This is a genomic window from Chryseobacterium sp. KCF3-3, assembly GCF_045865955.1.
In the GTDB taxonomy this organism is placed as follows: Bacteria; Bacteroidota; Bacteroidia; order Flavobacteriales; family Weeksellaceae; genus Chryseobacterium.
In genome coordinates this window covers 575,786-633,456 of sequence record NZ_AP035792.1, presented here as the reverse complement: position 1 = coordinate 633,456, position 57,671 = coordinate 575,786, and the positions used below count along the sequence as shown (strand labels likewise).

Sequence of the window (57,671 nt, the reverse complement as noted above, 5' to 3'; positions counted from 1 at the left end):
ATTGTTTTAAGCCTTTTGTTGATTTCACATTTATTATTTATCAACGTTTATTTTAAATATAAAAAATCTGAAAAGAACTATAAGAAGATTGCTCAGGATCTTATTCAATCTGTTAATGAAAATAAAGGAGAAAAAAACAGAGATCCGGAAGTTCGAAATGAAATTGTAGCAGAATCTATTCAAACAGAAAATATTGAGGACAAAACATCCAGAACTATTTCTGAAGATATTGCCCAGAATATTTTAAAAGAACTTGAAATATTTGAAGACAAAGATCAGTTTTTGAATAAAGGAATTACGTTGGGAAGTCTTGCCAAAAAAATAAAAACAAACTCAAAATATCTGTCAGAAATTATCAATACTTACAAAGGGAAAAACTTTGCAACCTATCTCAATGATCTTCGTATTGATTATGCCATCAGCAGATTGGCCAATGATAAAAAATTCAGGTCTTATAAAATTACTTTTATCGCAGAAGAATTAGGATATAATAATGAACAGGCCTTCACTTTAGCCTTCAAAAAACGAACCGGAACACCACTTTCTATCTACTTGAAAGAAATTGAAAACATGTCTTTGGATTAGATTTAATTCATTGATTTTCATTGTTTTATTATTTATAGATTCATGTTTTTAGGTATATAAATTTATGAATCTATAAAGCATTCCCTTGTATCATTCTTCCACTTCCTGCATCTTTGCTTCAGGTAAAAACACAACCATTTATTTTGTATGTGCACAATACAAGATATCAGTTCCAAACTGTTGATCATTTAAACAATCAAGTCAGGAATTGTATCATAAAAACTAATAATGAAGAAGAGGATAAAAACTAATAACTAAGAAAACTAATAACCAAGAAAATTAAAATGTAAATAATGAAGTAATTGTTCAGAATTTAGAGATGTAGAGTGTAGTGATCATTTAAAAATCATTAAACAGTAAATCCGGTTAATCCGCCACACAGTTTAAAAGTATAGTATAGTCTAAAAATGGATGTATAACCCGGTAATTTACCACGAACTTATCACTTAAAAACTAATAACCATTTCAATAAAACTAATTCCATGAAAACTCAGAGTAAAATAATATTTTATTCTTTTTAAAAGTGATAGTGTAAGTGTGTTCATTCCGGGGATATTCCGGATATTATTGAAGTTCAGGACAATATTGAGTGGAAATGTAACCCTAAAATGCAGAAGAGTTTGCAGAAGAAAAAAGGTGAATTTCCTGAACTGAAAGTTTAAATACCTGTTAAATGATTTTTAAAGACAGCGCAATCATCAAGTTGCGCTGTTTTTTTGTAACTTTGCAGACATTAATTTTTATATAAAAAATTTATCATCAACAAATGAAAAAGCAAACGATCAAAGAAATCCTAAAGGATTACAAGAAAGTATTACATCATGACATTACAGTTTACGGATGGGTAAGATCCTTCCGTGCTAATCGCTTTATTGCGCTTAATGATGGTTCTACGATTAATAATTTGCAGATAGTTGTTGATTTCGAAAATTTTGATGAAGCTATTCTTAAGAATATCAGTACAGCTTCTTCCCTGAAAGTAGTAGGAGAAGTGGTGGAAAGCCAGGGAGCAGGACAATCTGTGGAAATTATCGCTAAAAAGATCATTATTTTAGGAGATAACTTTACAGAAGAACTTCAGAGTACAATTCTTCAGCCTAAAAAACATAGTCTTGAGAAACTTCGTGAGCAGGCTCACTTAAGATTCAGAACAAACCTTTTCGGAGCAGTGTTCAGAGTACGTCACGCAGTAAGTTTTGCAGTTCATTCATTCTTCAACCAGAATCAGTTTTTCTATATCAACACACCGGTAATTACAGGGGCAGATGCGGAAGGAGCAGGTGAAATGTTTGGTGTAACGAACTTTGATCTGAACAATATGCCGAAAACGGAAGAAGGGGAAATTGATTTTGCACAGGATTTCTTCGGTAAAAAAACAAACCTTACCGTTTCAGGACAGTTGGAAGGAGAAACTGCAGCGATGGGATTGGGAAGAATTTATACATTCGGACCTACTTTCCGTGCTGAAAATTCTAACACGACAAGACACCTTGCCGAGTTCTGGATGATTGAGCCGGAAGTGGCATTCAACAACCTTGAAGATAACATCGACCTTGCGGAAGATTTCTTAAAATATGTGATCCAGTACGTATTGGATAACTGTAAAGATGATCTTGAGTTCTTAGATAACCGTTTTGCGGAAGAACAAAAGACAAAACCAGAAAAAGAAAGAGCAAAAGAAGGTCTTATCGAAAAACTTCAGAATGTTATTGCTAAGCGTTTTAAGCGTGTAAGCTATACAGAAGCTATCGAAATCTTATTGAACTCTAAAGAAAATAAAAAAGGAAAATTTGCTTACCCGGTTGAAAAATGGGGAACTGACCTTCAGTCTGAGCACGAAAGATACCTTGTTGAAAAACATTTTGAAAGCCCGGTAGTATTATTTGACTACCCGAAAGAAATCAAAGCTTTCTATATGAAACTGAACGATGACAACAAAACCGTAGCAGCCATGGATGTTCTTTTCCCTGGTATCGGTGAGATCATCGGTGGATCAGAGAGAGAAGCAAGATTAGATGTTTTAAAACAGAAAATGGCAGATATGCACGTAGATGAGCACGAACTTTGGTGGTATCTTGATACCAGAAAATTTGGTTCTGTGCCACATGCAGGCTTTGGTTTAGGACTTGAAAGACTAGTTCTTTTCGTAACAGGAATGACGAATATCAGAGATGTAATTCCTTTCCCTAGAACACCGAAAAGCGCTGAATTCTAGAACAATAAAAAAAGCCTTAATCACAAGTTAAGGCTTTTTTTATTATTTAATAGTTTATTATATTAGGGTAAGTAATGCAAAAATCATGCTAAATGTGTTTTTTATCAAATAAATTTATTAAATTCGTAGAATATGTTATGTTAAAACGCAAATAAGAATATGCTTAAACAACACTTACAACTCAAATTAGGACAGAAGCTGGCCCCTCAGCAGATCCAGTTGATGAAGCTTATTCAACTTCATACTCTTGAATTTGAAGAGGAACTGGAGAGAGAGTTAGAAGAAAACCCGGCTTTGGAAATTGCAAAAGAAGATTCTAAGGAAGACGAATATTCTTCCCTTGAAGATGCTTATCAGGATGAGGGTACAGAAAGCATTGAAACAGATTTCGACGTCAATGAATATATCTATGACGATGAACCAAGCTATAAAACCGCATCCAGCAACTACTCTCCGGATGATGAAGAATTTGATAACGAGAGTCTTTTAACGGAAGGCCAGTCCTTATATGATTATCTTACAGAACAGATTCACCTGGTGAATATTGGTGATGAAGACCTGAAGATTGCAGAATACCTGATCGGGAATTTAGATACAGACGGATATCTGAGAAGAGAGATCAAATCTATTGTTGATGATCTTGCTTTCTCACAGGGAATTTATACTACTAAAGAAAGAGTAGAAGATATCCTTGAAAATTATGTTCAGAAACTGGATCCGCCAGGAGTAGGAGCAAGAGGTCTGCAGGAATGCCTTTTATTACAGATTGAAAAGAAAGTAAGCTCAGATAAAGCGGTTTCTTTGGCAGCCAATATTTTAAGACATCAGTTTGAAGCTTTAACGAATAAGCATTATAACAAGATCATTCAGAAATATGATATTGAGGAAGAAGATCTGAAAGATGCGCTGGATGAAATCTCAAAACTTTCTCCTAAAGTAGGAGGGAACTTTGATACGCAGACAATTACGATCAACCAGGAAATTATTCCGGACTTTGTTATTCAGGTGAAAGACGGGCAGGTAATTCCTATGCTGAACAGCAAGAATGCACCAACGCTAAGAGTTTCTGAAGAATATAAAGATATTCTGACAACGTATTCTCATGATAAAAACTCATCAGAACACAAGCAGGCTGCTTTATTTATCAAGCAAAAACTGGATGCAGCAAAATGGTATATTGATGCCATTAATCAGCGTCAGAATACCTTATTACAGACAATTACAGCCATTGTGAAATTCCAGAAGGATTATTTCATCACAGGTGACGAAAAGTCTCTGAAACCAATGATTCTGAAGGATGTTGCAGATATTACAGGTTTTGACATTTCTACCATCTCAAGGGTGGTAAAAAGTAAGTATGCAGATACACCTAATGGAATCGTATATCTTAAAGATCTGTTCTCAGACAGTTTAACAAATGACGATGGAGAAGAAGTTTCTACCAAGGAGATCAAAACCCATCTTCAGGAAGTTATCAGTAAAGAAAATAAGAGAAAACCACTTACAGATGATGCATTAGTAGTCATTCTGAAAGAACAGGGTTATAATATTGCCAGAAGAACGATTGCAAAATATCGTGAACAGCTCAATATTCCTGTCGCAAGGTTAAGAAAAGAACTTTAACAATATAAAAAAGCATTTCAATTTGAAATGCTTTTTTTATTATTGAGCATGTTTAGATTTTCATTCCATCTTGTAACATAAAAAGCTTCTGCAACTTATTTCAGTACCGTATTTCTACTGAATAAAATCCAATCGTTTATTCCGACATTTGATTGATTAATTTCTAACTGAACCAATTAATCATTTGCTTATGTCAACAAAAACCGTTCAATTTAGTGTTGAGGTGAAGAATATAACCATCACTTCAGGGAGTTTCCAAGTTTTTGGAATTGCTGAAAATTTCATTGGCGCTGTTAATAACAAAACGTCATTTGAAAACAATACTTTCAGTGTTGAAATTAAGAATGCAGAATCTGAATATTATGCTGTAACCGTTTGGGTACATGAATATATAATTGATAATACTGTATACAAAATTGACGGTGAACCTTTAAGTTTATTAGCAACATTTTATCTTCCTGATACCCTTTTTCCAGTCATTGTGAATCCTGAATCCTCTATTGCTTCAATCTATACATTTGCAAGTATGACAAAAGTAGATGACGATGGAACAGTGCACATTTCAGGAACCAGGCGAAATATGAAAATCGCTTATGGAATGAAGAAGAATCTGTATAAAACAGAAGGAGCCATCGGCGATATGATCAGTACTTCACCAAACGGTTTTGAAACGAACAGTTATCCAATGTTCAACTCCTTATGTAATTTATACTATTATTCTATAACAAATCCAATCATCCATACAGGAAAGCCTTTTTACAAGCAATTTTTGGATTATGCGTGGCATGAACCTTCTGAATCAAACAAAAATTTCCTTCAGGCTATAAGAAATCTGCTGCATGATCCCTGTAATAACGCAGTTAATATTTATAAGATGCTTTTTGGACTGGAAGAAATCTACTCAGATTCATTAGTCTCGATGAAAAATATGACCGAGGATCAAAAGATTCCTAATAACTGGACCCTTACATTAAAAAGTAATTCATCAGGAGCTAAGAACTTTATTCCGAGTGGAGCAGCCTTTGTTGTTTTTGATGCAGATGATAATGCATGGATTGCTAATAACTTTCGGGCCGGTTCTCCGGATTCCGGAACTCATTGTCCTGTTTACAAATATGATGCTACGCCTGCCGATTTTTCTCCGGTTCAGGGTGGCGGATTACTTGGAGTAGCTTTTGGAGCTGCCGTTAGTCCCGATAAAAAATATATTTCTTTCGGAAACTTCGGATGGGGTTCGGAATATAATAATCCACAAGAGGGAAGTATTTCTCGTTTTTATTATAAAGACGGAAAGCCCGTAAGTCCTTCCAATGGTTTTACATTAGGACTTTCCCGGGTTCAGGGAATGGAATATGATAATCAGGGGAATCTTTGGATGGCCTCAGTAGGTTGTCAGGAACCTTTTGCACCTGCCAAACCGGGAGTTTATCCCTTTGAAAACGAACCAAGTGCCGTAGTTGTTTATCTAAAACCTGAGGATAACGATTTTGAGAAAGGCCCTACTGCAGCCCTTACCCTTATCTGTAATGAATTTCCTGTAAAAAAATCTCCAGGCTTACCTCCGTTGCCAACCCGAACCCCTTATTTGAAAATATTTGATGTAACTCCTGATCACAAAGGAAGTGCTTATGTTTCCTGTATCGGAAATTATGATAAAGATTTTCCTGAAAACTGTGCCTTTTCAGCGGTTTATAAAGTTGCAATTGAGGGAGATCAATTGGTGGTTACCCATAGCTGGTTCAGCAATTATTCTGAAAGTGCCAATAAACAGGAAGGGTATGAATCACTTCGTCAGATTGCAATAAATGGAGATGGAAATGTTGTCGTGGTAGGAGTAAGCAGCAGCCGTGCTACGGTTCTTAGTCATGATCTTTCAACTGTTATGGGATATTATGATGTGAATACTTATGCTCCATGGGGAGTTAAAATAGATAAAAATCAGACTGTTTTTCTAGCCAATTTTGGTCATGAAACAGATTTTAAAACTCATCCCGCGCTGGATATGCAGGGACCTTTTGGGGTAACGATGCTTCGTGACACGTCAAAGCCGGAAACAGCAATGCTGCTTACTCTTCCTACAGGAGGTTCTGAGGTTACTTTAGCTAACGGATATCCTTTATATGGTACTCAGCATAAACCAAAATTATATGAATCAAAACACGAAGAATTACGGATGCAATGTTATCAGCCTATTATGAGACTTACTTCAACGAATATTGACGGCGCAGGAAATCTTTGGTGTATGAACAACTGGAAACCGTCAGCTCTGGTAGATGTTTTTGATAATCCCGGTGGTGATGGAGTTGTAATTTTCCTCGGAATTGCAGAACCTGAATAAGTATGTCTGAATTAAATGTGCATGATTTTCTGGTAATTAAAGATAAGCGGTTATTCAAAAGTAAATTCATATCAAAAAACCTGTTTAAAGCTTAAACAGGTTTTTTATAATGGATGTTAATCTATTTATCGTTTTACTTGTGTTGAGTTAATCTTTAAAACTACCTAATTCAAGTTCTTTCATAGAAATTTCCCGCATTTCAACCTTTCTTATTTTTCCGGAAATAGTCATAGGGAATTCATCTACAAATTTCCAGTATTTCGGAACTTTATAGTGGGCAATTCTTCCTTTGCAATATTCCTGTAGTTCATCAGCAGTGATGGTAAATCCTTTTCTCACTTTTACCCATGCCATTACTTCTTCCCCGAATTTTTCACTGGGAACACCAATGATCTGGACATCAAGGATATTGGTATACGTATATAAAAAATCTTCAATTTCCTTAGGGGAAATATTTTCTCCACCACGAATGATCAGATCTTTTATTCTTCCTGAAATGGTAATATAGCCGTCTTTATCCATTACTGCCATATCTCCGGTATGCATCCAGCGCGCATCATCCAGTACTTTCTTGGTGTTTTCAGGATCATTCCAGTACTTCAGCATGACGGAATAGCCTCTGGTGCAAAGTTCGCCATGCTCTCCACGTTTTAAAGTTCTTCCACTTTCATCAACAATTTTTATCTCAAGATGATCCTGAACAGTTCCTACGGTGCTGACCTGCTTTTCCAACGGTGTTTCTATTAAAGTCTGAGTAGATACAGGTGACGTTTCTGTCATCCCATAGCAAATACTCATTTCTTTAATATTCATAAGGCTTTCCACTTTCTTCATGATTTCGGGAGGGCATACAGAGCCCGCCATAACACCGGTTCTTAAGCTTGAAAAATCATATGTGTCAAAATCTTTTACTGCCAGTTCAGCAATAAACATAGTAGGTACTCCATACAAAGAAGTACATTTTTCATCTGAAACAGCTTTTAAAGTAATCTCCGGATCAAAACTGTCATTCGGGATTACCATACAGGCTCCGTGAGCTGTACAGCACATATTTCCGATGACCATCCCAAAACAGTGGTAAAAAGGTACAGGAATGCAGACACGGTCTTTCTCGGTATATTTTAGTCTTATACCAATAAAATAACCATTATTGAGAATATTATGATGGGAAAGGGTAACTCCTTTCGGAAAACCGGTCGTTCCGGAAGTATATTGAATATTAACCGGATCGTCAAACTGTACATGCTCTTCAAAACTGTGAAGCACTTCATCTGAAATTTCCTGTCCGTTATTCACAAACTCTTCCCAGTTTTCATCAAAGAATATTTCATGATCAAGGGTTGGACATACTTCTTTTGCATATTCAACCATTTCTTTATAATTACTGGTTTTAAAACTTAAAGAAGAAAAAATAAAGCGAACTTCCGACTGATTGAGTACATAGGTCAGTTCGTGAGTTCTATAGGCCGGATTGATATTCACTAAAATAGTTCCTATCCTTGCAGTGGCATACTGCAAAAGTACCCATTCATAGCGGTTGGAAGACCAGATTCCGATTCTGTCGCCTGCTTTAGCTCCTAAAAACAATAAAGCTTTTGCAACAGCTGTTGTTTGATTGTAAAATTCCTGATAAGTAGCTCTGTAATCCTGATGAACGCAGACTAATGCTTCCTGATGGGGATATTTTTCGACAGTACTTTTAAGATTGGCTCCGATGGTCTGGCCTAATAATGGAACCTCAGAAGTTCCATACACATAAGATAAGGGCATAGTTTAAGATTTGGTGGAATAAAATTAACAATTATATCCCGAACTATGCCTATGTATATTAATTTTCCTGAGAATCTATTTCTTTAAGTTGTTTTAGATTTTTATCAAGTTTTTTAATAATAGTACCATATACCAGTCTGTAATACAACCAGATCATAGAAATCGCAAGCAATGTACTTACGACAATCCCTACGATAATAATGGTAAGATTGGAACCACTTGGCTGTATATTCTGAGAATCTAATATATAAAAGATAAAAGCAACCAATACAAAAGTGAATATCAGCAATAATACAATACTGATGAGAATGAAAGCATTGACTGTTGTTTTGAACTTAATGATTCTGGTGATAAGACCCTTCAGATTTTCCTCAATCTTGATTCTTCGGTAATTCTGGTAGAATTTCAGTACAAAATAGGCTGTGATCAATAAACTTAAGACCTTTATCGCTAAATAAGCATGTCCGAAGTTGTTTTCTACTTCCGGAGCTTCCTGGGCACCTAATCTTTCAAGCATTTTACGGAAACTGTCTGATTCCTCTTCCGGAAAAAAGTAAAACAGTCCTAATACTGAAAAGAAAAGTAATTCTACAACGCTGATCCAGAAAATATATTTCACATAGTTACGTGACTTTCTGTTCAACATCTGAAGAATCTCAGTGTTGTCATATTTATGCTGTACAGGTTGTTCCTGCCATGTTTTCTTAAAGCTATCTAAATCAAATTCAGGCATATTTTTCCATCTGTTCTTTAAGGGTTTTCTTTAATCTGTTCATTTTCACGCGTGCATTGACTTCAGTGATTCCGAGGTTTTCTGCGATGTCCTTGTAAGGCAGATCGTCAAGATACATCATGACAATGGCTCTTTCTACATTAGGAAGAGTCTTGATTACAGTATACAAAAGTGATACCTGCTGCTGTTTTTCATCGTCATCTTCCACAAAATCCCTGTGGTTGATGTCCAGCTCATTCGTAGGAAGGCTTTTGCTTTTTTTTCTAAAGAGGGTAATGGCTGTATTGAGCGCTACACGGTACATCCATGTGGAAATTTTGGAGTTTCCTTTGAAAGAATCATAACTTCTCCAGAGCTGTAACACGATTTCCTGGAAAAGATCCTCTTCATCTTCCAGAGAATTGGTATACAAACGCGATACTTTAATAATCAGTCCCTGATTATCTTTGATAAGCTGCGCAAATTCTTTTTCTCTGGAATCCATAGATATATAATGGCACGAAGATAATAATAAAGTAGTAATTGGTGAAAATTATAATTAAAAATCGTAAAAACGGTAAAAAAATGAAATCGAAGAAGAGCTAAAGGTCCAGACTTATATTTGAATAATACTCTATATTTTCATCAAAAAGCAAAGGAAAGATATTTTTCAATCAATATTATTTACATTGGGTTAAAACTCTTGAGTCTTTTTACTCTTTACCTTTTTACCGCAAAATTTGTGTACCTTTGCCTCCGCGAGAAAATCGGCTTGTTGATTCTTGTTTCGGCAAGGGTAGGAAAGTCCGGACACCATAGAGCAGCAAAGCGGATAACATCCGTCACCCGTGAGGGTAGGACAAGTGCAACAGAAAGCAAGTACAGTTCGGCTGTAGTGAAACCAGGTAAACTCTTTGCGGTGCAATGGTAAGTATATCGGTTCTTTTCAGCAATGGAAATAGGGGCGGCTCGTCCTGAAAACCGAGGGGTAATCAGCTCAAGTATTGCAGCAATGTAATACGTAGATAAATAACAGGCGCTTCTTCGGAAGTACAAAATCCGGCTTATAGATTTTCTCGTGATTTTTTTTTAAGCTGGAAGTTAGAGGCTGGAAGAGTGATGTTTTTTAAACCTCAAACTTCAAACTTCCACCTTCCACCCTAATTTACTCACTTTCCAACTGTTTTTTAGATTCCTGTAATTCCTGTCTGTCTTTATCAGAAAGAGTAGGATATTTAAGATTCATTTTCTCCAGAGTATCAATAATAATCTGAATGGCGGCCACTCTTGCAAACCATTTGCTGTCTGCAGGAAGCACATACCATGGAGCATGATCTTTTGAAGTTTCATTGATGGCTGTTTCATAGGCTTCCATATACTGGTCGAATAATGCTCTTTCCGGGAGATCTCCTGCAGAGAATTTCCAGTTTTTTTCCTGTTCATCAATTCTGTCCAGAAGTCTTTTTTTCTGTTCATCCTTAGAGACATGTAAAAAAATCTTCACAACAGTGGTTCCGTTTTGTGAAAGGTGTTTTTCAAAATTTCTTATACTTTCATACCTGTTTTCCCAGAATTTGCTGTCAAAATCTTTTACGGAAGACCATGTTTTTTCGCTCAAATTATATTCAGGATGTACTTTACAAACCAGAACACTTTCATAATGGGATCGGTTAAAAATCCCGATCATTCCCTTCTGTGGCAGTGCCAGATAATGTCTCCATAAAAAATCATGAGAATATTCTTTGGAACTTGGGGTTTTAAAACTGGTTACATTACACCCCTGAGGATTCACTCCCCCGAAAACATGCTCTATCATACTGTCTTTTCCTGCTGCATCCATAGCCTGTAATACAACCAGCAGAGACTGGCTTCCGTCAGCATATAATTTTTCCTGCAACTCACGAAGTTTTTCTTTCTCCTGAATCAGCATTTGCTCTCCTTCTTCTTTCGTAAGCTTTCCTTTATAAGAAGTTGACGTTTTTTTTATCGAAAATTTTCCACTTACCTTAAAGTTATCTGAGAAATCGGTGTCCATATTTTTTTATTTAAAGATTAAAGTAAAAAGATTAAAGTAAAAAGATTAAAGTAAAAAGATTAAAGTAAAGATGTTATTAAAATTCAATAGGGGTGGGCTTTAGCCCAGCCATTTTAAAAAAATCCAAAGGCTTCAGCCAAAACCTAAATAATATATTGGATAAACGTCAATACATTTACTGCCATCTATTACCTATCATCTGCCACCTAACCAAACATAAATGTAATAAAAAAACCGCCTCATTGGAGACGGTTCTTTTATTTTTTTGAGTAGAGATTACTTCGCAGCAGCCTTTTTTGCAAGTTTTGCAGCTTTTTTCTCAGCTTTAGCAGCTTCTTTCTGTTCAGCAGGAGTCAATACTTTTGGCTCAGGAGCGTTAGCATCTACGTTACCTTTGATGTAGATTACACTTCTGCTGTTTGCAGGGTCATTAGAGAAAACCTCAATCATTTTGTTGAAAGGGCCAGGGATCGCTGTGTTGTATCCAACTTTGATCTTAGCAGACTTTCCAGGCATGATAGGATCTTGGCTGAATTCAGGAGTCGTACATCCACAAGAAGGTTTTACATTTGAAAGAATCAAAGGCTTATCCCCTGAGTTCGTTACAGTAAAGAATCTTGTACCATCAGCACTAGGCTTAATAGTTCCGTAATCGAAAGTCGTTTTATCAAATGTAATAGTTTGTGCAGATGCAAGAGCAAATGTCCCGAATAGTGCAATTCCTGCAATTAATTTTTTCATATTCTTGAATGTTAATACGTTTGTTAGATAAATTTTGTGAAACAAAGTTAAAAATTATTTTAATTCATGCTTAAAAATTTTTTTCTTTAGACTATTTTTGCAAATTGCAAGCCAAAGAAATAGAATTTATGCAGATTTCAGAAAAGTACAATCCACAGGAAACAGAACAAAAATGGTACAATTACTGGTTGGAAAACAAATTTTTCCACTCAGAACCTAATGACAAACCACCATATACCATAGTCATTCCTCCACCAAACGTGACGGGGATACTACACATGGGACATATGTTGAACAATACCATTCAAGATGTTCTGGTCCGTCGTGCAAGAATGCGCGGGTTTAATGCTTGTTGGATTCCGGGAACAGATCACGCTTCAATTGCTACTGAAGCTAAAGTTGTTGCTAAACTGAAATCTGAAGGAGTCAATAAGTCAGATATTACCCGTGAGGAGTTTTTAACCCACGCATGGGACTGGACCAATAAATATGGCGGTACTATCCTTGAGCAGTTGAAAAAACTGGGATGTTCTTGCGACTGGGACAGAACCCGTTTCACGTTGGAAGATAAACTTTCTCAGCAGGTTATCAAAAGTTTCGTAGACCTTTATAATAAAGGACTGATCTACAGAGGTTATAGAATGGTCAACTGGGATCCGGAAGCGAAAACCAATATCTCTGACGAAGAAGTAATCTTTAAAGAACAAAACGGAAAATTATATTTCCTTAAATATAAGATTGAAGGTTCAGAAGAGTTCCTTTCAGTTGCTACTACGCGTCCTGAAACTATTTTTGGGGATACGGCCGTATGTATCAATCCGAATGATGAAAGATATGCACACCTAAAAGGTAAAAATGTAATCGTACCGATCGTTGACAGAGTGATTCCGATTATTGAAGATGAATATGTTGATATTGAATTCGGAACCGGAGCTTTGAAAATTACTCCTGCTCACGATATCAATGACTACGAAATCGGACAGAAACATCAATTGAAAATGATTGATGCTTTGGATGATGACGGAAATCTTAACGAGCATGGTTTACATTACGCAGGGAAAAACAGATTTGACGTAAGAAAGCAGATCGCTAAAGAACTTGAAGAGAAAGATCTTTTGTTGAAAGCAGAAGATTACGTAAATAAAGTAGGAACTTCTGAGAGAACAGGTGCTGTTATTGAACCTAAAGTTTCAGTACAATGGTTCCTTAAAATGTCTGAAATTGCTAAGCCTGCTTTGGATGTAGTAATGGATGATGAGGTTAAGTTCTATCCTGAAAAATTTAAAAATACCTATAAGCACTGGATGGAGAACATCCGTGACTGGAATATTTCCCGTCAGCTTTGGTGGGGACAGCAGATTCCAGCCTATTATTATGGAGAAGGAGAGAATGATTTCGTAGTAGCTGAAACTAAAGAGGAAGCTTTAGAACTGGCAAAACAAAAAACAGGAAATTCAGATCTGACTGTAGAAAACCTTAGACAAGACGACGATGCATTGGATACATGGTTCTCATCATGGTTATGGCCAATGTCTGTATTTGACGGATTACTTGATCCTGAAAATAAAGATATCAACTATTACTATCCAACATCTGATCTGGTAACAGGTCCGGATATTATTTTCTTCTGGGTTGCCAGAATGATTATGGCCGGATTGGAATACAGAAAAGAAGTTCCGTTCAAGAATGTTTATTTTACAGGGATTGTAAGAGATAAGCAGAGAAGAAAGATGTCAAAATCTCTTGGAAACTCTCCAGACCCTCTTGAATTAATGGATAAATATGGAGCAGATGGAGTACGTGTAGGTATTCTATTGAGTTCTGCGGCGGGTAATGACCTTCTTTTTGATGAAGATTTAATGCTTCAGGGAAGAAATTTCATGACGAAGATCTGGAGTGCATTCCGTCTGATCAATATGTGGAAGCATGAAGATAAACCAGCTATCGCTACGGATCACCAGGCTATTGAATGGTTTGAAAATAAATTAGACAAAACAATCGTTGAGATTAATGATCAATTCGAGAAATTCAGAATTTCTGATGCATTGCATTTGATCTATAAATTAATTTGGGATGATTTTTGTGGTTGGTATCTTGAAGCGATCAAGCCTAACTATGGAGAAGGAATTTCTAAAGAGGTATATAATAAAACCATCTATTTCTTTGAAGAATTGATGAAGCTGCTTCATCCGTTCATGCCTTTCCAATCTGAAGAGATCTGGCAGTTGATTTCTGAAAGAAGCATTGATGAAGCGCTTGTTATTGCTCAGCAGAAGAATGCGGATAGCTTTAATGAAGAAGTCATTAAAAACTTTGAAATCACAGCTGAATTGATTTCAGGAGTTAGAAACTACCGTCAGACAAAAGGTATTTCACCAAGAGAAGCTGCTGAAATATTTACTAATGCATCTGAATTTGCTAATGAAGCGATAGTAAGAAAATTAGCTAATATTTCTGAAATTCATTTTGGACAGAAAACAGATAAGCCAAGCTTTACTTTCCTGGTAGGAGCTACTGAAGTTTCTATCCCATTAAGTGAAAACTTAGATTTAGGAGAAGAAAAGGTTAAAACTGAAGAAGAAGTAAAATATTTAAAAGGATTCTTAGTTTCAGTAGAAAAGAAGCTATCCAATGAAAAATTTGTTGCCAATGCAAAACCTGAAATCGTAGAGGTGGAGCGTCGAAAACAAAAAGATGCTTTGGATAAGATTGCGATCCTTGAAGAGAAACTGAAAAGTTTATAAAGTATAGACAATAAATTTTGTCAAAATCTCAGGCTGGATACACATCAATAATTGTATCCAGCCTGATGGTTTAAAGAATAAATACAATGACACATATAGAAAACATACAAAAACTATTCTCGAAAGACTTTGTTGAAAGTCCGTTGCTTGAAAGTTTTGAAGTAGGAAAGATTTATCTTTCAAGCGGGAAACTGGTCGCTTGTGATCCTTTGATTACAAATGATATGCTTCCTTTCACTACAGAATTTCCGAAGGGAGATTTCTCAGTAATGCTTCACAAAGAAAGAGATAGCAATTGTGTTGCTTATGCCGAAATTATATTCAATAATTCTGAAATTAAAGAATGGAAAATGGCTACCACAGCAGGACAGAAAATAAAAGATCTTGAGGAAGGAGAAGTTTTTGGATATCCTGTAGAAAGTGGGATGGGATGTCTGATGGATGTAGATACCCAAAACAGTCTTAATGAACTGGAACAAAGATTATATCAAAATAAAGGAGGTGATTTTATGGGAATCTATGAAGAATTTTTCCATGACTATTTCTTTGATGAAAACGGAGCAATAGATCAATACGCTTTTCTTAAACCGGCAAAAGAACATCCCGGAACTATCTTTGCTTTTGAAACCGGATATGGAGAAGGATTTTATGCCAGCTATATAGCTTACAACAAAGATCAACAGCCAGTGAAAATAATTACTGAATTTATTGAAATAAGTTAATTATAAATTAGTTATTTTTGAGACACAATTTTGTCAGTTATAAATTTTAAAGCTAATACAAAACACAATGAATTTCTCATCAGAACAACCTCGTATTATTGTTGTGGGCAGCTCATCGATAGATTTGGTTCTTGAAACCGAAAAACTTCCTTTGCCTAATGAAACCGTCTTAGCTATCAAATCAGATAGTTACTTTGGAGGTAAAGGTGCTAATCAGTCAGTAGGTACGGCCAGGTTGGGAGCCAGTGTATACTTTATTGGATGCGTTGGGATGGATCCTCTTGGACAACAGATCATGAGGAATCTGGTAAGCGAAAACGTAAATGTAGGATTTGTTCATGAAACAGATAAAGAAGCTACAGGAACTGCTTATGTAACAACTTCTCATGGAAATGCTGCTATTGTGGTAGTACCCGCAGCCAATAAGCATCTTAGTAAATCTCATATAGACGAGGCCGATAAATATTTTCATACCACAGATCTTGTGCTGGTACAGCTTGAAGTTTCTATGGATGTTGTAGAGCATACCGTTAGAAAAGCTAAGAAATATGGAAAGAAAGTAGGATTATATGCGTCTCCGGCAATGAGAGTCAATGAAGAAATTTTAGAAATGGTTGACTTTATTGTGGCTAAAAGTAATGAACTGTACGTTATTTTTGGGGAAGAGAAAAGAGAAGAAGTTCTTAAAAAATATTTCAATAAAGTATTTGTAAGAGATGATACCAACTCCACCATTTATTTTGATGGTACAGAAATGAAATATTACAGAAACGATAAGGACGAAAAAGTATATAAAATGGGGATGGGTGATGCATTTACATCAGGATTTGCCATTGCATTGTGCCATGGGAATTCTATCGAAGAGTGTGTGAAATTCGGAAATGAAGTTTCATCAAGAGTTTCCGGAGGCAAAGGATCTCAGACAGGACTTCCGAGAATTTCAGATTTCTTTTCTTAAAGCTATTTGCAACATATCAAAAGTTTGAAACTTAACATAAACATATAAGTAAAATGTCCACTTTTATAGTGGATTTTTTCTTTTTTATATTATGGAAAAACTAATATTGACCACCGAAGACCATATCACTCTCGTTGCCCATTTATTTAAGCCGGAAAGGGATAATGGGAAACTATTACTGATCAACTCAGCAACAGGGGTAAAGCAGCAGGTCTACTTTTCTTTTGCCAGCTACTTTTGTGAACAGGGATTTACAGTTATCACTTATGATTACAGAGGAATAGGACTTTCCAAACCGAAAAATATGAGAGGATTTCAGGGCTCTATGAGGCTTTGGGGTTCAAAAGATTATAAAACGGTGACTCAATATATCAAGTCAGAATTTAAAGAACTCAAAAAGTACTGTTTAGGCCATTCTGTAGGCGCACTCATTCTGGGAATGAATGAAGATTCCAACATTTTTGAAGAATTTGTTTTTGTAGGAACACAAAATGCCTTTGTAGGAAACCTTAAAGGGAGAACAAAAGTGGAAGCGTATTTAGGCTTTGGAATTGCCCAGCCATTAACAACTTCATTGCTAGGATATTTCCCCGCACATTGGTTTGGACTTGGAGAAAGTCTTCCAAAAAATTGCGCATATGACTGGAGAACCTTAATTTTAAACAAGAAATCAACCAACAAGCTGTTGGAAAAAATTGATGACTTTTCTAAAAATTTGACCCAGAAAGTATTTGTAATCCGGGCTGAAGATGATATATGGCTTACAGAAAAAGGAGTATTAAGCTTATTAAATAATACGTATTCAAATCTTAAACCTACTTACAGGCTGGTAGCTGCTTCAGAATCGGATAAAAATGAAATCGGGCATATCAATTTTTTTAGAAGCTACAACAGCAAACTATGGGATATTATTTTAAATGAACTGATAGATAAATGAAAAGTACGATTGACAACACAGTAGCATTTGTAAAAGAAAAATTAGAAGGAGCAGAAGCTGGACATGACTGGTTCCATATTGAAAGAGTCTGGAAACTGGCTGCTCAGATAGCAGAAACAGAAGATTGTGACAAAGAGGTAGTAGAGTTGTCTGCACTTCTTCACGATATTGCCGATCCTAAATTTCATAACGGAGATGAAACCATTGCACCCAAAATATCAAGAATCTTTCTTGAAGAACAGAATGTGTCTGAAGAAACTATTCAGAAGGTTTTATTTGTGATTGAAAATATTTCGTTCAAAAACAGAGATCAGGCACCAGAAAATCCACCTATTGAACTTCAGATTGTTCAGGATGCCGATCGTATTGATGCCATAGGAGCTATAGGAATTGCCAGAACATTCAACTTTGGAGGTTTTAAAAATAATCTGATGTATCACCCGGATATGAAACCCAAATTAGGAATGTCGAAAGAAGAATATAAAAAATCTAACGGTACAACGATCAATCATTTCTATGAAAAGCTGCTGCTGCTAAAAGATATGATGAACACTGAAAAGGGAAAACAAATGGCCCAAGAAAGACACAATTATATGCTGAATTTTCTCGACCAGTTTTATAAAGAATGGAATGTAGAATAGGAAATATCATTAGAATGAATTGATTCTGATTCTGCCTGTCAAGAATTAACTATCCGAACAAATATTGTATACATCATTATTTGTTCGGATATTTTTATGAACCGATATACCGGGTCAACTCAAAGGAATATAAAATAGAAAACCAATTTTTAGGGCTGGTTAAAATTAAAAATTAGCCTCAGATATGGATAAAATAGAGAGAAGAAGTATCTTTGTAAAATATGACACTCATTATTTTTATCATATTTCTGGCTTGTGTCCTTTCATTGGTCCTGTTTAAGGTAAAATCAGGAAGTATGGCCAAGTGGGCAAAGCTGTTTCGTATTGTAACAGTTGTTTTTTCAATTTCTGTTTTTACGTACTGGTTTATCAAGAAAAGTGCTGTGGCATTTGTTGATAATTCTGTAGGGCTTCAGGTTGTTAATAAACTTCCGCAGGCATTGGATTTTTACTTAATCAAAGTAGATAAAACAGATCAAAATACCACGCTTGAACCCAAGCATATCGGGAAAATACGCCCGGAATATTACAGAATAGAATACCTGAAAATGGATAAGTCTGATGAATACTGGATTGCAGGTTATTTGGGGAAGAAAAACTTAGTCTATTTTTCTCAACATTCTGTACCTAATAAAAATATTGATCAGATTGTAGAAGTACAGAACTACATCAATCAAAGTATGAAGCTGTCTGATGCGGCCAAAAAGCAGGTAGACGCTTATAATTATGAGAATACCAAACTGGGAATCTGGATTACACTGGATTTTCTGCTTCTGTTTCTCAATCTTGTATTGCTGCTTAGAAAAAATAAATAAAAAAGGTAATGAGTTTCCAATACTCATTACCTTTTTAGTTTCTGTTAAGGATAATCCAGAATCTGCATAATCTGTTCCTTAAATTCTTCAGGACAGGCTTTGATAAGTTTATCCTTATTTTGTTTACTGATTTCTTTAGGTTCAAGCCATTCGCTCTTATTGAAATTCAAACTGTGGCTATCATATACTCTTTTTATCGTATGATTTTCATAAAAAATATATTCATCACCAAGCCAGTTGGTAGCAATACTGATTGTACAAATTTCCTTTTCCATAATTTATGTTTTAAAGCATAATGTTTAGTGAAATACATTATACTCTAATATACAATTTTTTTCGTTACGGAGAGGAGTGAATCGGGTGTAAGAAATTAACTGAATGTAGTCTATTTAATTTTATATCAACAATCCTTTGTACTAAAAAAGTGTTCCGGTACTTTCTGTTGCCATTTGCGGAATATGAATATCTGTTTTCCATTCTTCATTCATCTTTTTGATAAAATAAGCAGACAATAAAGGAGAGGCTTTTTCAATATTCTGATGTACGAAGAAGTAAATATTCTGAAGACCTTCTTTTTTCCATTGGGTAAGGTGTTTCAACCAATCATCCAGTCTTTCGTAGTCACTTTCAGCGTTGGCTCCTACATAACGGATAAATGCATTAGGAGTAGTAAGGCGCATATGAAGCATATCTCTTCTTCCGGCAGTATCTACAATGATATTGGTGATATTATGAGCTTCAAAAAGATCACAGGTTGTATTCAGAATTTCCTCATCGGTAAACCATTCCGTATTTCGAAGCTCGATGGCTAACGGAACTTCTTTAGGCCATTCTTTTACGAATTTTTCCAGCCTGTCATAATCTTTAGGCTTAAAATTATCGTGAAGCTGAAGGAAAGCCATTCCTAGTTTCTCATCAAAATTGATAATAGCAGAAGCAAAATGAGTCACAGGATCGGTCACATCAATCAGTCTTCTGAAATGGGAAACAGTATTAGTGATTTTAGGGAAGAATTTAAAATTTTCCGGAGTTTTTTCTTTCCAGGTTTTTACCTGATCTGGAGTGGGCATTCCATAGAAAGTAGCATTCAACTCGATAGAATTAAACTGAGTAGCATAATAAGTCAACTCATCCTTAGTTCCTTTAGGATAGAATCCTTTAAGGTCAGTTTTATTCCATTTGGCACATCCGATAGAAATATTTTCCAGTCCTTTTTTATTGAGAGCCAGTATTTCTTTCGTTTTAGGATGGTCTTTAGGTAATGTGAAATCTATTTTTGAAGGATCTTCTACTTGTCCGAATTTCATATCTGTAGTTTTGGGTGTTAAACAATAAACACAAATATAAACCAAAAATCTCAGAGCATTTCATGATTCCTACGGAAACTGCTTCAGCAGAAAATGATTGTAGATAGTAAAATTTTAAGAATCAAAACGTCTTGATATACTTGAATAATAGGATGTTTTTTGGATTTAGTGTAGAAAATTTTTTAAGATTTTGACGCTCTTTCTATTAAGTTTTTTTTAAGGAAATGTTAAACATTCTGTTACGTAATGTTAATTCTATGTTACCATACTTCGTTTTTACTAGATATAATTTTACACCAAGTTTATAGCGAATAAAATATGAAGAAAAAAATCATCTGTGCTTTTGCTCTGTTATCGTTTGGGTTTGCATTTTCACAGGAAACCAGCTCTAAAATTTTTGGAAGATTAAAGGGAATCTCTTCCGAAGTCACAGTAAAGGTAATACACATTCCTACCAACAGTACCTTTGAAACGAAAAGTAACAGCAAAGGACAGTTTAGTTTAGATAATCTTCAGCCGGGAGGACCTTACAAAATTGAAATTTCTGACGGATCACAGGTTATCTATGAAAACCCGAATCTACAGCTTTCTTTAGGAAATAATGACCTACCTGTAGTAGAAGTAGGCAGCAAAGAAAAAACAATTGATGAGGTAAAAATTACTTCCAAAAAAACTACAGCCAAATACGGAGTGGGAATCAGTCAGGCTCAGATTTCCGGTCTTCCGAATATCAATCGTGGAATTCAGGATGTAACCAAACTGGTTCCTCAGAGTGCTAACAACTCTTTCAACGGAACCAATTTTCGTTATAATAACGTAACGATTGACGGGTCTATCAATAATGATGCGATTGGTTTCAGTCCTTCATTGGGAGGGCAGACCGGAACTTCAGGAATGCCGGGAAGCAGTACGCGTTCCAATTCAATAAGTCTGGATGCTATTCAGGATGTACAGGTGTATATTGCACCTTATGATGTGAAATTGGGGAATTTCCTTGGAGGAAGTATTAATGCGGTAACCCGAAGTGGGAGTAATGATGTGACAGGATCCATTTATGCATATGGAAGAAATGCGGCCATTACGGGAAGAAACAGAGTAGGGGATAATTCTAAAATGCCGAGTGATTTTGAAGATTTTATCTATGGAGGAAGAGTAGGATTGCCGGTGGTTAGAGATAAGGTGTTTCTGTTTACCAATTTAGAATATACCAAAAGAACAGATCCTGTTTTCTATAACGCCAACGATCCGGGAGCATTGGTGAACGAACAGGTTGCTCAGCAGATTTCAGATTTTGTACGAAATAAATATGGATTCAATGTAGGAAGTTTTAACCAGTACAATAACTTCTCTGAAAGTTCTAAACTTTTCAATAAGTTAGATTGGAAAATTAATGATAAACATACTTTATCCATTAAAAACAATACGGTATTTTCACAGGCATCCAACCTGGAAAGAGATGGAGCTAATTTCAGATTTTCCAGCATGGATTTTATTCAGAAAAATACAGCGTCTACCACTACACTTGAGCTGAAAAGCCGTTTTAATGATAAGTGGAGCAACAATTTAGTGGTTGGATATTCTTCTATTCATGATTACAGAGATCCTACTTCTGGTAATGCGATGTTTCCACAAGTGGAAATTGCTTACAACGGAGGAACAATCTTGCTGGGAAATGACAGAGAGGCTACTGTTTTCAATATGAAGCAGAAAACTTTTGAAATCACAGATAATCTTACTTATAAAAAAGGAAATCATACCTTTTTACTCGGAACTCACAATGAGCTATACAATATTGATTATGGTTTTGTAAATGCTTTAAACGGAAGAATTTCCTATAAAAACTTAACTGATTTTTATAATGGAACACCTGCAAGGATAAGAGGTACTTACCCTTTCAACGGAGACAGCAGAGATACCCTTTTTGATAATCCTTATGCACAATATAAAGTAAATCTGCTTTCTATGTATCTTCAGGATGAAATCAACTGGGGAAGAGTGAGACTTTCACCGGGTGTAAGAGTAGATTATACAGATTTACCAAATAAACCACAGTTAAGCCCACTGGTAACCAGTTCTCCTCAGGATCCAAATGCTGGAAATACCTATAATTATACTCCATTGAGCCAGCTTACCAACAACTACCTGAATAAGCCAACATTCTCCCCAAGACTTGGATTTACGATTGATCTTACAGAAAACAGATCTATGGTACTCCGAGGAGGATCAGGGATTTTTGTGGGAAGAATTCCTTTCGCGTGGTTAGGATATGCTTATTATAATGATGGTGTAGGTTTTGGAAGTTATGATTATAATGCACCGACACCAGCACAGCTTGCCGCCAACGGAGATCCTTTGAACAGTGCCAATTTCCCAAAATGGCAGAACTCTTCAAAAGTACAGGTAGACCTTATTGATAATAATTTTAAAATGCCAAGAGTGTGGAGAAGTTCATTAGCTTTCGATTATACTTTAGCAGGATATAAATTAACCTTAGAAGGAATCTATACAAAAGTACTTTATGATCTGAAATTCCAGCAGGTGAACAAGACGGATAACGTGGCTTATTACAGCTATGATACAAACCATGAAATGCCGATCTATACCACAAATATCAACAGTAACTTTTCTAACGCCTATCTTTTATCCAATACCAAAGAAGGATATCGTTATAACCTGACGGCACAGCTTTTAAAGTCGTATGATTTCGGATTTAATTTCTTTGTAGCCTATACTTACGGAGATGCTAAAGATATCACCAATGGTATCAGAAATTCTATGGAAAGTAACTGGCAGATGAACCAGTCTCTTACGCCTAATGATCCGAAACTGACCACCTCCAATTTCGCTATCAAAAACAGAGTGGTAGCCAATCTTGGATATGCCTTTAATATTTCTGATATGAACAGGTTATCCACCAACGTATATTTCAATGCACAATCTGGAAACCCTTTTTCATGGGGATTTGTAAACAGTACAATTGCCAATACAGGACAGGCCGCAGGACTTGCCTATATCTTTAAAGATGCAGCAGAAGCTTCCAAATATATCGTTCCTATAAAAGATGCTGCTGGAAATGTATTGGTAACTGCTCAGCAGCAGATTGCAGACTACGAAAATTTTGTCAACAGTAATGACTATCTGAAATCCAGACGAGGCAAATTCACAGAAAGAAACGGAGATGTTACTCCTTGGAATATTCAGGCAGATATCAGAATCATGGATGAAATCAGGCTAAGCAAGAAATCCAAGAATAATATACAGGTCTCATTAAGTATCATCAATTTTACCAACCTGTTGAACAAAGATTGGGGTAAAGTATATTTTGTACCTAATACTTTCAACTCAACAGCAAGTGTAGGATTAACAAAGGTTGGGAATGTAGCAACAGGACAGCCCTCTGCGGGAGATCCTACCTATAATTTTAAAACTCCGGGACTGCCTTACACCATTGACCAGTTTGCGTCAAGATTTCAGGCTCAGTTGGGAGTTCGATATAATTTTTAATTACGCTTTTACATTTTACTTCATATAATTCTTTTTCAAAGGTTCGGATTTTCTTTCCGGACCTTTTTTTGTAAATGATGAATGATGAATGATGAATGATGAATGATGAATGATGAATGATGAATGATGAATTTTACCAATAAAAGACGTACATTTTTATGCTTACTAAATCATTTTAAATACACGCAATCATCTGTGAAAATCTGTGTAATCTTCGGGAAATACTCAAAATAATTATATACAAGCTGTAATTATTCAATAGGAACGGGCTTCAGCCCGTTTTAATAAAACAAATCCTCCGTCGGCTTTAGCCAAAACCTATCAATACGAGGAGCTGAAGTGAAATTTTTTCAATTTTTAACCAATCATCTGTGAGAATCTGCGTAATCTGTGGGAAACTAAACTATCAAGGCCTATGAAAACGACAAAAGCACACCTCTCGGCATGCTTTTGTAAATATAGCGTGTTTATTACTTGGTCCTATGCCTCGCAGCTTGAACATGATACGAAGTTAACCATCATTTCTTTTGAAACAGATGAACTTCTTTGGTAGTAAAGGGTTTTTACTCCTTTCTTCCAAGCTTCAATATAAAGGTAGTTAACATCTTTTACAGGCATTGTAGAAGGAATCTGAAGATTCAGTGACTGTGCCTGGTCAATGTACTGCTGTCTTTGTGCTGCCTGAGAAATAATCTCCATTGGAGAAATTTCTTTGAACGTTTTGAATACTGCCTTTTCTTCAGGAGTAAGCTCGTTCAGGTGCTGTACCGATCCATGGTTGAGCATGATTGTTCTCCACGTTTCTTCGTTATCCAGTCCTTTTTCTTTCAATAGTTGTGCAAGGTATTTGTTCTTACGCATAAAGTTTCCTTTCGCAAGACCTGCTTTATAATAGTTAGAAGAGAAAGGCTCAATTCCAGGAGAAGTCTGTCCTAAGATTGCAGAACTTGAAGTGGTAGGAGCAATAGCCATTGTTGTGGTATTTCTCAATCCGTATCCTTTCAATACTTCTGGTTCTCCATAGATGTTGGCAAGTTCTCTTGAAGCCTGCTCAGCCTGATCTTTGATATGTCTGAATGCTCTTGCGTTGAACTGAGTCGCCTCAAAGCTTTCAAACGGAATCATATTTTTCTGTAGATAAGAGTGGTATCCTAAAACTCCTAATCCAAGAGCTCTGTGACGCATTGCAAAGTTTCTTGCTCCCTGCAGGTAGTAGTTACCATCAGTTTTGTCAATAAACTCTGATAATACAGCATCAAGGAAGTATACCGCTAATTTTACTGCATCTGTATCTTTCCATTCATCGTATAATTCAAGGTTCATGGAAGACAGACAGCAGATGAAAGACTCTTCCATTGTAGAAGGAAGCATGATTTCAGAACAAAGGTTACTTGCATTCACCGTCATTCCTAAGTCTTTATAAACCTGAGGTTTGTTTCTGTTTACGTTGTCTGTGAAGAAAATATAAGGAAGACCTTTTTGCTGGCGGCTTTCCAATACTCTTGCCCAAACTTTACGTTTTTCCATATCACCGTCAATCATATCCTGCATCCAGTAATCTGGTACACATACTCCGGTAAACAGGTTCTGAATCGGGCTACCGATATCTTTAATGGATAAAAATTCTTCAATATCTCCGTGGTCAATATCTAAGTAAGCAGCAAAGGCACCTCTTCTTACTCCTCCCTGAGAAACAACATCCATAGCAGTATCGAAAAGCTTCATGAATGAAACTGCTCCTGAAGATTTTCCGTTATCTGTTACAGCTGTTCCTCTGTTTCTCAATTCTCCAAAATATCCTGAAGTACCACCTCCGATTTTAGTCTGCATGATGACTTCACCCATTTTGTGAGTAATTCCTTCAATGCTGTCCGGAATGTGAACGTTGAAACATGAGATAGGAAGACCTCTTTCTGTTCCCATATTAGCCCATACAGGAGAAGAGAAGCTGATCCATCCTTTCGTGATCATTTCTTTGAATGCCGGTTGAAGTTCAGGTTTGTATAACCTTTTTGCAGCAGCAGTGGTAATTCTGTCGATAGCTCCGTCTACCGTTTCACCTTTCAACAGATATCCTCTGTTCAACATTTGCTCAGACTCTTCATTGAGCCACCATATATTTGAATTTTGCTCTTCCATAGATGTTATATTTTCGAATTCCGGAATGAGAGAATCACTCCGGAATTTTGTTTTTTTATAGTATTGATTGTAAAATTTCTACTTTGTGGGAACCGTTCAGCCCGCTTTCGTCTCTTAATCTCTGAAATTCTTTAAAAGACGGAACATTCAAAACTTCATGCTGAACTTCTTCATTGATGTAGTTTGAATAATGTACAAAAGTAACACCATCTTCCTTTACAAAAACTTTATATTCAAAGGTGGAGGAATCTAAATTTTTGAAATCTTCCAGAAACTTTTGGATATTCGTTTTATTGTTGGGAACAAATTCGGGGTTTACCGTATAGGTTACTATTACATTGATCATTTCTTTTGTATTTGTGCTTTATTCATGAACAACAATTCCACATATTAATCAGAAAAGGGTAATCCTGATACTGATTGCTTTGACGCTCGCTTCGCTCGTGCCTCAGTATTAAAACAAATCGTTTGCTGTAATACTCTTATCGTGTTTCGTATAATCTACAGGTCTTTTTGCAAAGAAATCATCTAATGAATTGGCGAAAACTTCTTCCTCGAACCATACCATTGGTCTGTATTGCTCAGGAGTAATGTTGTATCTTGTTTTCATGTTGATTTTCTTCAAGCTGTCATCTACACGGTATTTCATGAAGTTGAGAAGATCTTCTTTAGAAACGTTGTCAATTTCTCCCAATTCAAAGATCCAGCTAAGGATGTCTCCTTCTCTTGCGATAGACTCATCTACTAAAGTGTAAATGTCTTCGATATCGCTGTCTGTTAATAAGTCAGGTTGTTCCTCACGGATTTTGTTGATCAGGTAGATTCCTGCATTAGCGTGAATCTGCTCATCTACGGAAGTCCATGCGATGATATTGGAAACATTTTTCATGAAACCTTTGAATCTTGTGAAAGAAAGGATGATGGCAAACTGCGAGAAAAGAGAAACATTTTCTACTAAAATACTGAATAATAGTAAAGCAGAAACATACTCTTTAGGTGTAGCAGAATTAGCGTGCTTTAAAGCATTTCCAAGGAACTCGATTCTTCCTTTTACAGCAGGAATTTCGATCACGTTAAGGAATTCGTCATTATATCCTAATACCTCTAATAAACGGGAATATGCTTCAGAATGACGAAACTCGCATTCTGCAAAAGTAGATCCTAATCCATTGAATTCCGGCTTTGGTAGGTGGTTGTATAAATTCCCCCAGAATGTCTTTACAGACACCTCGATCTGTGCAATGGCTAACAGCGCATTTTTCACAGCATGCTTTTCATGTGGTTCCAACTGCGAATGAAAATCCTGAACATCTGCAGTAAAGTCCACTTCCGAATGTACCCAGAACGATTTGTTGATTGCCTCTACAAATTGAAGAACCTCCGGGTATTCAAATGGCTTATAACTTACTCTTTTATCAAAAATTCCCATATTAAATATCTTTATAATTAAATAATTTAGATCCTTGTGGATAACGTTCCGGAAATACTTAACTTTTTGTTTATCTGTAAGTTGTGAATTAAAGTTATTCACTTCCTCAAATTCATATTTCTTGTAAAGAACTAATAGCAAAGTTCGAAAAAAAGAACTGATTTTGAAAGGGGTAAATACTAATCGGCTGACTTTTAGCCTGAAAAGTTTTCCACATTTACATGAAACTGGCTAGAATAATAGGCTAGACCACTATATTGAGGACAAATGCATGAAAATCTAAAGTTACAGTTAAACAAAATTTCAAAAAGCATCATGAATAGAGGCTTAAAGTATTAAACAAAAAAATATTTGAATAAATTTTTATTCTTGTAACAATTTGAAAATATCATCTACTTATTGGGTATAAAACATACATCACTTAATGTTAGTAATTCAGGATTTAAATAAGTCATACGATACAGGGAAAAGCAAGCTTCATGTTCTCAAAGGAATTAATCTGAATATTTCTGAAGGAGAGTTTGTTTCTATTATGGGAAGTTCCGGTTCCGGAAAATCCACACTTCTTAATATTATAGGGATTCTGGATGAAAAAGATTCAGGAACGTATGAATTGGATGGAGTTCCTATCGAACATTTATCTGAAGTAAAAGCTGCGGAATACAGAAGCAGGTTTTTAGGATTTATTTTTCAATCTTTTAACCTTATCAATTATAAAACAGCTTTAGAAAATGTAGCACTTCCTCTGTACTACCAGAATGTACCGAGAAAAGAGCGAAATCAGAAAGCGATGGAATATCTGGAGAAGGTAGGATTGGCACAATGGGCGAACCATCTTCCGAGTGAACTTTCCGGAGGTCAGAAACAAAGAGTTGCTATTGCAAGAGCTTTGATTACCAATCCAAAAGTGGTACTGGCGGATGAGCCTACAGGAGCATTGGATTCCAAAACTACTCATGATATTATGAAGCTCCTTCAGGATATTAATAATGAAGGGAAAACAATCATCGTTGTAACCCACGAACCCGATGTAGCTGCACAGACTAAAAGAAATGTAGTACTGAAGGACGGAATTATTGAAAGTGATGAGTTTATTAAGCAGATTGTATTATAAGTGAATCGTGAACGGTCAATTTTGCTTCGCAAGTGAATTGATAATGAAGAGGAAAAATAATTAATAACACACACAAATGAATATGAAAAAAAATAAAAATGTTTTTAAATCTGAACCATTATAAACTTGATGTTTATCAGTCAGCCAGGGAATTAAGAATAGAATGTTATAAAATTTTATCTAAGATTCCTGATCATGAAAAGTTTAACATAATCGACCAGATAAGAAGAGCTTCTACTTCAGTGGTATTAAATATTACCGAAGGATGTTCAAGAAAATCTGAACTGGAAAGGAAAAGGTATTTTGAAATTGCCAGAGGTTCGGTTATTGAGTTGGACTCTTGTTTTGATATTGTTATAGAGTGTAATTATATTAAAATAGAGGAATTATCAAAAATTGGGAATTTAATAAAAACAGCATTTATTTTATTGAGTAAAATGTTGAAAAAAGATTAGAAATGTGAAAATTAGTCAGGTTCGTAATTAAAGTCTTGTGAAGAATAAATTGACAACAAAGTTAATTGACTTCGAAGAAAATTGAGAGCGCAGCTAATTGACTTTTTTACAAAGTAAAAAAATAAAAACTATGTTTGACCTAGATCGTTGGCAGGAAATATTCAGTTCTATCCGAAGTAATGTACTTAGGACAGTACTTTCAGGGTTTACAGTAGCCTTGGGACTGTTTATTTTCATAGTACTTTTTGGAATTGGAAAAGGACTTCAGAATGCTTTCTCTGAAGGATTTGCCGGAGATGCTAAGAACCTTATTATTATTTCAACAGGGAAAGCCACTTTAGCGTATAAGGGATTACAGTCTGATAGAAATGTTACAATGAATAACTCAGACTATGATTTTTTGATTAATGCAGATAAGAAAAAAGCGGGTCCTTCAAGTCCCAGGTATAGTGCCAGTTTAATGGTGAAATATGGGAAAGAAAGTGGTCTTTATCAGATCAATGGTGCTGAGCCGGGGGAACAGGTTATTGAAAATAGAAAAATTATTGATGGTCGCTATCTGACCTCTATGGATTTAACAAGGAAATTAAATGTTGCCGTAATCGGAAGAATGGTTCAGCGGGATTTGATCAAAAATGGAAATCCTATTGGAAAAGAGCTGGATATTAATGGAACGATGTACAAAGTGATCGGAGTCTTTTCAGATGATGGAGGAGACAGAGATGAAAGACATATTACAGTTCCTATTACCACTTTACAGCAGATGAAAAAGGGTTCTGATACGGTAAATATAGCATATATCACTTATGATGAAAAGCTGACTCCGGATCAGGCCATAAAATATGGTGATGAGTTACAGGATAAATTGAAATCCAGAAAAAATGTTTCTCCTGATGATGAAAATGGAGTTCGTGTATGGAATAATGCTAAAAACATGAATGATACATTTATGTTTATGGCAGTTCTTACCGCTATTGTTGGATTCATTGGTCTGGGGACATTGCTGGCGGGAATTATCGGGATCAGTAATATCATGGTGTACATCGTGAAAGAAAGAACCAAAGAAATCGGAGTCCGAAAAGCTATTGGCGCAAAGCCAAGCGGAATCGTAGGTCTGATTGTTCAGGAAAGCGTTGTGATTACAGTGGTATCCGGACTTGTAGGAGTAGGAATAGGTGTTTTGACATTAAGTCTTATTGGAGATAGTCTTGAAGAATTCTTCATTAAAAGCCCAAGTGTAGGTTGGGGATCTATTATTATGGCATTTATTGCACTGATTTTTTCCGGATTGATCGCTGGATTTGTGCCTGCATACAGAGCTTCAAGAATCAAACCTATTGAAGCATTAAGAACAGAATAACAGATAAATAAGCTCAAAGGCAAATCAATCAGTTTGACGGAATTCATAACTCATAATTTATAACTTATAATTCAAAAAGGTGAATATCATATTTAAAAAAGATACTTGGCAGGAAATTTATTATTCATTGAGGAATAATAAACTCCGAACATTTCTTACCATGATTGGTGTAGGATGGGGAATGTTTTTGTATGTAAGCCTTCTTGGAGCCGCAAAAGGAATGGAGAATGGTTTTGATAAATTATTTTCCGGTTTTGCTACCAATTCAATCTTCTTGTGGGCACAGAAAACGTCTATTCCATATGAAGGATTTCCTAAAGGAAGAGAAGTTCATCTGAACTTAACCGATATGGATATGTTGAAAAGAAAAGTAACTGCCATAGATTATATTTCACCCCAAAATGCCAGAGGAAGTTTTACCGGAACACCGGGAGAAGCCATGTCAAGAAATGGAAAAAATGGTACTTATTCGCTTACCGGAGATTACGCTGTAGGAAATAAGATTTCAGAAAAGAAACTGATCTTCGGGCGCTACATCAATGATGCCGATGTTTCGGGGAATAAAAATGTAGTAGTTATTGGAGAAGAAATTTATAAAAACTTCTTTGATTCCAAGAAAAAAGAAAATCCAATAGGGAAATCAATCAATATTAAAGGTCTCTTCTTTAATGTCATCGGAGTTTTCCGTGTGAAAAAAGGAGGTGGCTTTGAAAATGATCAGACCGCTTTCATTCCACTTTCCACTTACACGAAAATGTATAATGCAGGAGACCAGATAGACCTGTTTGCTATTGTAAGCAAGCCTAATGCTAACGTTAATTCCGTGGAAGAAGAGGTGAAACAGGTTTTAAAAACCAAGAATAAAGTTTCTCCTGAAGATACTAATGCTTTCGGAAGCTTCAATCTTGGAAAAGAGTTTAAAAAACTGACCGGTTTTCTTACAGGAATGCAGCTGCTGACCATTATTGTTGGTACACTGACTATTCTTGCAGGAGTAATCGCTATTTCAAATATCCTTTTGATTACAGTAAAAGAGAGAACCAAAGAAATCGGAATCAGAAGAGCATTGGGAGCAAAGCCTGCTGAAGTAAGAAATCAGATTTTGCTGGAAAGTGTTGTGATTACACTCTCCTCAGGATTAATAGGTTTTATGTCTGGAATTTTTGTACTCATGATTCTCAATGCGGCTACCCAGGGTCAGGATTCATTTCCTTTTTATAACCCGACCGTTAACTATGGAAACGTATTTGCAGCGATGGCTGTAATGGTGGTTTTAGGATTGATAATCGGGATGATTCCTGCGCAGAGAGCGGTAAAGATCAGACCTATTGAAGCATTAAGAACAGAATAATTAATTTTCACATCATTCAATTTAATAAAAAATAAACTATACATATGAAAAAGAAATTCACCTGGAAAAAAGCCATTTATATAGTCTTGGGGCTTTTATTTGCAGTGGCATTGTTCTCAGGGCTTGGCTATTTTATCAAATCAAACTCCAAAGAAAGTGAGGCTTTCCTTACCCGCAAACCTACTATCCAGAATATGGATGATAAAGTAATGGCTACAGGGAAAATTGTTCCAAAAGAAGAAATTGAAATCAAACCCAATATTGCAGGGATTATCGATAAGATTTTAGTAAAAGAAGGAGATAAAGTAGAAGTAGGACAGCTGATTGCTACTGTAAAAATTGTTCCAAGTATTTCCGAAGTAAACGCTGCTCAGCAGGAAGTTCAGAATGCGCAGATCCAGATCAGTAATGCTCAGATGAATGTAGGAAATATGCAAAAGCAGTTTGAAATGCAGGATAAGCTATACAAGCAAGGAGTAGCTTCTAAACAGGAGTATCTGAACTCTCAGCAGCAGTTGTACTCTCAGCAGCAGACTTTAAAAAATGCTCAACAACAATTAAATACGGCTCAAAAAAGATTACAGATCGCTAAAACAGGAGCAACCCCTGAACTTAAAGGACAAGGTCTGGCGACTACAGAAATTCGTTCCAAAGCCTCAGGTACCGTACTTGAAGTTCCTGTAAAAGCAGGAAGCCAGGTGATTGAAGCCAATAACTTTAACGCCGGAACTACAATCTGCTCAGTGGCTGATTTAAATGTTTTGATCTTTAAAGGTGAAATTGATGAAGCACAAGCCGGAAAGCTAACTGAAGGTATGGATATGAACATCGTGATCGGTGCTCTTCAAAATAAAACATTCCCTGGAAAACTGACGATGATTGCTCCAAAAGGTAAAGATAATGCAGGAACTATTAAATTTCCGGTAGAAGGAAACGTATCTAATCCTAATAATGAGTATATTAGAGCAGGTTTTTCTGCGAATGGTGAAATTGTATTGAGTTCTCAGAAAAATGCATTATTATTGGATGAATCTTTGGTTCAGTATGAAAAGAAACAAGGAAAAGACGTACCTTTCGTAGAGGCAAAACAAAAAGATGGGAAATTCAAAAAAGTATATGTGAAACTGGGAGCAAGTGACGGGATCAACGTTCAGATTCTTCCTGGATCAAATATCACAAAAGATACTGAAGTGAAAGTTTGGAACCCTTCTGATAAAGACAAAGAAGAGCTTAAAGAAAAAGCAAATAAAAAATAATAAACTACACTATACACTTTTAAACTGTGAATCCCGGAGGAATTTTTTTCTCCGGGATTCTTTTTTATTAATTAATAGCAAGATTGTAACAAAAAGTAAATTTAAAATGTCTTAATTTTAAATTCCAAACTATACCTCCATGAAAAAAGACTATTGGATTCTGTTTCTTTTTATCATTGCAAAGTTTGCACTCCAATACTCACTGATAAGCCCTGAGTATGAACTTCACAGAGATGAATACCTTCATCTTGATCAGGCTAATCATCTGGCCTGGGGGTATCTTTCCGTTCCTCCCGTTAATTCCTGGTTGGCCTGGATCATTAAAATGTTGGGAAACTCTGTCTTTTGGGTTAAATTCTTTCCAGCGCTGTTCGGAGCTTTGACAATTGTACTGACATGGAAGGTTGTTGAAGAACTCAATGGAAACCTGTTTGCTAAAGTATTGGCTTCTTTAGGGCTATTATTTTCTGTACTTCTTCGGGTAAATATGTTATTCCAGCCCACATCTCTGGAGATCTTCCTTTGGTTATTTATTTACTACAGTCTGATTAAATATTTCAATTCCCAAAAAGTAAAATGGTTGTATATAGGTGCAGTCATTGTCGGAATAGGAATATTAAATAAATACAATATTGCTTTTTCATTGTTAGGGCTTATTCCTGCATTATTGCTGACAGAGCAAAGGAAGATTTTTATGCAGTCTCATGTGTATTGGGCTGCTCTTTTAGCTTTAATTATTATTTTCCCCAATCTTCTCTGGCAGTATCAGAACCAGTTTCCGGTTATTCATCATATGAAAGAACTTTCTGAAAAACAATTGGTGCATGTAGACCGATTGGGTTTTATGAAATCACAGATTTTATTTTTTGTTGGAGTTATTTTTGTGATTATTGCAGGCTGGGGAGCTTTACTGTTGTATAAACCTTTTGAAAAATTCAGGTTTTTCTTTTGGAGTTATATAATCACGATCACTCTTTTTTTGTTTTTTAAAGCGAAGGATTATTATGCAATAGGACTTTATCCGGTTTATATTGCTTTTGGGGCTGTTTTTCTTGGATATGTATTTGAAAAAGGATGGAAAAGGTTTTTAAAACCGGTCAGTATACTTATTCCAATACTTTTATTCCTTCCTCTATATAATGTAGCCTTTCCAAATAAAAGTCCTCAATATATTGAATCCCATCAGGATCAATATAAAAAACTCGGATTGCTTCGCTGGGAAGATGGAAAAGATCATCCGCTGCCACAGGATTTTGCCGATATGCAAGGGTGGAAAGAACTTGCTCAAAAAGTAGATAAAGAATATTCCAGATTATCAAAAACCGGAAATACGATGGTGTTGTGTGATAATTATGGACAGACCGGAGCGATTAATTATTATTCAAAAGCTGGAGTGACAGCTATGTCATTTCATGCAGATTATATCAATTGGATAGACTTAAGCAAAAAATATAAAAACGTGATCAGAGTTAAAGATGCCTCTGAAGCTGGGAAAGAACTTGGAGAATCCGGCTCTTTTTTTGAAGTTGCAAAATTGGAAGATTCTATTACCAACCCATACGCAAGAGAAAGAGGAACCGCAATTTTCAGTTTACAGGGAGCAAAAATAGATGTCAACAAAAGAATTCAGGACGAAATTATCGAAGTTAAAAATGAATGGAAATAGTTTTCAATAAAGTTGGAAATGATGATTTGTATACAAGAAAAGGTTAATAGATAAATATTATTGCAACTTTATTGCATTAATAAATTTTAGGCTATCTTTGCACTATCAACTATCAACTATCAACTATCAACTATCAACTATCAACTATCAACTATCAACTATCAATTGAGCTATGGAAAACAAAAACTTTGATGTTATCATAATAGGAGGAAGCTATTCAGGATTATCAGCAGGAATGTCTTTAGGAAGATCTTTAAGAAACGTTCTCATCATTGATAACGGAAAACCCTGCAACAGACAGACTCCGCATTCCCATAACTTTGTTACTCATGACGGGAAAACTCCTGCGGAAATTGCAAAGCTGGCAAAAGAAGATGTAGAAAAGTATGACACTGTAAGGTTTTATAACGGAACAGTCATAAAAACAGCAAAAACAGCCGAAGGTTTTGTGATTGAAACTTCATCCGGAAAAGAATTTCATACTAAGAAGCTGATCCTTGCTTCGGGAGTAAAGGATATCATGCCGGATATTCCGGGATTTGCAGAATGCTGGGGAATTTCTGTTATCCATTGCCCCTATTGTCATGGCTATGAAGTAAAAAACAAAATAACAGGTGTTCTTTCTAATGGTGATATGGCCTACGAATTTTCAAAACTGATTTATAATCTGACTAAAAACCTTACTTTGTTTACCAATGGAAAAGCTGTACTTACGGAAGAACAAATCGGAAAACTTAGTCAGAATAACATTATTTATTCTTAACGAAGATGAAATTAAAGACATAAAACACGAAAATGGCTCTATTCAAAAAATAGTTTTCAAAAATGGAAAAGAAATTCCTTTACAGGCTTTGTATGCTAAAATTCCTTTTGAACAGAATATCAATGTATCCGATGATTTGGGATGTGAACTGACAGAACAGGGATTTATTAAAGTAGATATGATGCAGAAAACAACTGTTCCCGGAGTTTTTGCCTGTGGAGATAATGTGACCATGATGCGTTCTGTAGCCAATGCAGTTGCACAAGGAAATTTTGCCGGTGCTGTGGTGAATAAAGAACTTTCTGATGAGGAATTTTAAAAGCTTTTTGATGCATTTAAAAGAACCATAATGTAAGATTTATGGATACATCTTTTCATTTTTTAGTGTTTAAAAATCATTTTTTCAATAGAGAAATCTCGACGAAAATTCCGTACATTTGGGGTGAAAATTTCAAAAACTAAAAGTAAAATGGATATTATTTTCGACCTGATTGAAAAGGAAAGACAAAGACAAACCCATGGTTTAGAACTTATTGCATCAGAAAACTTTGTTTCTGAAAACGTGATGAAAGCAATGGGAAGTGTACTGACAAATAAATATGCTGAAGGATATCCCGGAAAAAGATATTACGGAGGATGTGAAGTAGTAGATGAGGTTGAAACTTTAGCAATCAACAGAGCTAAAGAACTTTTCGGAGTAGACTACGTGAATGTTCAGCCGCATTCCGGTTCTCAGGCGAATGCTGCCATTTATCTTGCAGTTTTGAAACCAGGTGACAAAATCATGGGGATGGATCTTTCAATGGGAGGACACCTTACTCACGGTTCTGCAGTGAATTTCTCTGGGATTCAATATAACGTAGTTTCTTACGGAGTTCAGCAGGAAACAGGTCTTATCGACTATGACCAAATGAGAGAAGTTGCATTGAGAGAAAAACCAAAAATGCTTATCGCTGGTTTCTCAGCATACTCAAGAGATTTAGATTATGCTAAATTCAGAGAAGTAGCAGACGAAGTTGGAGCTACACTTTGGGCAGATATCGCTCACCCGGCTGGTTTAGTGGCAAAAGGATTATTAAACTCTCCATTCGAGCACTGTCATGTAGTAACTACCACTACTCACAAAACTCTTAGAGGACCAAGAGGAGGTATGATCATGATGGGGAAAGACTTTGAAAATACTTACGGTCACAAAACTCCAAAAGGAGAAATCAAAATGATGAGCCAGGTACTTGACGGAGCTGTATTCCCAGGAATTCAGGGAGGACCTCTTGAGCATGTAATTGCTGGTAAAGCGGTAGCTTTCGGTGAAGCATTGGACGTACAGTTCGAAACCTATGCAAAACAGGTTAAATCTAATGCTCAGGCGTTATCAAAAGCAATGATCGACAGAGGTTTTGATATCGTAAGCGGTGGTACAGATAATCACCTGATGTTAGTAGACCTTAGAAATAAAGGAGTAAACGGTAAAGAAACTGAAAAAGCATTAGTACTTGCTGATATTACTTGTAATAAAAACATGGTTCCTTTTGATGATAAATCACCATTTACAACATCTGGTATCAGATTAGGGACTGCTGCTATTACAACCAGAGGACTTAAGGAAAATGATATGGATACTATTGCGGGATTAATTTCTGAAGTAGTAGATAATATCAAGAATGAAGAAGTTCTTGGATCTGTAAGAAAGAAAGTTAACGAATTAATGGAAGGTAAAGCTCTGTTCAATTACTAACAGACATTCCAATATCATATAAAGAATGGGCAAACTGCTCATTCTTTTTTTATTACAATGGAAAAGAAATCTTATACTTTCGACGAAATTAAACAGAAGCTTGTTAATTATTGTGTTTACCAGGACCGTTGCCATGCGGAAGTGGAACAGAAGATGAGAGAGTTTCTGCTTATTGATGAAGCAAAAGAAGAAATTATTTTATTTCTGCTGAAAGAAAATTTTCTGAACGAAGAAAGGTTTACCAGGAGCTATATCCGAGGGAAATTCTACATCAAACATTGGGGGAAGACCAAAATTAAGATCAATCTGAAACAAAAACAGATTTCAGAGAGGCTAATAAGCTCTTGTTTTGATGAGATAGATGACTCAGATTATGAAAAAACCATCAGAAAAATTTTTGATGATTATTACACCAAACAAACTGGCTTGAAAGAATATCAAAAAAAAACCAAAACTATAAAATATTTGATGAGTAAAGGTTTTGAGTATGAGAAAATAATTGATATTTTTGACTAAATATTAATAAATAAAAAAAACTTGACGTATGACTTTTAGGAAAAAAAACAATCAGTTCATTGAAAAAGATTGATATATAAAGATTTAATATTTTTTTTAAAGAAAAAACAGCTGAAATAAAAAATTTAGATAGATAAATGTCGCCTTGATAAACAGTTTCTATGGTATGATTTTTGTCTGTGGGTTTAGCTGTACCGCAATGAAATTGTTAGATTTTATAAATGTAACATCAAATTTATTTTTGATTTCAGCATATTGAAATAAATTTATTTTATTTTTGCATGATTGTATCGAAACTATCTTTGATTGGATAATTAGATATTATACCTTAATTAAATATGAACACCAATATAGACAATGTACAATTCTCTTAGAAAAACAATATTTGGAGGGGATAATGTTGTCAATCTCTCAGACGTAAGATATCTTCCTAGATGGATAATTCTTGTTATAGACATTATTATTCTGGTAATATCTTTATTTCTTTCTACTTACATTATCGCAAAAATTACAAAGCAGGAATTCATATATCATGATGATAAAAGCCTAATTTTCGCTTTTATTATTCTGGTAAATGCTGCTTTTATGTATGTCTTCAAGACCTATGCCGGGATCATCCGCCATTCTACTTTTATAGATTTATTTAAACTTCTGATCTCCTGCTTTTGCACAATGCTGGCTATCGGAACTGTAAATATCTGCTATTTCTGGATTACAGGAAGTAAATTCATCCTTACTCCTTATCTGATGCTTTATTTTGTAATTTCATTTATGGGATTATTTCTTTTCAGACTCTATGTGAAGGAATTTTTCCATATTGTAAGGGAATACAGAAGAAGCGCACTGAAAAAAAGAATTTTAGTATTGGGAATTGATGAACAATCTATTGCCATTGCACGTGCTATTCTTGATAACCCGAGTTTACCTTATCAGGTAGTAGGTTTCCTGACACAAAGAACAGATTCTAAAAGAGCATCTCTGTTAGGAAAGCCCATTTATGAAAAACAAAAAATAGAAGAAAATACCAAAGAAGATCTTATTATTGATGGCGTTCTTATTGTTAAAGAAATGATGGCCAGAGATGAGATGAATTCATGGGTGAATTTATTTTTAGAGAAAGATCTTAATGTCTTTAAAGCACCATCAGTACAAAAACTGAGAGACAGCGATTTGGGTGGATCTATCAGAAATCTTCAAATTGAAGATTTGTTAAATAGAAAACCTATCAAAATTCAGAACGAAAAAGTTAAAAGCAGACATTTTGATAAAACAGTATTAGTAACCGGTGGAGCAGGATCCATAGGAAGTGAAATTGTAAGACAGGTTGCTCTTTTCAACCCTTCATTGATTGTAGTTTTAGATCAGGCAGAAACACCGCTTTATGAAATTGAACTTGAAATGAGAGATAAATTTCCTCATATTCCTTTCAAATTTGTTTTAGGAGATGTTTCCAATCATCACAGAATGGAATCTCTGTTCCAAACGTACAATTTCTCAATGGTATATCATGCAGCTGCTTATAAGCATGTACCTTTGGTAGAAGAAAATCCTCACGAAGCTATCTTTGTTAATATATTAGGTTCTAAGATTGTTGCAAAACTATCCAGCAAGTATAAAGTAAACCGTTTCGTAATGGTATCTACAGATAAAGCTGTAAATCCAACGAACGTAATGGGTGCTTCAAAGCGTGCTGCTGAGCTTTTTGTACAGTCTCTTCAGAATGTAGAAGGTAACGTTACCAAGTTTATTACAACAAGATTTGGAAATGTATTAGGATCTAACGGTTCTGTAATCCCTCATTTTAAAAAGCAAATTGAAGCTGGAGGTCCGGTAACCATTACCCATCCGGAAATTGTAAGATATTTCATGACTATTCCTGAAGCTTGTGAACTGGTTCTTCAGGCAGGAACAATGGGTGAAGGAGGTGAAATTTTTGTTTTTGATATGGGAGAACCTGTTAAAATTATTGATCTTGCCAAAAGAATGATAAAATTATCAGGATTCGAACCTAATATTGATATTAAGATCATTTATACAGGATTGAGACCTGGCGAGAAGTTATATGAAGAACTCTTGAGTGATGACGCAAAAACACTTCCTACTCATAATGATAAAATCATGATCTCCAAAGATCCTTCTATAGGATTTGCAGAAATAGATACGCTTACTAAAGAAATTACAAAAGCTTCTCTTAGAAGAGATAAAGTGGAAGTAGTAAGGATTCTTAAAACTATAGTGCCGGAATTCCGAAGCAATAATTCAATCTACGAGGCTCTTGATAAATAGACAAAATATAAATGTATATTTGCATAATTTAACAAAATAATGAAAGGAAAAATATTAGCAGTAGTTTTGGCATCTTCATTAGTGATTTCCTGCAAAGTTAATCCCAATGCTAAGAATGATTTAAATTATATGCAGAATATAGAACAGGTTGCAATCAATGCCTCTGCTAAAAATTCAGCAAATACAATCCAGGTTGGGGATCAGCTTATTATTCTGATCACTGCAAAAGATATGGATGTTGTAAAACCTTTTAATCAGAATTATTCCTCATCAGAACTTATCCAGACAAATAATATAGCAGGAGGAAATACTCCTAACCAAGGAGCTACAATACTTTCAGGACCTACTTATATTGTAGATGCAAATGGAGATATTGACTTTCCTATATTGGGAAAACTGAATACATCAGATAAAAGTTTGACGGCATTCAAAGATGAATTAAGGGATAGAATGACAAAATATGTTATTAATCCAACAATTAATGTAAGGCTCACAAACTTCAAAGTTACCATATTAGGAGAAGTAAACAGACAGGGAGATTATACTATTGCCAATGGCCAGGCAACTATTTTAAATGCATTAGGGATGGCCGGGGATTTGACTCAATATGGAAAAAGAGAAGATATATTGGTTGTCAGAACAGAAAATGGTGTGGTTTCTCATGGCCGTATCAATATTCGGGATGCTAATTCAGTTAATTCTCCATATTATAATCTTAAGCAAGGAGATGCTATTATTGTTTCTTCAAACAATACAAAAGATGTTATGGCAAAACAGAATCCCAATACTGGACTTTACCTGACCGCCATTTCTATTGCGGTTACAGCAGTTGCCGTAGTAGTAAGTTTATTTAATAAGAAATAACAATTGATGGATAACCAGCAAACTTCACAATTTTCAGAAGTGGAAAACAATTCAAATAAAATTAATTTTAGTGAAATAATCAAACCATATTTAAGGAGATGGCCATGGTTTATTTTTTGTGCAATGGTAGCTTTAACGATTGGCTATTTTGCCATAAGATTTATGACTCCAGTCTATTATGTGGAAACCACCTTACTTATAAAAGATTCCAAAAATTCATCTTCAAATAACGAATTGGGTGTTCTTTCTGATTTATCAGGACTGGGAGGAATGAAAACTAACAGTATTTCCAATGAGATTGAAGTTTTGAAATCAAAAAAGCTGATGAGGGATGTGGTTATCAATAAAAACCTTCAGGCTAATATCATTGTTAAAGGAAAAGTAAGTCGTGTTGAGCTATACAAAGAATCTTCGCCCATTGAAGTAAAAGTTATAAATGAGAAGGTATCCAAAAAAGCAAATAATCTTATTAATGTAGAATTAAAAGGGGAAGAAATTATAATACATGATGAAGAGCAGAAAAAAGATATTATTTCTGGTTATGGAAGAATGATAAATCTTCCTTTTGCTAATATTATCATTACTAAAAATAAAGAATATAACCCTAAAGCATCACCCAATATTGATAAGAAAAATTTAGAATTACTCATATCATCGGTTGAAGCAAAAGTGAATGCATTAACAAGTGCTCTTAATGTAGATTTAGCAAACAAAGAAGCTACTGTACTTAGGCTTTCAATGAATTATCCGGTAATTTCAAAGGCACAAGATATTCTTAATTCATTAGTTGTTGCTTATAATAACGATGCTATCTTGGATAAAAACCAGGAGTCTAAAAAAACATTAGATTTTATTGAAGATAGAGTAAAAAAACTTTCAGTAGAGCTTGGTCAGGTTGAAAATGAAAAAGAGAGTTTTAAATCAAAGAATAATCTTACTGACCTTGAAACAGAAGCTAAAATAGATCTTGAAAGTTCTGCAGAAGCTCGCGGAAAACAATTGGATCTTGATGCCCAATTGGAATTGACAAATTCTTTGATTTCTTTCATGTCCAAGCAAGGACAGTATCAGGTTTTACCAATGAATATCGGATTAAATAATCCTGAAGCTGTTTCTGCAATTACATCCTACAACCAATTAGTAATGCAAAGAGCGAGATTATTAGAATCTGCAACTACAGAAAACCCTATAGTTGTTGAAACTAGTAAACAAATAAATTCAATGCGTACTTCAGTTGTTCAAACTCTACAGAGAAATAAGGCAGGGTTAGAACTTGCAAGAAATGAATATGTAGGAGAGCAAAATAAGGTAACAGGAAAAATAGCTAAAATTCCTTCCATAGAAAAAATATTCAGGGGAATAGAAAGACAACAAAAAATTAAAGAAAACTTATATTTATTATTATTACAGAAAAGAGAAGAAACAGCTATTGCGCAATCTATTACGGCACCAAAAGCGAGAGTCATTGATATGGCGTATGCTTTTGCAAACCCTGTTGCACCAAAAACCCAAGCTATTTTATTCGTTTCATTATTTCTTGGATTGTTAGTTCCTTTTATTATTATTTACATGTCTCAACTGTTTAATAATAAAATTGTTACAAAACATGATCTTGAGAAGTTAGTTCATGCACCTATTATTGCAGAATTACCAAGTCTTGAAAAAGGAGATTCTGAAATTGTTAAAATGAATGATATTACGCCTATGGCGGAAGCATTTAGAATTCTTATTACCAATATGAATTTCATGCTTTCAAAAGAGAAAAAAGGGAAAGTAGTATTTGTTACTTCAACTGTAAAGGGAGAAGGAAAAACATTCACCTCCGTGAATTTAGCTTTAACACTGGCAAACCCTAAGAAAAAAGCAATTATCATCGGATCTGATATCAGAAATCCTCAGCTTCAAAGATATAATCCTGCCAGAAAAGGACTTGCTGGGCTTACGGAGTATCTTTACAATGACGACACTAAACTTACAGATATTATTCATGTATCATCTTTTAATCCTTATCTGGATGTAATTTATTCAGGAATGATTCCTCCAAATCCAACAGAATTATTATCCAACGGTCGTTATGAGATTCTTCTCAGCGAACTGAAAGATAAATATGAATATATTATCCTGGATACCGCGCCACTACTTCTTGTAACAGATACTTTCCTTATTGCTGAACTTTCTGATGTTACAATTTATGTATCCAGATCTAAATACACCGAAAAAGCATTATTAGAATTTGCTAATAACAATATTGATCAGAAAAAAATCAAAAATGTTGGATTTGTACTTAACGATGTAAGCCGAGAAAATTTAGGATACAGTAACAAGTATGGTTATGGTTATAACCAACATACAGAACAATCATGGTTTCAAAAAATAAAAAATAAACTTAGTTAATGATAACAACATATAAAATAGCAGTTATAGGCCAAGGTTATGTAGGTCTTCCTTTATCTCTTGAATTTGCAGATCACTATCCTGTTTTTGGATTTGATATCAATACTCAGCGTGTAGATCAGCTTAATAACGGAAAGGATATAACGCTTGAAGCTGATGTTGATAAATTAAATAATGGACTGAAAAAATATAATGAATCCAATGGTTCTTTAGGCTATAAAGCAACAAGCCTGTTATCTGATATTTCTGAAGCTAATGTATTCATTGTAACAGTTCCTACCCCTATTGATAAATATAATGCTCCAGATCTGAATCCATTAATTTCTGCTTCAAAAATGTTAGGAGAAATTATCAAAAAAGGAGATATTGTTATTTATGAATCTACAGTTTTTCCTGGATGTACAGAAGAAGAATGCGTACCGGTTCTTGAAAAATATTCAGGCCTTACATTTAACGAAGATTTTTTTGTAGGTTATTCTCCGGAAAGAATTAATCCTGGAGATAAAGTAAATACTCTTACAAGTGTTAAAAAAGTAACATCTGGTTCTACCGACAAGATTGCTGAGGAAGTAGATAGTCTATATAAGAAAATTATTACTGCAGGAACCCATAAAGCGCCTAGCATTAAAGTAGCAGAAGCCTCAAAAGCGATTGAAAATGCACAAAGGGATGTTAATATTTCTTTTGTTAACGAATTAGCTTTAATTTTCGATAGAGTAGGTATCGATACCAATGATGTATTGGAAGCGGCAGGTACAAAATATAACTTCCTAAAATATAAACCAGGATTGGTGGGAGGACACTGTATCTCCGTAGATCCTTATTACCTTGCACACAAAGCAGAACAGTTAGGATATCACCCGGATGTTATTTTATCTGGAAGACGTGTAAATGACTCTATTGCAAAGTTTGTTGCAGCTAAAGTAGTGAAACTTCTTATTGCAAAAGGGGGAGTGATCAAAAACTCAAATGCTTTGATTTTAGGAGTTACATTCAAAGAAAACTGTCCGGATGTCAGAAATACTAAAGTTGTAGATATTTACAGAGAACTTGCAGATTATGGAGTTAATGTAGATATTTATGATCCCTGGGCGAGTAAAGATGAAGTAAAACATGAATATGGAATTGATATTCTGGACGCTCTTGAGGATGGGAAAAAGTATGATTCTTTAGTGATTGCAGTATCTCACAATGAGTTCCTGGAAATGGATCTGGATCAGCTTAAAAAAGAAAATGCTGTGGTTTTTGACACCAAAGCATGTTTAGACAGAAATCTGGTAGATGCAAGATTATAACAGATCATGAACTATGATATCATAATCATTGGTGCAGGTTTGGTAGGTTTGGCTACAGCCTACCAGACTCAACTTAAAAATCCTGATTCTAAGATTCTTATTTTAGAAAAAGAAAATGACGTGGCATTGCACCAGTCAGGACATAACAGTGGAGTAATCCATAGCGGGATTTATTATAAACCGGGAAGCCTTAAAGCTAAAAATTGTATTGAAGGGTATAATTCAGTCATTAACTTTGCTGAGAAACACGGTATACGATATGACCTTTGCGGAAAGATTATTGTAGCTACTTCGCAGGAAGAATTACCCCTTCTAGATAATATCTATAAAAGAGGAGTAGAAAACGGATTACAAGACTTAAAATACCTTTCAAGAGAAGAGTTCCGTGAAATCGAACCGCATTGTGAAGGAGTAAGAGCAATTAAAGTGCCACAAACCGGAATTATCGACTATCCGGGAATTGCAAAAAAAATAAAAGAACTTTTTGAAGCATTAGGAGGAGAAGTAAGATTTAATCATGAAGTAAAAAATATCATTGATAAAGGATCTGAAATTATTGTCAATACCAATATTTCCGAATTTAAAACCAAAAAGTTAATTTCCTGCGCAGGATTGTATTCCGATAAGATAACCAGAATGACCAACGAAAAAAACGATGTGGTCATTATTCCTTTTAGAGGAGAATATTATAAAATTAAGGATGAAAAAAAATATCTGGTAAAACATCTTATTTATCCGGTACCTGATCCTAACTTTCCGTTTCTTGGAGTTCACTTTACCAGAATGATTGATGGTAATATAGAAGCTGGCCCTAATGCTGTTTTGGCCTTCAAAAAAGAAGGATATAACTTTTTTGATTTCAATTTTAACGAAACCATGCAAACCATGCTATGGCCGGGATTTAGAAAAATTGTAGCAAAATATGGAAAAACCGGAATGGGAGAAATGCACCGTTCACTTTCCAAATCTGCATTTACAAAAGCCCTTCAAAAGCTTTTACCGGAAATACAGGAAAACGATCTTGTTACAGGAGGTTCAGGAGTAAGAGCTCAAGCTTGCGACAGAAATGGAGGTTTGATTGATGATTTTGATATCGTGAAAAACGGAAACATTATTCATGTTAGAAATGCTCCTTCTCCAGCAGCTACGTCCTGCCTTTCTATAGGAAATAAAATAAGTGAGCTGATCATGAATTAAAAAATGCACTCTGTGCACTCAAAAAACTAAGAATATGAAAATTCAAATGGTTGACCTTAAAGGTCAATACCTGAAAATAAAAGAAGACGTAGATATCAGTATTCAGGAATGTATCGATAGTACCGCATTTATTAATGGTCCTGCAGTAAAAGAATTTCAACAGGATTTTGAAAAATATCTGGGAGTAAAACATGTTATTCCATGTGCTAACGGAACAGATGCTCTTCAAATTGCCATGATGGCACTTGATCTGCAGCCAGGTGATGAAGTAATATGCCCTGCTTTCACGTATGTAGCCACTGCGGAAGTTATTGGTCTTTTAGGATTAAAACCAGTAATGGTAGATGTAGACAAAGATACTTTCGATATAGAGTTAAATGGTCTTGAAAAATATCTGACACCCAAAATCAAAGCCATTGTTCCTGTTCATTTATACGGCCAAAGTGCTGATATGGAGAAAATTCTTGAATTTGCGGAAAAGTACAACCTTTTTGTGATTGAAGATAATGCTCAGGCAATAGGTTCTGATTATACTTTTTCTGATGGAACTGTGAAAAAAACGGGAACTATCGGGCATATCGGATGTACCTCATTTTTCCCTTCAAAAAATCTCGGATGCTATGGCGATGGTGGTGCATTGATGACAAATGACGATGAATTAGCTTTTAATATCAGAATGATTGCCAACCACGGTCAGGAAAAGAAATATTATCACAAAGTTTTAGGTTGTAATTCAAGATTGGATACCATTCAGGCAGCCGTATTAAAAGTTAAGCTTAAGCATTTGGATGAGTATTCTGCTTCCCGAAACAGAATGGCAGATTATTATGATACAAACCTTGCAGAGATAGCTGAAATTCAAACTCCTAAGAGAGCTGTAAATTCTACCCATGTATTTCATCAGTATACCCTTAGAGTGAAAAATGGGAAAAGAGACGAATTACAAAAATATTTGGCAGAAAAGAATATTCCAAGTATGGTATATTATCCTTTGCCTCTTTACAAACAAGAAGCTTTTCTTCAATATGTAGAAGAAGGTTTTAGTCTTCCGGTTACGGAGCAGCTTTGCAAAGAAGTTATTTCCCTTCCTGTACATACAGAATTTAATCAGGAAGTACTGGATGTTATTATTACAGAAATTAAGAACTATTTTAATTAATATAAAGCAGATATGTCGGATTTTTTTGCACACGAAACAGCCGTTATTGACGAAGGATGTCAAATAGGTGAAGGAACCAAAATTTGGCACTTTTCACACCTTATGACAGGTTGCATTTTAGGTGAAAAATGTAATATAGGTCAGAATGTTGTCATCTCACCTAAAGTAGTTTTAGGACAGAATGTGAAAGTTCAGAATAATGTATCCATCTATGAAGGAGTAACATGTGATGATGATGTTTTTTTAGGCCCTTCTATGGTTTTTACCAATGTGATAAATCCGAGAAGTGCAGTAAACAGAAAAAATGAATATCTGAAGACCCATGTAGGAAAAGGTGCATCTATAGGCGCTAATGCAACTATTGTTTGTGGACATAATATAGGTCAGTTTGCCTTTATTGGAGCAGGAGCCGTGGTTACAAAAGAAGTTCCGGATTATGCATTGGTAGTAGGAAACCCTGCAAGACAAATGGGATGGATGAGTGAATTCGGGCAAAGACTTGAATTTGATGCAGAAAATATAGCTGTTTGTGAAGAAAGTGGAGAAAAATACAAATTAGAAAATAATAAAGTTTCAAAGATTTAAAAACATACAAATGAGTGAAAAAATAAAATTTGCAGTCGTTGGCTGCGGACATATCGGAAAAAGACACGCCGAAATGATCACAAGAAATGAAGAATGTGAATTAGTAGGCTTGATTGATGTTAAAGATAAATCTCAATTGGGAATCGAAAGTTATGACGCTCCCTTTTTTGCATCTCTGGATGAGTTTTTAGCTTCCGGGATTGAAGTAGATGTTATTAACATTGCTTCTCCCAACGGATTCCATTTTGAGCAATCTTATAAAGTGATAGATGCAGGTAAGCACGTTGTAGTAGAAAAGCCAATGGCTCTGAAAAAACAGCATGCGGAAAAACTTATTTTTCAGGCTTTGCACAAGCATAAACAGGTTTTTGCAGTAATGCAAAACAGATATTCACCACCTTCTGCATGGGTGAAAGAAATGGTAGAAAGCGGAAAACTAGGGAATATATATATGGTTCAGCTTAATTGCTACTGGAACCGTGATGACAGATATTACAAGACAGAATCATGGCACGGGAAAAAAGATCTTGACGGAGGAACCTTATTTACACAGTTTTCTCACTTTATCGATATCATGTACTGGCTGTTTGGTGATATTACCAATATTCAGGCAAAATTTGCAGATTTTAATCATGCAACTCTTACAGATTTTGAAGATTCAGGATTCGTTAGCTTTGATTTTGTAGACGGAGGAATGGGTTCATTGAATTATTCTACTTCAGTCTGGAATCAGAATCTTGAAAGTTCTATGACCATTATCGCAGAAAATGGATCTGTGAAGATTGGAGGACAATATATGGACAAAGTAGAAGTTTGTAATATAAAAGACTATGTAATGCCGGAATTGGCTCCAACTAACCCTGGAAATGATTATGGTGCTTATAAAGGATCTGCAGCCAATCACCATTTTATCATTGAAAACGTTGTAGATGTATTAAAAGGAAGAAATACCATTACTACGAATGCTTTAGAAGGATTGAAAGTAGTGGATATTATTGAGAGAATATATGATAAAAAATAGGAAATTCTCATTACTTTGGTATAATGATGAATTTGAAAATGAAAGAAGAAAGAACTATACTGTCAGATCCTTGAATTTTGTTCAACCCTGAATAATGAAAAACAGATATGAGAATTTTGATAACGGAAGCAAATTATAAAAACTCTATAGCGCTGCAGAGGGAATTACATAGAGAAAATAGGCACCAAATTTTTGCTATGGATAAAGAATCTGTTTTTTTTGCTAAAAGATTTGGTTATTGTAAAGATTATATTGTTGGGGATTTGGAACAATCAGTCAAACAGATTAACCCCGAATTTATAATTCCTGTAGGGAGCGATGCTGTAAAGATATGCTCTGAAAAATATAGAGAATTATGTTTAATACCTACAAAAGAGAGTCTTGAAATAGCACTAAATAAAGATAAAATGCTAATTTTGAACTCTCTTAGCGATGTAAATTATCCCGAATGTAAATTATTTTCAAATCTGGAGGAATTAAGGCTATACAGTAGAGATAAGAATTGTGTTGTTAAATCAAGCAATGAAAGCTTAGCCAAATTTGATCCGTTATATGTAAAATTAGGCTCTGAATCCGAATTTAAAAAAATAGAAAAATACTTGTCAAGGGGAGTAAAACTATTAATGCAGGAGCAGGTATCAGGAGTAGGCAGAGGCTTTTTTTGTATTGCTAAAGAAGGTAAAATCATTAGCTATTATATGCACCAGCGTATTAGAGAAATACCAATTACCGGGGGATCCAGTACAGCTGCCAAGTCTATTTTTTGTGAAAAAATGTTTAATATATCTAAACAAATTATAGAATATTTAAATTGGTCTGGCCCATTAATGATTGAGTATAAATATGATAAGACGAAACAAGAATATTATTTAATAGAGTTAAATCCCAAATTTTGGGGTTCATTAGATTTATCTTATGCAGTAGGACTTAATTTTGGAAAAACTTTGATTGAAGCTTATTCAAATAACATAGAAGAACAAACTGAAAAAAAATATGAAGTTGAAAAAAAATTCTTTTGGGTTTTAGACGGAGATCTTTTGGTTTTACTTAAAACAGGAAAACTGCATAAAATAAAAGAATATTTTTATAAGGACTCTTATACGAACTTGTTTGAAAACTTTTTCGTTGATTCAATCAAATTAATATGGACCATAAAGAAAATTTTCTCAAAGTAAATAAAATGAAAAAGGGAATTTTTCATTTTCATAGTACCTATTCCTATGATGGAATAAATACGATTGAAAAAATAGTGAAAACAATAAGAGATAAAAAACTTGATTTTGTTGTTTTAACTGATCATGAGACCATAAAAGGGAGTTTAGAACTTCAAAGAAAAATAAAAGAACTAAATCTGAATGTAGAGATTCCTATTGCTGCGGAATATAAAACTGATCGGGGAGATGTTATAGCATTAAATGTAAAGAATGAAATTACAGACATGACATGGCAGGAGTTTTATAAAAGTGCAAAAGAACAAAATGCCATCTTGATTTTACCTCATCCATATGACGGGCACACCCAAATAGAAGAACTGGCACAAGCTGTTGATGTGATAGAAGTATTTAACGCCAGATCATCAGTCATTAATAACTACAAGTCTTATCTGTTGTCTCTAAAATATAAAAAACCTGTAATCTGGAGCTCTGATTCCCATATTCCTCAAACTCTTTTAAATGTAGTGGTGGGATATGAAAAAAATGATTTGAAATTTCATGAAGCATTAACGAATGGCGAAATTGCCCCATTATTTCTTAAAAAAAGTTCAGTATCAGATATTTTTTTATCACAAGTTAAAAAAGCGTATGTGAACAAAAATTTTAAATTGTTTATATATATTGTATATAAAACTCTTTTTAAGAGAACTAAAGAAGATTATTTAAATTTATGAAAAGAAAAATAATATCTTTTTTAGGTAGCAATATATTATCTCAGTTAATATTACTGATTGCAGTTCCATTAACCGGAAGAATTTATTCTGATTACGAAATTGGAGTACTTTCCTTTATTTTATCAATTTCAGCCCCATTAGCGTACTTTTATACTTTATCCTACAACAAAGCAATTATGTTACCAGCAAAGAGCGAAGAATATAGTATGCTATATGCTGTTTCCATTTTTTTAAGTATAACCATCTCATTAATTTCCTTTTTCGTTATACTTATTTCAATGTTATTTTTTGATATAGATTCCTATTTTTTAATTGTACCGTTGGTTGCATTTAGTCAATCTTTATATGGTGCATCAAAAGATATTCTTATAAAAAAAGGCTTGTTGAATATTGTCAGTAAATCAATGATACTAAGCTCTGTGTTTGCAGTTATCATTATACTTTCTGGTTATTATATAAAATTATCATACTGGGTTTTGATATTATCTTATGTGATTCCTAATTTTTTTGCTACTATATTTATATTGTTTTATCTCAAAATACAAAGAAGAAATTTTGTTTACAAAGAGTTCTACAATATTATAATTAAATATAAGTCCTTTCCATTGCATCAGATGCCCGCTTATTTTATTAATACTTTTAATGCGGAGTTACCTAGTTTCTTTATAAAACATTATTTTGGAGAAGCTATTTTGGGGAATTATTTTATGGCTTCCAAAATTGTGAATAAACCACTAAGTTTAATATCTGAAAGTTTAAATGGGTTAATATACAAGGATTTGTCAGAAACCAATAAAGCGAAACTCAATAAGAAAATGAATACCTATGTTGGATTATTATTTTTGGTTTCCCTACTATTTGCTATTGTATATTTAATTTTTGGGGAATATTTTTTCTCTTTATTTTTTGATATTAATAAATGGAGAAAGGCATTTGATATGAGTAAAATAATAATTTTCACGACTGTTATTTCATCGTCTTTTTCTCATTATTCAAGTGGTGTATTGGTTAAAAGAAAGAATAAAATTTTCCTCGTTTGGGAGGTAATTACCACTTTGGTTTTGTTTGTTTCATTTTTTTTAGGAAAGAGCTCTACAATAGATTTCTTTATATGGATTTATGTAGGAGTAATTTTATTTAGATATTTATTACTTTCTTTACTATTTAATAAATCTTGATTTTTTGTTTCCATGAAAGTAATGTTAAAAAAATTGCGAACAGAAAATGCTATATTATATACAATTAAGTTTTTACTGAAAATTGCATTTGGCTATACCGTTTCTCCAACTTTAGAATTTTTATCGGAAGATAGTGTAACAATTCAGGTTGAGGGAATAAGAATTAAATTTAAGTTATGTTCACACGATAAATTGCTTGATTTGATAGAAGGCAAAGCTCATATGAAGTCTATACCTTCATATGATGATTATCATTACATTCCGGTTATTGATGAAAATGTAAGTGATTTTTATGAATGTAATAATGGACATATTCAAATCAATTATGATATTATTACTTTATCTTTTGTTTTATTATCATGCTATGATGAATTGACCTCAGAAGCGCGAGATGAATTTGACAGATTCAGATATAAAGATAGTTTAGTCTGTAAATATAATCTGATTACTACACCCGTTGTTGATGAATACGCATTTCTGATCAGAAAAATTCTTAAAAATGAAGTACAAAGTTTTACTCCCTCATTAAAGCCAACAATAATTGTTCCTACTCATGATATAGATAACCTTTATAGATTTGACGGTTTTTTTACATCGGTTAAGACTTTGGCTGCAGAAGCTATTAGAGAAAGAAGACCTTTACAATTATGCAGTTCAATACTGAACATGTTAAAAACTATTGTTTTTAAAAAAGAAGATCAGTACCTTAAAGGCATAGAGCAATTGTATAAAGATTCAAAAAAATACGGTTTAAGATCAGTTTTTTTCTTTATGACTGCGAAGCCATCTCAATTTGATAAAGGTCAGGTGATAAATAAAAATGTTTTAAAGGTGATTTCTAAAATTACAGATGCAGATATGCTGCTGGGTATTCATCCAGGCTTTAATACGTTCAGGGATATTGCTGTTATGAACGATGAAATAGAGAGGCTTAGAAATACATCAGAAAGAGATATTGTATTGGCAAGACAGCATTATCTTAGATTTGACCGTAGAGTAACTTTTGAAAATCTTGAGAAATGTGGTATAAAGGTCGATTATACTATGGGATTTGCAGACCATGAAGGATTTAAATGTGGTACAGCACACCAATTTCACCCATATAATTTTGAAAAAGACCAACCTTACAACATTCTTGAGAACCCTCTAATTGCTATGGATGCTACATTGACGCATTACCAAAAATATTCTATGGATAAAGCTTTTGAGGTATTGGAAAATCTTTTCAAAATAACAAAAAGAGTTGAAGGTGATTTCACCATACTTTGGCATAATGATAGAGTTTTCAGAGATCAAAAGTGGTATAAGAAGGTGTATTTAAGATTTATTTCACAATATAATATGAAAAAATAGAAACTTACAATAATAACAAAAAAAGATTTCATCCAGCCTATCATGATTGATTGTAATAAATGAAAAGCTTCCTTAATTTTAATAAAAAAAATATAATTGAAAAATATGTCATTATTTACAGACAAGTTTACATTTTTTAAAGTATTCATTTATTTTATTTTTGTTTTTTCGGGGTCTCTAAAGTGGTTGCCTATTCCAATGGATTTGACCCTATTGTCTCTTTTGCTTTGTTTTGTGGTAATGATCTCGGAATTGCGTACAATAGTTCCGCTACAAGTAAAGGATCGCCTCATCGTTATTTTAATGCTTATATTGAGTTTTATTTTTCTTATTTCTAATTTTTATTCAGTATCTACTATCTATGCCCAATCTAAATCCCTTGCTGTTGTTCTGAATATTTTTACAGTAATGTACCCCATTGTTGTATTTAAAAAATCTATTTTTTCTGAATTGAAATTATTGATGTATCTTATTGGTGGATTAATGATTGTAGGATTGTTTTATCTGTATTTTAATAATATGTTTATTATATTCCATGATTCTGAATTGTTAGTAGATAAAGTTCCTACATATTTGGTTATTGGAATCATGTTGTGTGCATGTTTTATTTTCTCTTTGGCAAGCAAATTAACATGGTATGTTGCAGCTTACAGATTATCAATATTATTTTTACTATTTCAACTGGGTGGAAGAGGTCCAATTATTAATTTGATATTATCCTTAATTATTTTCTTTACTTTGAATCTTAAAAATTATAAGATAAATTATAAAACAGGATTTGCAATAGGGGCATTATTTTTTACCATTCTTATTTTTGGAGAGAATATTTATACTTTTGCATTTCAAAATGTTGACTTTGAACGATTTAATATATTTAAAGTTTATAACGATGATGCTAGTTTATCAGTAAGAGGAAACTTTCTTGAAATTGGACTGGAGTCAATACTGGATCATTCTTTTTTTGGATTGGGAATTGGAAGTTCTGGACTTATATTGGATGGCATTGATCAAAGTAATTATCCGCATAATTTGTTTGTTGAAGCAATGATGGAATTAGGGATATTAGGTGGATTATTATATCTATCAATATATTTATTATTTTTTTTTAAGAACTATTCCATTTCTAAAAAAAATAAAAATATGCTGATATTATTTATTATAGTTTTATTATTTTATCTGGAAGACAACAAAAGTAACTCTTTTGATTCCTGGAGATGTAGTATTATATGGATTATGTTTTTTATATCTGAAAAAAGATACAAAGCTGGAATAACTAATTAAAAATTTGAAATAATGTATAATATTAATTTTGTAAAAATTGATTATACTTATATAAGTTCCTATAAATATTATTTAATTTAAAAAAAGAAAAAAACAAATGTGTGGAATTTTTGGTGTCGTATCGAACACCAGCATTAATAAACAAAAGTTTCAAACTCTGGTAAAGCATTCCGAACAAAGAGGAGTAGATTCTAGTGGTTTGATTTATTATCAAAATAACCAATATAAAGTAAACAGAGCTGATTATAGCATTGAAAAATTACTGAATAAGGTAAAACCATATAATAACAATATTGTTTTAGGACATAGTAGATTGATTACTAATGGACTGGGGGATAATCAGCCAGTCATCAGAGGAAATATATGTGCAATACATAATGGGATTATTGTAAACGAAGAAGAAGTCTGGAGTAAGCTATCGGTAAGAAGACAATTAAAAATTGATTCCGAAGCTATTGTGGCTATTGCAGAAGAGTTTCTTAATAACGACGAAAACAAATTAGAAAACCTTCCTAAAGAGATATTTTCTTTATGTCAGGGAGTTATTGCCTGTGCTCTTGCTCTGCCAGAAAAAGGAAAACTTCTTCTTTTTTCTAATAATGGAAGTTTATATGTAGGTTATAATGAGGACAAAACTTATTTTGCATCAGAAAGCTACGGACTTAGAATCATAGGCTGCGAAAATATCACCCAGATAAAAGAAGAGTCTTTGATTTTGGATATTCCTGTCTCAAAAGAAAATCTTACCATCACAGATGAAAAAAGCAGAGTAGAAAACTTAATCCCCGAGTTTAAATTTAATACTATTGAAGAAGGACTGCTTGAATATAAAAAGCTTAATATCAAAAGGTGTACTAAATGTATTCTCCCAGAGACAATGCCTTTCATAAAATTTGATGAAGAAGGAGTATGTAATTACTGTAAAAGCTACAAACCAAGAAATAATCCAAAACCGAAAGAAGAATTATTTAAATTGGTTGAACCTTACAGAAGAAAAGGTAAGGAACTGGATTGTATTGTTCCTTTTTCAGGAGGTCGAGATAGCTGCTATGGATTGCACCTTATTGTAAAGGAACTGGAGATGAAACCTGTTACTTATACCTATGATTGGGGAATGGTAACGGACCTCGGTAGACGAAATATCAGCCGTATGTGTGCTGATCTTGGGGTAGAAAACATTATTGTTGCCGCAGATATTTCATTGAAAAGAAAAAACATCAGAATGAACCTTGAAGCATGGCTGAAGTCACCTCATTTAGGAATGATGGCAATGCTTACTGCAGGAGATAAACATTTCTTCAGACATGTGGAAGATATCAAAAAACAAACTGGGATCAACCTTAATCTTTGGGGAGTAAATCCATTGGAAGTAACTCACTTTAAAACAGGATTTTTAGATATTGAACCTGATTTTGAAGAAAAAAGAGTATACAGCCATGGTGCTATGAAACAGCTGAGATATCATTCCAAAAGATTCAGAGCGATGATGGAGAGCCCTGGATATTTCAATAGTTCACTTTGGGATACCTTGTCTGGTGAATACTATCGCAGCTTCACAGAAAAACAGGATTACTATCACATTTTTGATTATTGGAGATGGGATGAGGAGCAGGTAGATAATACTCTTTTAAATGATTATAATTGGGAAAAAGCAATTGATACTACCACTACCTGGAGAATTGGTGATGGTACAGCAGCTTTTTATAATTATGTATATTATACTGTAGCTGGTTTTACAGAGCATGATACGTTCAGAAGCAATCAGATCAGAGAAGGACAAATAACAAGAGAAAGAGCTTTAGAACTTGTTGAAATAGAAAATACTCCACGTTATCAGAATATCAGATGGTATCTGGATACTTTAGGACTGGATTTTGAAAGAGTAATTAAAATCGTGAATAAAATTCCGAAATTGTATACTGAAAAATAATTTAAATTTTTGTTCGTAAATGAAAAGCTCTACCCTGATTTTTAAGATTACTTTATTATTTACTTATTGGATGTATAGTAGTTCTTTCTGTTTGGCTATGCCTATTTTTAAACCAGCACCAGCAATACAGAATAAATTAATATTTACATCGGATAATCCCACATTTACGAACAAAAACTTAAGCGTTAAGGAGATTTCCAAAATGTTGGATTTTTATACGGATGTATTTAGCTCAGAGACTCAACTGTCCAAGTGGTACAGTTCTGTCTATGATAGTTCAGCTCTTTTGTATGTTCCTATGCAATATGCTTATGATACTCAAAATAATGAGTTAATAAATAAATTTCAGAAGCTGTTTACTTATAATACATTACTTATTGTAAAAAAGAATTCACAGGCAGATGATTTGGCTAAAAGAACCTTTTACTTTACTGTTTCAGAATATTTAAGAAGAAGTGGCATAAAAGGCAATGCCGAAAATACCAAGATGTATGATTTCATAAAAAGTGAAGTATTATATTATTGGAATAATAATCCCGCAAACATTTGGGATGCTGAATCAAAGAAATTTTATGGTGCAAAACAAAGAATAGATTATATCTTAAGTGGGAACTTTAATGGTAATCTAAGTTATTATAGAGCAATTACTGATTTTGAGCTATATGTTATGGGAACTGGTGTAAGTCTTTTACTCATTGAAAAAGATGCCAAACGAACAGTAACTCCTGATTTAGTCTCTATTAAAGACAGATTCTATCAGGTATTGAAAAAAGAAGTAAGTATTAAAGATAAAGGATGGTATCTGCAGCCAAATATTTGGAAAGATCATCCGGATTTTAAGGATGTAGCCCTTGAAAAGAGCCAAAATGTTAATTGGGATGCCTCTCATTTTTCGAGAATGTGTGCTTATCTGCATCTGTTGAAAATTAATTTTCAAAACGATACAATAAAATACAGTTATTTGGAAAAACTCACCACATTACTTTCAAATCAGTTGATAACCAACATTGCTGTTTATAATTCAAAAAATGATTTTTATACCTTCAATAATTATATAGATGGTAATAACAGTAGCTTTCGAAGTGATGTTAAAGGTGGGAAAAAAGGAATCCAGCCATCTCAGAACTTTGAACATATTTTTATTGGCTGGTGGAAAATGTTAAATACCAGAGAAGTCGATATCATGTATGAAAGAATAGCAGGAAAATTCCCTTATTATTCCGAGCAGAGTGCCTATATCACCCATGATAAAGGTTTTTTTCAGGAAATTGTAAATCTGAAATAATCTCATTTAGCATGGTTGTATTTCAAGTATGTAATTCTCCATCTGTTAGAAAACCAAATAATTAAGAATGAAACATAACTAATGTTTAATAGGAAACCTGAAAATTTTCCAAAATCCAATTAATGAATAAAAAATACGAATTTCACATATGCCATCTGACAAGTGTTCATCCGAGAAATGATTCCAGAATATTTCATAAGATGTGCAAAAGTCTGGCATCCAATGATATTAAGGTATCATTGGTAGTTGCTGATGGTAAAGGTAATGAGGTGATAGATAATGTGGAAATTATAGATATAGGTGCACCTGATGGTAGATTAAAAAGAATTACGAAAACTACATACAAAATTTTTAATAAAGCTAAGGAACTTAATGCAGATGTATTTCATCTTCATGATCCCGAACTTCTTTTAGTAGCAAACAAACTTAAAAAACTAAATAAAAAGGTAATCTTTGATTCTCACGAAGATACAGTAAACACAATTTTAGTTTCACCTTATCTAAAATCCCCTTTTTCAAATATA

45 protein-coding genes, 1 other RNA gene and 1 pseudogene (2 of these 47 running past the window's edge) are annotated in these 57,671 nt (G+C 34.3%); 37 read left to right on the top strand and 10 right to left on the bottom strand.

From position 1 onward, the window contains the following. The 4 genes from ACKTTZ_RS02875 to ACKTTZ_RS02860 form a co-directional block, all read left to right on the top strand. On the top strand, positions 1-585 hold the 3' end of the coding sequence (locus ACKTTZ_RS02875; RefSeq protein ID WP_407847247.1) for a helix-turn-helix domain-containing protein. The gene continues 1,149 nt to the left of window position 1, outside the view; only the last 585 of its 1,734 coding nucleotides appear in the window; the start codon falls outside the window, past its left edge; its stop codon occupies positions 583-585. A 766-nt stretch (positions 586-1,351) separates the two neighbouring features. After that, a complete protein-coding gene (gene asnS / locus ACKTTZ_RS02870) occupies positions 1,352-2,800 on the top strand; it encodes an asparagine--tRNA ligase (RefSeq protein ID WP_034699007.1) in 1,449 nt (482 codons plus the stop codon). A gap of 159 nt (positions 2,801-2,959) precedes the next feature. After that, positions 2,960-4,423, top strand: a complete 1,464-nt coding sequence (gene rpoN / locus ACKTTZ_RS02865) for an RNA polymerase factor sigma-54 (protein ID WP_407847244.1) — start codon at positions 2,960-2,962, stop codon at positions 4,421-4,423. Positions 4,424-4,613: 190 nt separating this feature from the next. Beyond that, positions 4,614-6,761: a hypothetical protein gene (locus tag ACKTTZ_RS02860; protein WP_407847242.1), complete on the top strand. Its 2,148-nt coding sequence runs from the start codon at positions 4,614-4,616 to the stop codon at positions 6,759-6,761. 147 nt (positions 6,762-6,908) lie between these two features. On the opposite strand, the gene ACKTTZ_RS02855 is transcribed toward ACKTTZ_RS02860, so the two are convergent. Genes ACKTTZ_RS02855 through ACKTTZ_RS02845 form a run of 3 tightly spaced genes read right to left on the bottom strand, consistent with a single transcriptional unit; the run spans position 6,909 to position 9,748 of the window. Continuing rightward, a complete protein-coding gene (locus ACKTTZ_RS02855) occupies positions 6,909-8,531 on the bottom strand; it encodes an AMP-binding protein (protein ID WP_407847240.1) in 1,623 nt (540 codons plus the stop codon). Positions 8,532-8,589: 58 nt separating this feature from the next. Next, positions 8,590-9,264, bottom strand: coding sequence for a hypothetical protein (locus ACKTTZ_RS02850; RefSeq protein WP_034699016.1), 675 nt, complete (start codon positions 9,262-9,264; stop codon positions 8,590-8,592). After that, complete coding sequence (locus ACKTTZ_RS02845; protein ID WP_002976998.1) at positions 9,257-9,748, bottom strand: RNA polymerase sigma factor; 492 nt, start codon at positions 9,746-9,748, stop codon at positions 9,257-9,259. The genes ACKTTZ_RS02850 and ACKTTZ_RS02845 overlap by 8 nt, the downstream gene beginning before the upstream one ends. A 254-nt stretch (positions 9,749-10,002) precedes the next feature. On the opposite strand from ACKTTZ_RS02845, the gene rnpB reads away from it, so the two are divergent. Further along, an RNA gene (gene rnpB / locus ACKTTZ_RS02840) (RNase P RNA component class A) lies at positions 10,003-10,326 on the top strand. Between the two features lie 82 nt (positions 10,327-10,408). Here rnpB and ACKTTZ_RS02835 read toward each other — a convergent pair. Then, positions 10,409-11,278 carry a polyphosphate kinase 2 family protein gene (locus ACKTTZ_RS02835; RefSeq protein WP_034699018.1) on the bottom strand — a complete coding sequence of 290 codons (870 nt, stop codon included), beginning with the start codon at positions 11,276-11,278 and terminating at the stop codon, positions 10,409-10,411. A gap of 276 nt (positions 11,279-11,554) precedes the next feature. Then, positions 11,555-12,019 (bottom strand): DUF1573 domain-containing protein, encoded by a 465-nt coding sequence (locus ACKTTZ_RS02830; protein WP_034699021.1) that lies wholly within the window; start codon positions 12,017-12,019, stop codon positions 11,555-11,557. Between the two features lie 128 nt (positions 12,020-12,147). On the opposite strand from ACKTTZ_RS02830, the gene ACKTTZ_RS02825 reads away from it, so the two are divergent. The 6 genes from ACKTTZ_RS02825 to ACKTTZ_RS02800 all read left to right on the top strand — a co-directional run bounded on the left by ACKTTZ_RS02825 (position 12,148) and on the right by ACKTTZ_RS02800 (position 18,836). Continuing rightward, a complete protein-coding gene (locus ACKTTZ_RS02825) occupies positions 12,148-14,763 on the top strand; it encodes a valine--tRNA ligase (RefSeq protein ID WP_034699024.1) in 2,616 nt (871 codons plus the stop codon). 86 nt (positions 14,764-14,849) lie between these two features. Continuing rightward, complete coding sequence (locus ACKTTZ_RS02820) at positions 14,850-15,485, top strand: DUF4241 domain-containing protein (protein ID WP_034699027.1); 636 nt, start codon at positions 14,850-14,852, stop codon at positions 15,483-15,485. A 67-nt stretch (positions 15,486-15,552) separates the two neighbouring features. Further along, entirely contained in the window at positions 15,553-16,443 is an 891-nt protein-coding gene (locus tag ACKTTZ_RS02815; RefSeq protein ID WP_034699029.1) for a ribokinase, read from the top strand. Between the two features lie 91 nt (positions 16,444-16,534). Further along, positions 16,535-17,380 carry a serine aminopeptidase domain-containing protein gene (locus ACKTTZ_RS02810; RefSeq protein ID WP_034699032.1) on the top strand — a complete coding sequence of 282 codons (846 nt, stop codon included), beginning with the start codon at positions 16,535-16,537 and terminating at the stop codon, positions 17,378-17,380. Beyond that, positions 17,377-18,021 carry an HD domain-containing protein gene (locus ACKTTZ_RS02805; RefSeq protein ID WP_407847236.1) on the top strand — a complete coding sequence of 215 codons (645 nt, stop codon included), beginning with the start codon at positions 17,377-17,379 and terminating at the stop codon, positions 18,019-18,021. The genes ACKTTZ_RS02810 and ACKTTZ_RS02805 overlap by 4 nt, the downstream gene beginning before the upstream one ends. Positions 18,022-18,242: 221 nt before the next feature. Continuing rightward, complete coding sequence (locus ACKTTZ_RS02800; RefSeq protein WP_081906517.1) at positions 18,243-18,836, top strand: hypothetical protein; 594 nt, start codon at positions 18,243-18,245, stop codon at positions 18,834-18,836. Between the two features lie 44 nt (positions 18,837-18,880). Here the strand turns inward: ACKTTZ_RS02800 and ACKTTZ_RS02795 are convergent, their stop codons facing one another. Next, the gene (locus ACKTTZ_RS02795; RefSeq protein WP_034699037.1) at positions 18,881-19,111 is read right to left on the bottom strand and encodes a hypothetical protein; all 231 of its coding nucleotides are present in this window, start codon (positions 19,109-19,111) and stop codon (positions 18,881-18,883) included. 141 nt (positions 19,112-19,252) lie between these two features. After that, the gene (locus ACKTTZ_RS02790) at positions 19,253-20,143 is read right to left on the bottom strand and encodes a DUF72 domain-containing protein (RefSeq protein ID WP_034699040.1); all 891 of its coding nucleotides are present in this window, start codon (positions 20,141-20,143) and stop codon (positions 19,253-19,255) included. 318 nt (positions 20,144-20,461) lie between these two features. Between ACKTTZ_RS02790 and ACKTTZ_RS02785 the strand changes: the two genes are divergently transcribed. Continuing rightward, on the top strand, positions 20,462-23,647 hold the full coding sequence (locus ACKTTZ_RS02785; protein WP_407847233.1) for a TonB-dependent receptor: 3,186 nt from the start codon (positions 20,462-20,464) through the stop codon (positions 23,645-23,647). A 480-nt stretch (positions 23,648-24,127) separates the two neighbouring features. Here the strand turns inward: ACKTTZ_RS02785 and ACKTTZ_RS02780 are convergent, their stop codons facing one another. The 3 genes from ACKTTZ_RS02780 to ACKTTZ_RS02770 form a co-directional block, all read right to left on the bottom strand. After that, entirely contained in the window at positions 24,128-25,786 is a 1,659-nt protein-coding gene (locus ACKTTZ_RS02780; RefSeq protein ID WP_034699047.1) for a ribonucleoside-diphosphate reductase subunit alpha, read from the bottom strand. Between the two features lie 55 nt (positions 25,787-25,841). Continuing rightward, positions 25,842-26,132, bottom strand: a complete 291-nt coding sequence (locus ACKTTZ_RS02775) for a hypothetical protein (protein ID WP_114820346.1) — start codon at positions 26,130-26,132, stop codon at positions 25,842-25,844. A gap of 108 nt (positions 26,133-26,240) precedes the next feature. Further along, entirely contained in the window at positions 26,241-27,215 is a 975-nt protein-coding gene (locus ACKTTZ_RS02770) for a ribonucleotide-diphosphate reductase subunit beta (protein WP_041461620.1), read from the bottom strand. Positions 27,216-27,639: 424 nt separating this feature from the next. On the opposite strand from ACKTTZ_RS02770, the gene ACKTTZ_RS02765 reads away from it, so the two are divergent. The 25 genes and pseudogenes from ACKTTZ_RS02765 to ACKTTZ_RS02645 form a co-directional block, all read left to right on the top strand. After that, complete coding sequence (locus ACKTTZ_RS02765; RefSeq protein WP_167023514.1) at positions 27,640-28,329, top strand: ABC transporter ATP-binding protein; 690 nt, start codon at positions 27,640-27,642, stop codon at positions 28,327-28,329. A gap of 98 nt (positions 28,330-28,427) precedes the next feature. Then, on the top strand, positions 28,428-28,784 hold the full coding sequence (locus ACKTTZ_RS02760; protein ID WP_034699058.1) for a four helix bundle protein: 357 nt from the start codon (positions 28,428-28,430) through the stop codon (positions 28,782-28,784). Between the two features lie 130 nt (positions 28,785-28,914). Then, on the top strand, positions 28,915-30,144 hold the full coding sequence (locus ACKTTZ_RS02755; RefSeq protein ID WP_034699060.1) for an ABC transporter permease: 1,230 nt from the start codon (positions 28,915-28,917) through the stop codon (positions 30,142-30,144). Between the two features lie 79 nt (positions 30,145-30,223). Next, positions 30,224-31,495, top strand: a complete 1,272-nt coding sequence (locus tag ACKTTZ_RS02750; RefSeq protein ID WP_034699063.1) for an ABC transporter permease — start codon at positions 30,224-30,226, stop codon at positions 31,493-31,495. A gap of 44 nt (positions 31,496-31,539) precedes the next feature. After that, the gene (locus tag ACKTTZ_RS02745; RefSeq protein ID WP_034699066.1) at positions 31,540-32,751 is read left to right on the top strand and encodes an efflux RND transporter periplasmic adaptor subunit; all 1,212 of its coding nucleotides are present in this window, start codon (positions 31,540-31,542) and stop codon (positions 32,749-32,751) included. 139 nt (positions 32,752-32,890) lie between these two features. Beyond that, entirely contained in the window at positions 32,891-34,417 is a 1,527-nt protein-coding gene (locus ACKTTZ_RS02740; protein ID WP_407847228.1) for a glycosyltransferase family 39 protein, read from the top strand. Between the two features lie 172 nt (positions 34,418-34,589). Then, positions 34,590-35,499: pseudogene (locus ACKTTZ_RS02735) on the top strand (NAD(P)/FAD-dependent oxidoreductase). Positions 35,500-35,649: 150 nt separating this feature from the next. After that, the gene (gene glyA / locus ACKTTZ_RS02730) at positions 35,650-36,915 is read left to right on the top strand and encodes a serine hydroxymethyltransferase (protein WP_034699074.1); all 1,266 of its coding nucleotides are present in this window, start codon (positions 35,650-35,652) and stop codon (positions 36,913-36,915) included. A gap of 57 nt (positions 36,916-36,972) precedes the next feature. Beyond that, complete coding sequence (locus tag ACKTTZ_RS02725) at positions 36,973-37,431, top strand: regulatory protein RecX (protein WP_051934591.1); 459 nt, start codon at positions 36,973-36,975, stop codon at positions 37,429-37,431. Positions 37,432-37,788: 357 nt separating this feature from the next. Further along, complete coding sequence (locus ACKTTZ_RS02720) at positions 37,789-39,717, top strand: nucleoside-diphosphate sugar epimerase/dehydratase (protein ID WP_034699080.1); 1,929 nt, start codon at positions 37,789-37,791, stop codon at positions 39,715-39,717. Between the two features lie 39 nt (positions 39,718-39,756). Then, entirely contained in the window at positions 39,757-40,581 is an 825-nt protein-coding gene (locus tag ACKTTZ_RS02715; RefSeq protein WP_034699083.1) for a polysaccharide biosynthesis/export family protein, read from the top strand. Positions 40,582-40,587: 6 nt separating this feature from the next. Further along, positions 40,588-42,975: a polysaccharide biosynthesis tyrosine autokinase gene (locus ACKTTZ_RS02710; RefSeq protein ID WP_034699085.1), complete on the top strand. Its 2,388-nt coding sequence runs from the start codon at positions 40,588-40,590 to the stop codon at positions 42,973-42,975. Next, positions 42,975-44,270 carry a nucleotide sugar dehydrogenase gene (locus tag ACKTTZ_RS02705; protein ID WP_079242932.1) on the top strand — a complete coding sequence of 432 codons (1,296 nt, stop codon included), beginning with the start codon at positions 42,975-42,977 and terminating at the stop codon, positions 44,268-44,270. The genes ACKTTZ_RS02710 and ACKTTZ_RS02705 overlap by 1 nt, the downstream gene beginning before the upstream one ends. 6 nt (positions 44,271-44,276) lie before the next feature. Continuing rightward, a complete protein-coding gene (gene lhgO / locus ACKTTZ_RS02700) occupies positions 44,277-45,467 on the top strand; it encodes an L-2-hydroxyglutarate oxidase (RefSeq protein WP_034699090.1) in 1,191 nt (396 codons plus the stop codon). A 34-nt stretch (positions 45,468-45,501) separates the two neighbouring features. Continuing rightward, positions 45,502-46,626, top strand: coding sequence for a DegT/DnrJ/EryC1/StrS family aminotransferase (locus tag ACKTTZ_RS02695; RefSeq protein ID WP_407847224.1), 1,125 nt, complete (start codon positions 45,502-45,504; stop codon positions 46,624-46,626). Between the two features lie 12 nt (positions 46,627-46,638). After that, positions 46,639-47,211 (top strand): DapH/DapD/GlmU-related protein, encoded by a 573-nt coding sequence (locus ACKTTZ_RS02690; protein ID WP_407847222.1) that lies wholly within the window; start codon positions 46,639-46,641, stop codon positions 47,209-47,211. A 10-nt stretch (positions 47,212-47,221) separates the two neighbouring features. Continuing rightward, the gene (locus ACKTTZ_RS02685; protein WP_034699096.1) at positions 47,222-48,232 is read left to right on the top strand and encodes a Gfo/Idh/MocA family protein; all 1,011 of its coding nucleotides are present in this window, start codon (positions 47,222-47,224) and stop codon (positions 48,230-48,232) included. Between the two features lie 107 nt (positions 48,233-48,339). Beyond that, complete coding sequence (locus tag ACKTTZ_RS02680) at positions 48,340-49,407, top strand: hypothetical protein (protein WP_407847220.1); 1,068 nt, start codon at positions 48,340-48,342, stop codon at positions 49,405-49,407. Further along, positions 49,377-50,120, top strand: coding sequence for a PHP domain-containing protein (locus ACKTTZ_RS02675; protein ID WP_051934593.1), 744 nt, complete (start codon positions 49,377-49,379; stop codon positions 50,118-50,120). The genes ACKTTZ_RS02680 and ACKTTZ_RS02675 overlap by 31 nt, the downstream gene beginning before the upstream one ends. After that, positions 50,117-51,298 (top strand): lipopolysaccharide biosynthesis protein, encoded by a 1,182-nt coding sequence (locus tag ACKTTZ_RS02670; protein ID WP_034699100.1) that lies wholly within the window; start codon positions 50,117-50,119, stop codon positions 51,296-51,298. Before ACKTTZ_RS02675 ends, ACKTTZ_RS02670 begins: the two co-directional genes overlap by 4 nt. A 12-nt stretch (positions 51,299-51,310) precedes the next feature. Then, positions 51,311-52,651 (top strand): polysaccharide deacetylase family protein, encoded by a 1,341-nt coding sequence (locus tag ACKTTZ_RS02665; RefSeq protein ID WP_253316987.1) that lies wholly within the window; start codon positions 51,311-51,313, stop codon positions 52,649-52,651. A gap of 105 nt (positions 52,652-52,756) precedes the next feature. Then, positions 52,757-53,932 carry an O-antigen ligase family protein gene (locus ACKTTZ_RS02660; RefSeq protein WP_081906518.1) on the top strand — a complete coding sequence of 392 codons (1,176 nt, stop codon included), beginning with the start codon at positions 52,757-52,759 and terminating at the stop codon, positions 53,930-53,932. Between the two features lie 97 nt (positions 53,933-54,029). Next, on the top strand, positions 54,030-55,862 hold the full coding sequence (locus ACKTTZ_RS02655) for a glucosamine 6-phosphate synthetase (protein ID WP_034699108.1): 1,833 nt from the start codon (positions 54,030-54,032) through the stop codon (positions 55,860-55,862). Positions 55,863-55,881: 19 nt separating this feature from the next. Continuing rightward, complete coding sequence (locus tag ACKTTZ_RS02650) at positions 55,882-57,147, top strand: hypothetical protein (RefSeq protein WP_034699111.1); 1,266 nt, start codon at positions 55,882-55,884, stop codon at positions 57,145-57,147. Between the two features lie 122 nt (positions 57,148-57,269). Further along, positions 57,270-57,671 carry the 5' end (the start) of a glycosyltransferase gene (locus ACKTTZ_RS02645; protein ID WP_034699119.1) on the top strand. It continues 726 nt past the right edge of the window, so 402 of the gene's 1,128 nt are visible here — the first part of the coding sequence; its start codon is at positions 57,270-57,272; the stop codon falls past the right edge of the window.

Coding starts and splice junctions, on each gene's coding strand:
- asnS (WP_034699007.1), top strand. CDS start 1,352: ATGAAAAAGCAAACGATCAAAGAAATCCTAAAGGATTACAAGAAAGTA.
- rpoN (WP_407847244.1), top strand. CDS start 2,960: ATGCTTAAACAACACTTACAACTCAAATTAGGACAGAAGCTGGCCCCT.
- ACKTTZ_RS02860 (WP_407847242.1), top strand. CDS start 4,614: ATGTCAACAAAAACCGTTCAATTTAGTGTTGAGGTGAAGAATATAACC.
- ACKTTZ_RS02855 (WP_407847240.1), bottom strand. CDS start 8,531: ATGCCCTTATCTTATGTGTATGGAACTTCTGAGGTTCCATTATTAGGC.
- ACKTTZ_RS02850 (WP_034699016.1), bottom strand. CDS start 9,264: ATGCCTGAATTTGATTTAGATAGCTTTAAGAAAACATGGCAGGAACAA.
- ACKTTZ_RS02845 (WP_002976998.1), bottom strand. CDS start 9,748: ATGGATTCCAGAGAAAAAGAATTTGCGCAGCTTATCAAAGATAATCAG.
- ACKTTZ_RS02835 (WP_034699018.1), bottom strand. CDS start 11,278: ATGGACACCGATTTCTCAGATAACTTTAAGGTAAGTGGAAAATTTTCG.
- ACKTTZ_RS02830 (WP_034699021.1), bottom strand. CDS start 12,019: ATGAAAAAATTAATTGCAGGAATTGCACTATTCGGGACATTTGCTCTT.
- ACKTTZ_RS02825 (WP_034699024.1), top strand. CDS start 12,148: ATGCAGATTTCAGAAAAGTACAATCCACAGGAAACAGAACAAAAATGG.
- ACKTTZ_RS02820 (WP_034699027.1), top strand. CDS start 14,850: ATGACACATATAGAAAACATACAAAAACTATTCTCGAAAGACTTTGTT.
- ACKTTZ_RS02815 (WP_034699029.1), top strand. CDS start 15,553: ATGAATTTCTCATCAGAACAACCTCGTATTATTGTTGTGGGCAGCTCA.
- ACKTTZ_RS02810 (WP_034699032.1), top strand. CDS start 16,535: ATGGAAAAACTAATATTGACCACCGAAGACCATATCACTCTCGTTGCC.
- ACKTTZ_RS02805 (WP_407847236.1), top strand. CDS start 17,377: ATGAAAAGTACGATTGACAACACAGTAGCATTTGTAAAAGAAAAATTA.
- ACKTTZ_RS02800 (WP_081906517.1), top strand. CDS start 18,243: ATGACACTCATTATTTTTATCATATTTCTGGCTTGTGTCCTTTCATTG.
- ACKTTZ_RS02795 (WP_034699037.1), bottom strand. CDS start 19,111: ATGGAAAAGGAAATTTGTACAATCAGTATTGCTACCAACTGGCTTGGT.
- ACKTTZ_RS02790 (WP_034699040.1), bottom strand. CDS start 20,143: ATGAAATTCGGACAAGTAGAAGATCCTTCAAAAATAGATTTCACATTA.
- ACKTTZ_RS02785 (WP_407847233.1), top strand. CDS start 20,462: ATGAAGAAAAAAATCATCTGTGCTTTTGCTCTGTTATCGTTTGGGTTT.
- ACKTTZ_RS02780 (WP_034699047.1), bottom strand. CDS start 25,786: ATGGAAGAGCAAAATTCAAATATATGGTGGCTCAATGAAGAGTCTGAG.
- ACKTTZ_RS02775 (WP_114820346.1), bottom strand. CDS start 26,132: ATGATCAATGTAATAGTAACCTATACGGTAAACCCCGAATTTGTTCCC.
- ACKTTZ_RS02770 (WP_041461620.1), bottom strand. CDS start 27,215: ATGGGAATTTTTGATAAAAGAGTAAGTTATAAGCCATTTGAATACCCG.
- ACKTTZ_RS02765 (WP_167023514.1), top strand. CDS start 27,640: ATGTTAGTAATTCAGGATTTAAATAAGTCATACGATACAGGGAAAAGC.
- ACKTTZ_RS02760 (WP_034699058.1), top strand. CDS start 28,428: ATGTTTTTAAATCTGAACCATTATAAACTTGATGTTTATCAGTCAGCC.
- ACKTTZ_RS02755 (WP_034699060.1), top strand. CDS start 28,915: ATGTTTGACCTAGATCGTTGGCAGGAAATATTCAGTTCTATCCGAAGT.
- ACKTTZ_RS02745 (WP_034699066.1), top strand. CDS start 31,540: ATGAAAAAGAAATTCACCTGGAAAAAAGCCATTTATATAGTCTTGGGG.
- ACKTTZ_RS02740 (WP_407847228.1), top strand. CDS start 32,891: ATGAAAAAAGACTATTGGATTCTGTTTCTTTTTATCATTGCAAAGTTT.
- glyA (WP_034699074.1), top strand. CDS start 35,650: ATGGATATTATTTTCGACCTGATTGAAAAGGAAAGACAAAGACAAACC.
- ACKTTZ_RS02725 (WP_051934591.1), top strand. CDS start 36,973: ATGGAAAAGAAATCTTATACTTTCGACGAAATTAAACAGAAGCTTGTT.
- ACKTTZ_RS02720 (WP_034699080.1), top strand. CDS start 37,789: ATGTACAATTCTCTTAGAAAAACAATATTTGGAGGGGATAATGTTGTC.
- ACKTTZ_RS02715 (WP_034699083.1), top strand. CDS start 39,757: ATGAAAGGAAAAATATTAGCAGTAGTTTTGGCATCTTCATTAGTGATT.
- ACKTTZ_RS02710 (WP_034699085.1), top strand. CDS start 40,588: ATGGATAACCAGCAAACTTCACAATTTTCAGAAGTGGAAAACAATTCA.
- ACKTTZ_RS02705 (WP_079242932.1), top strand. CDS start 42,975: ATGATAACAACATATAAAATAGCAGTTATAGGCCAAGGTTATGTAGGT.
- lhgO (WP_034699090.1), top strand. CDS start 44,277: ATGAACTATGATATCATAATCATTGGTGCAGGTTTGGTAGGTTTGGCT.
- ACKTTZ_RS02695 (WP_407847224.1), top strand. CDS start 45,502: ATGAAAATTCAAATGGTTGACCTTAAAGGTCAATACCTGAAAATAAAA.
- ACKTTZ_RS02690 (WP_407847222.1), top strand. CDS start 46,639: ATGTCGGATTTTTTTGCACACGAAACAGCCGTTATTGACGAAGGATGT.
- ACKTTZ_RS02685 (WP_034699096.1), top strand. CDS start 47,222: ATGAGTGAAAAAATAAAATTTGCAGTCGTTGGCTGCGGACATATCGGA.
- ACKTTZ_RS02680 (WP_407847220.1), top strand. CDS start 48,340: ATGAGAATTTTGATAACGGAAGCAAATTATAAAAACTCTATAGCGCTG.
- ACKTTZ_RS02675 (WP_051934593.1), top strand. CDS start 49,377: ATGGACCATAAAGAAAATTTTCTCAAAGTAAATAAAATGAAAAAGGGA.
- ACKTTZ_RS02670 (WP_034699100.1), top strand. CDS start 50,117: ATGAAAAGAAAAATAATATCTTTTTTAGGTAGCAATATATTATCTCAG.
- ACKTTZ_RS02665 (WP_253316987.1), top strand. CDS start 51,311: ATGAAAGTAATGTTAAAAAAATTGCGAACAGAAAATGCTATATTATAT.
- ACKTTZ_RS02660 (WP_081906518.1), top strand. CDS start 52,757: ATGTCATTATTTACAGACAAGTTTACATTTTTTAAAGTATTCATTTAT.
- ACKTTZ_RS02655 (WP_034699108.1), top strand. CDS start 54,030: ATGTGTGGAATTTTTGGTGTCGTATCGAACACCAGCATTAATAAACAA.
- ACKTTZ_RS02650 (WP_034699111.1), top strand. CDS start 55,882: ATGAAAAGCTCTACCCTGATTTTTAAGATTACTTTATTATTTACTTAT.